This window comes from Nocardioides sp. zg-1230 (genome assembly GCF_013155335.1).
GTDB lineage: Bacteria > Actinomycetota > Actinomycetes > Propionibacteriales > Nocardioidaceae > Nocardioides.
Window position 1 is genome coordinate 226,581 of the sequence record NZ_JABJQZ010000002.1, and the last position, 56,620, is coordinate 283,200.

At 72.4% G+C, this 56,620-nt stretch carries 53 protein-coding genes (2 of these 53 only partly in view); 28 read left to right on the plus strand and 25 right to left on the minus strand.

Annotation, left to right across the window (positions count from 1 at the left end; genetic code table 11):
- Both HOO61_RS09090 and HOO61_RS09095 read right to left on the minus strand, forming a co-directional pair.
- Positions 1 to 1,666, minus strand: partial view of a pyruvate carboxylase gene (locus HOO61_RS09090; protein WP_172258406.1) — the 5' end (the start) only. Its footprint begins 1,727 nt before the window's first position; 1,666 of the gene's 3,393 nt are visible here — the first part of the coding sequence; it begins with the start codon at positions 1,664 to 1,666; its stop codon lies beyond the left edge, outside the window.
- Positions 1,667 to 1,727: 61 nt separating this feature from the next.
- Positions 1,728 to 2,672 (minus strand): NAD-dependent epimerase/dehydratase family protein, encoded by a 945-nt coding sequence (locus HOO61_RS09095; RefSeq protein WP_172258407.1) that lies wholly within the window; start codon positions 2,670 to 2,672, stop codon positions 1,728 to 1,730.
- Positions 2,673 to 2,801: 129 nt separating this feature from the next.
- Here HOO61_RS09095 and HOO61_RS09100 point away from each other — a divergent pair, with 129 nt between their 5' ends.
- Positions 2,802 to 3,512 (plus strand): TetR/AcrR family transcriptional regulator, encoded by a 711-nt coding sequence (locus HOO61_RS09100; RefSeq protein WP_367650093.1) that lies wholly within the window; start codon positions 2,802 to 2,804, stop codon positions 3,510 to 3,512.
- A 22-nt stretch (positions 3,513 to 3,534) separates the two neighbouring features.
- On the opposite strand, the gene HOO61_RS09105 is transcribed toward HOO61_RS09100, so the two are convergent.
- Positions 3,535 to 5,328, minus strand: coding sequence for a biotin carboxylase N-terminal domain-containing protein (locus HOO61_RS09105; RefSeq protein ID WP_172258409.1), 1,794 nt, complete (start codon positions 5,326 to 5,328; stop codon positions 3,535 to 3,537).
- Between the two features lie 67 nt (positions 5,329 to 5,395).
- Here HOO61_RS09105 and HOO61_RS09110 point away from each other — a divergent pair, with 67 nt between their 5' ends.
- Positions 5,396 to 8,737, plus strand: a complete 3,342-nt coding sequence (locus HOO61_RS09110) for a BTAD domain-containing putative transcriptional regulator (RefSeq protein WP_172258410.1) — start codon at positions 5,396 to 5,398, stop codon at positions 8,735 to 8,737.
- A gap of 4 nt (positions 8,738 to 8,741) precedes the next feature.
- On the opposite strand, the gene HOO61_RS09115 is transcribed toward HOO61_RS09110, so the two are convergent.
- The 7 genes from HOO61_RS09115 to HOO61_RS09145 all read right to left on the minus strand — a co-directional run bounded on the left by HOO61_RS09115 (position 8,742) and on the right by HOO61_RS09145 (position 18,330).
- Positions 8,742 to 9,461 (minus strand): hemerythrin domain-containing protein, encoded by a 720-nt coding sequence (locus HOO61_RS09115; RefSeq protein ID WP_172258411.1) that lies wholly within the window; start codon positions 9,459 to 9,461, stop codon positions 8,742 to 8,744.
- A gap of 32 nt (positions 9,462 to 9,493) precedes the next feature.
- A complete protein-coding gene (locus tag HOO61_RS09120; RefSeq protein WP_367650094.1) occupies positions 9,494 to 11,668 on the minus strand; it encodes an MMPL family transporter in 2,175 nt (724 codons plus the stop codon).
- Between the two features lie 101 nt (positions 11,669 to 11,769).
- The gene (locus HOO61_RS09125) at positions 11,770 to 14,352 is read right to left on the minus strand and encodes an AMP-binding protein (protein ID WP_172258412.1); all 2,583 of its coding nucleotides are present in this window, start codon (positions 14,350 to 14,352) and stop codon (positions 11,770 to 11,772) included.
- A complete protein-coding gene (locus tag HOO61_RS09130) occupies positions 14,349 to 15,428 on the minus strand; it encodes an ABC transporter ATP-binding protein (RefSeq protein ID WP_172258413.1) in 1,080 nt (359 codons plus the stop codon). The genes HOO61_RS09125 and HOO61_RS09130 overlap by 4 nt, the downstream gene beginning before the upstream one ends.
- Positions 15,425 to 16,918 carry an ABC transporter permease gene (locus HOO61_RS09135; RefSeq protein WP_367650095.1) on the minus strand — a complete coding sequence of 498 codons (1,494 nt, stop codon included), beginning with the start codon at positions 16,916 to 16,918 and terminating at the stop codon, positions 15,425 to 15,427. The genes HOO61_RS09130 and HOO61_RS09135 overlap by 4 nt, the downstream gene beginning before the upstream one ends.
- Before the next feature lie 62 nt (positions 16,919 to 16,980).
- Positions 16,981 to 18,009, minus strand: a complete 1,029-nt coding sequence (locus HOO61_RS09140) for an iron ABC transporter substrate-binding protein (protein WP_172258414.1) — start codon at positions 18,007 to 18,009, stop codon at positions 16,981 to 16,983.
- Between the two features lie 111 nt (positions 18,010 to 18,120).
- On the minus strand, positions 18,121 to 18,330 hold the full coding sequence (locus tag HOO61_RS09145) for a hypothetical protein (RefSeq protein ID WP_172258415.1): 210 nt from the start codon (positions 18,328 to 18,330) through the stop codon (positions 18,121 to 18,123).
- A 210-nt stretch (positions 18,331 to 18,540) separates the two neighbouring features.
- On the opposite strand from HOO61_RS09145, the gene HOO61_RS09150 reads away from it, so the two are divergent.
- Genes HOO61_RS09150 through HOO61_RS09160 form a run of 3 tightly spaced genes read left to right on the plus strand, consistent with a single transcriptional unit; the run spans position 18,541 to position 20,312 of the window.
- Positions 18,541 to 19,740, plus strand: a complete 1,200-nt coding sequence (locus HOO61_RS09150; protein WP_172258416.1) for an acyl-CoA dehydrogenase family protein — start codon at positions 18,541 to 18,543, stop codon at positions 19,738 to 19,740.
- A gap of 27 nt (positions 19,741 to 19,767) precedes the next feature.
- The gene (locus HOO61_RS09155; protein ID WP_172258417.1) at positions 19,768 to 19,992 is read left to right on the plus strand and encodes a hypothetical protein; all 225 of its coding nucleotides are present in this window, start codon (positions 19,768 to 19,770) and stop codon (positions 19,990 to 19,992) included.
- Positions 19,989 to 20,312, plus strand: a complete 324-nt coding sequence (locus HOO61_RS09160) for a type II toxin-antitoxin system PemK/MazF family toxin (protein ID WP_172258418.1) — start codon at positions 19,989 to 19,991, stop codon at positions 20,310 to 20,312. The genes HOO61_RS09155 and HOO61_RS09160 overlap by 4 nt, the downstream gene beginning before the upstream one ends.
- A gap of 5 nt (positions 20,313 to 20,317) precedes the next feature.
- On the opposite strand, the gene HOO61_RS09165 is transcribed toward HOO61_RS09160, so the two are convergent.
- Positions 20,318 to 20,653 carry a YnfA family protein gene (locus HOO61_RS09165; RefSeq protein WP_172258419.1) on the minus strand — a complete coding sequence of 112 codons (336 nt, stop codon included), beginning with the start codon at positions 20,651 to 20,653 and terminating at the stop codon, positions 20,318 to 20,320.
- A gap of 75 nt (positions 20,654 to 20,728) precedes the next feature.
- Between HOO61_RS09165 and HOO61_RS09170 the strand changes: the two genes are divergently transcribed.
- From HOO61_RS09170 to HOO61_RS09185, 4 genes are all read left to right on the plus strand, one after another.
- Positions 20,729 to 22,078, plus strand: coding sequence for a sensor histidine kinase (locus HOO61_RS09170; RefSeq protein WP_172258420.1), 1,350 nt, complete (start codon positions 20,729 to 20,731; stop codon positions 22,076 to 22,078).
- Positions 22,075 to 22,770: a response regulator gene (locus HOO61_RS09175; protein WP_367650096.1), complete on the plus strand. Its 696-nt coding sequence runs from the start codon at positions 22,075 to 22,077 to the stop codon at positions 22,768 to 22,770. Before HOO61_RS09170 ends, HOO61_RS09175 begins: the two co-directional genes overlap by 4 nt.
- Positions 22,771 to 22,851: 81 nt before the next feature.
- A complete protein-coding gene (locus HOO61_RS09180; RefSeq protein ID WP_172258421.1) occupies positions 22,852 to 23,733 on the plus strand; it encodes an ABC transporter ATP-binding protein in 882 nt (293 codons plus the stop codon).
- On the plus strand, positions 23,730 to 24,947 hold the full coding sequence (locus HOO61_RS09185) for an ABC transporter permease (RefSeq protein ID WP_172258422.1): 1,218 nt from the start codon (positions 23,730 to 23,732) through the stop codon (positions 24,945 to 24,947). Before HOO61_RS09180 ends, HOO61_RS09185 begins: the two co-directional genes overlap by 4 nt.
- A gap of 30 nt (positions 24,948 to 24,977) precedes the next feature.
- On the opposite strand, the gene HOO61_RS09190 is transcribed toward HOO61_RS09185, so the two are convergent.
- The 6 genes from HOO61_RS09190 to HOO61_RS09215 form a co-directional block, all read right to left on the minus strand.
- The gene (locus tag HOO61_RS09190) at positions 24,978 to 25,436 is read right to left on the minus strand and encodes a VTT domain-containing protein (RefSeq protein WP_172258423.1); all 459 of its coding nucleotides are present in this window, start codon (positions 25,434 to 25,436) and stop codon (positions 24,978 to 24,980) included.
- The gene (locus HOO61_RS09195) at positions 25,436 to 26,077 is read right to left on the minus strand and encodes a CDP-alcohol phosphatidyltransferase family protein (RefSeq protein ID WP_367650097.1); all 642 of its coding nucleotides are present in this window, start codon (positions 26,075 to 26,077) and stop codon (positions 25,436 to 25,438) included. The genes HOO61_RS09190 and HOO61_RS09195 overlap by 1 nt, the downstream gene beginning before the upstream one ends.
- Positions 26,078 to 26,095: 18 nt before the next feature.
- The gene (locus HOO61_RS09200) at positions 26,096 to 26,728 is read right to left on the minus strand and encodes a Maf family nucleotide pyrophosphatase (RefSeq protein ID WP_172258424.1); all 633 of its coding nucleotides are present in this window, start codon (positions 26,726 to 26,728) and stop codon (positions 26,096 to 26,098) included.
- Positions 26,725 to 28,428 (minus strand): DUF885 domain-containing protein, encoded by a 1,704-nt coding sequence (locus HOO61_RS09205; protein ID WP_172258425.1) that lies wholly within the window; start codon positions 28,426 to 28,428, stop codon positions 26,725 to 26,727. Before HOO61_RS09205 ends, HOO61_RS09200 begins: the two co-directional genes overlap by 4 nt.
- Positions 28,429 to 28,502: 74 nt before the next feature.
- Positions 28,503 to 28,730 (minus strand): acyl-CoA carboxylase subunit epsilon, encoded by a 228-nt coding sequence (locus HOO61_RS09210; protein WP_216658761.1) that lies wholly within the window; start codon positions 28,728 to 28,730, stop codon positions 28,503 to 28,505.
- Positions 28,730 to 30,355 carry an acyl-CoA carboxylase subunit beta gene (locus HOO61_RS09215; protein ID WP_172258426.1) on the minus strand — a complete coding sequence of 542 codons (1,626 nt, stop codon included), beginning with the start codon at positions 30,353 to 30,355 and terminating at the stop codon, positions 28,730 to 28,732. The genes HOO61_RS09210 and HOO61_RS09215 overlap by 1 nt, the downstream gene beginning before the upstream one ends.
- A gap of 19 nt (positions 30,356 to 30,374) precedes the next feature.
- Between HOO61_RS09215 and HOO61_RS09220 the strand changes: the two genes are divergently transcribed.
- The 6 genes from HOO61_RS09220 (at position 30,375) to purE (ending at position 34,880) form a co-directional block, all read left to right on the plus strand.
- Entirely contained in the window at positions 30,375 to 31,172 is a 798-nt protein-coding gene (locus tag HOO61_RS09220; RefSeq protein WP_172258427.1) for a biotin--[acetyl-CoA-carboxylase] ligase, read from the plus strand.
- A gap of 32 nt (positions 31,173 to 31,204) precedes the next feature.
- A complete protein-coding gene (locus tag HOO61_RS24830; protein WP_172258428.1) occupies positions 31,205 to 31,708 on the plus strand; it encodes a PH domain-containing protein in 504 nt (167 codons plus the stop codon).
- Positions 31,698 to 32,714 carry an adenylate/guanylate cyclase domain-containing protein gene (locus HOO61_RS09230; protein WP_172258429.1) on the plus strand — a complete coding sequence of 339 codons (1,017 nt, stop codon included), beginning with the start codon at positions 31,698 to 31,700 and terminating at the stop codon, positions 32,712 to 32,714. Before HOO61_RS24830 ends, HOO61_RS09230 begins: the two co-directional genes overlap by 11 nt.
- 83 nt (positions 32,715 to 32,797) lie before the next feature.
- The gene (locus tag HOO61_RS09235; RefSeq protein WP_172258430.1) at positions 32,798 to 33,115 is read left to right on the plus strand and encodes a winged helix-turn-helix domain-containing protein; all 318 of its coding nucleotides are present in this window, start codon (positions 32,798 to 32,800) and stop codon (positions 33,113 to 33,115) included.
- Positions 33,116 to 33,168: 53 nt separating this feature from the next.
- Entirely contained in the window at positions 33,169 to 34,338 is a 1,170-nt protein-coding gene (locus HOO61_RS09240; RefSeq protein ID WP_172258431.1) for a 5-(carboxyamino)imidazole ribonucleotide synthase, read from the plus strand.
- A gap of 11 nt (positions 34,339 to 34,349) precedes the next feature.
- On the plus strand, positions 34,350 to 34,880 hold the full coding sequence (purE, locus tag HOO61_RS09245) for a 5-(carboxyamino)imidazole ribonucleotide mutase (RefSeq protein WP_172258432.1): 531 nt from the start codon (positions 34,350 to 34,352) through the stop codon (positions 34,878 to 34,880).
- Here purE and arfB read toward each other — a convergent pair.
- Positions 34,877 to 35,311 carry an alternative ribosome rescue aminoacyl-tRNA hydrolase ArfB gene (arfB, locus tag HOO61_RS09250; RefSeq protein ID WP_172258433.1) on the minus strand — a complete coding sequence of 145 codons (435 nt, stop codon included), beginning with the start codon at positions 35,309 to 35,311 and terminating at the stop codon, positions 34,877 to 34,879. The genes purE and arfB overlap by 4 nt on opposite strands.
- Positions 35,312 to 35,378: 67 nt before the next feature.
- Here arfB and lhgO point away from each other — a divergent pair, with 67 nt between their 5' ends.
- The 3 genes from lhgO to HOO61_RS09265 are packed head-to-tail and all read left to right on the plus strand — an operon-like array spanning position 35,379 to position 38,457.
- Positions 35,379 to 36,578 (plus strand): L-2-hydroxyglutarate oxidase, encoded by a 1,200-nt coding sequence (lhgO, locus tag HOO61_RS09255; protein WP_172258434.1) that lies wholly within the window; start codon positions 35,379 to 35,381, stop codon positions 36,576 to 36,578.
- Positions 36,575 to 37,576 (plus strand): Gfo/Idh/MocA family protein, encoded by a 1,002-nt coding sequence (locus tag HOO61_RS09260; protein ID WP_172258435.1) that lies wholly within the window; start codon positions 36,575 to 36,577, stop codon positions 37,574 to 37,576. Before lhgO ends, HOO61_RS09260 begins: the two co-directional genes overlap by 4 nt.
- Positions 37,573 to 38,457 (plus strand): phosphotransferase, encoded by an 885-nt coding sequence (locus HOO61_RS09265; protein ID WP_172258436.1) that lies wholly within the window; start codon positions 37,573 to 37,575, stop codon positions 38,455 to 38,457. The genes HOO61_RS09260 and HOO61_RS09265 overlap by 4 nt, the downstream gene beginning before the upstream one ends.
- Here HOO61_RS09265 and HOO61_RS09270 read toward each other — a convergent pair.
- A complete protein-coding gene (locus HOO61_RS09270) occupies positions 38,454 to 38,909 on the minus strand; it encodes a CoA-binding protein (RefSeq protein WP_172258437.1) in 456 nt (151 codons plus the stop codon). The two genes, HOO61_RS09265 and HOO61_RS09270, sit on opposite strands and share 4 nt — an antisense overlap.
- A 102-nt stretch (positions 38,910 to 39,011) precedes the next feature.
- Between HOO61_RS09270 and HOO61_RS09275 the strand changes: the two genes are divergently transcribed.
- Entirely contained in the window at positions 39,012 to 40,184 is a 1,173-nt protein-coding gene (locus HOO61_RS09275; protein ID WP_172258438.1) for an acyl-CoA dehydrogenase family protein, read from the plus strand.
- A gap of 364 nt (positions 40,185 to 40,548) precedes the next feature.
- Here HOO61_RS09275 and chrA read toward each other — a convergent pair whose 3' ends face one another.
- From chrA to HOO61_RS09295, 4 genes are all read right to left on the minus strand, one after another.
- A complete protein-coding gene (gene chrA / locus HOO61_RS09280; protein WP_367650098.1) occupies positions 40,549 to 41,994 on the minus strand; it encodes a chromate efflux transporter in 1,446 nt (481 codons plus the stop codon).
- Positions 41,991 to 42,425, minus strand: coding sequence for a chromate resistance protein ChrB domain-containing protein (locus HOO61_RS09285; protein WP_172258439.1), 435 nt, complete (start codon positions 42,423 to 42,425; stop codon positions 41,991 to 41,993). Before HOO61_RS09285 ends, chrA begins: the two co-directional genes overlap by 4 nt.
- Complete coding sequence (locus tag HOO61_RS09290; RefSeq protein ID WP_253942238.1) at positions 42,422 to 42,937, minus strand: Chromate resistance protein ChrB; 516 nt, start codon at positions 42,935 to 42,937, stop codon at positions 42,422 to 42,424. The genes HOO61_RS09285 and HOO61_RS09290 overlap by 4 nt, the downstream gene beginning before the upstream one ends.
- A 169-nt stretch (positions 42,938 to 43,106) precedes the next feature.
- A complete protein-coding gene (locus HOO61_RS09295; RefSeq protein ID WP_172258440.1) occupies positions 43,107 to 44,045 on the minus strand; it encodes a TauD/TfdA family dioxygenase in 939 nt (312 codons plus the stop codon).
- 186 nt (positions 44,046 to 44,231) lie between these two features.
- Between HOO61_RS09295 and HOO61_RS09300 the strand changes: the two genes are divergently transcribed.
- From HOO61_RS09300 to HOO61_RS09330, 7 genes are read left to right on the plus strand one after another with little or no spacing between them, the layout of a single operon-like run.
- Positions 44,232 to 45,431, plus strand: a complete 1,200-nt coding sequence (locus HOO61_RS09300; protein ID WP_172258441.1) for an ROK family transcriptional regulator — start codon at positions 44,232 to 44,234, stop codon at positions 45,429 to 45,431.
- Positions 45,428 to 46,999, plus strand: a complete 1,572-nt coding sequence (locus HOO61_RS09305; RefSeq protein ID WP_172258442.1) for an ABC transporter substrate-binding protein — start codon at positions 45,428 to 45,430, stop codon at positions 46,997 to 46,999. The genes HOO61_RS09300 and HOO61_RS09305 overlap by 4 nt, the downstream gene beginning before the upstream one ends.
- A gap of 4 nt (positions 47,000 to 47,003) precedes the next feature.
- Positions 47,004 to 47,966: an ABC transporter permease gene (locus HOO61_RS09310; protein ID WP_172258443.1), complete on the plus strand. Its 963-nt coding sequence runs from the start codon at positions 47,004 to 47,006 to the stop codon at positions 47,964 to 47,966.
- Positions 47,963 to 48,868: an ABC transporter permease gene (locus tag HOO61_RS09315; RefSeq protein ID WP_216658763.1), complete on the plus strand. Its 906-nt coding sequence runs from the start codon at positions 47,963 to 47,965 to the stop codon at positions 48,866 to 48,868. Before HOO61_RS09310 ends, HOO61_RS09315 begins: the two co-directional genes overlap by 4 nt.
- Before the next feature lie 40 nt (positions 48,869 to 48,908).
- Positions 48,909 to 50,567 carry a dipeptide ABC transporter ATP-binding protein gene (locus HOO61_RS09320; RefSeq protein WP_367650099.1) on the plus strand — a complete coding sequence of 553 codons (1,659 nt, stop codon included), beginning with the start codon at positions 48,909 to 48,911 and terminating at the stop codon, positions 50,565 to 50,567.
- Positions 50,564 to 51,517: a formylglycine-generating enzyme family protein gene (locus HOO61_RS09325; RefSeq protein ID WP_172258444.1), complete on the plus strand. Its 954-nt coding sequence runs from the start codon at positions 50,564 to 50,566 to the stop codon at positions 51,515 to 51,517. Before HOO61_RS09320 ends, HOO61_RS09325 begins: the two co-directional genes overlap by 4 nt.
- 43 nt (positions 51,518 to 51,560) lie before the next feature.
- Complete coding sequence (locus HOO61_RS09330) at positions 51,561 to 53,903, plus strand: arylsulfatase (protein WP_172258445.1); 2,343 nt, start codon at positions 51,561 to 51,563, stop codon at positions 53,901 to 53,903.
- 157 nt (positions 53,904 to 54,060) lie between these two features.
- On the opposite strand, the gene HOO61_RS09335 is transcribed toward HOO61_RS09330, so the two are convergent.
- Positions 54,061 to 54,243, minus strand: coding sequence for a hypothetical protein (locus HOO61_RS09335; protein ID WP_172258446.1), 183 nt, complete (start codon positions 54,241 to 54,243; stop codon positions 54,061 to 54,063).
- A 416-nt stretch (positions 54,244 to 54,659) separates the two neighbouring features.
- Here HOO61_RS09335 and HOO61_RS09340 point away from each other — a divergent pair, with 416 nt between their 5' ends.
- Complete coding sequence (locus HOO61_RS09340) at positions 54,660 to 56,036, plus strand: L-serine ammonia-lyase (RefSeq protein ID WP_172258824.1); 1,377 nt, start codon at positions 54,660 to 54,662, stop codon at positions 56,034 to 56,036.
- A gap of 5 nt (positions 56,037 to 56,041) precedes the next feature.
- Here the strand turns inward: HOO61_RS09340 and HOO61_RS09345 are convergent, their stop codons facing one another.
- A complete protein-coding gene (locus HOO61_RS09345) occupies positions 56,042 to 56,482 on the minus strand; it encodes a pyridoxamine 5'-phosphate oxidase family protein (protein WP_172258447.1) in 441 nt (146 codons plus the stop codon).
- A gap of 107 nt (positions 56,483 to 56,589) precedes the next feature.
- Here HOO61_RS09345 and HOO61_RS09350 point away from each other — a divergent pair, with 107 nt between their 5' ends.
- Positions 56,590 to 56,620 carry the 5' end (the start) of a universal stress protein gene (locus HOO61_RS09350; protein WP_172258448.1) on the plus strand. The gene runs 800 nt beyond the window's last position, so 31 of the gene's 831 nt are visible here — the first part of the coding sequence; its start codon is at positions 56,590 to 56,592; the stop codon falls past the right edge of the window.

Below are 56,620 nucleotides of genomic sequence, written 5' to 3' on the forward strand. Positions count from 1 at the left end.
CGACGGCGAGAAGGTCGCGGGTGCGGACGCGGGTGGCGAGCAGCGACTGGTGGGCGTCGCGGAAGGTGGTGTCGGTGACCGCGACGTGCTTCTGGGCGCGCAGCCGGCGCGCGAACTCGTCCGGCCCGACCTCGCGCAGCAGCTGCCGGGTGCCGTCGGGGACCGGCTGCGACCGGTCGAGCTCGGGCAGCTTGCTGGCCGCAGACACCGTCACCGGGGCGCGGCCGTGCGGCTGGTTGACCGTGACGTCGGCGAGGTAGGCCAGCAGCTTGGTCGCGCGGTCGCGCCCGAGCTGGGCCCTGAGGAGGGACGGGTGGTCCTCGATGAAGGACGTGGTGACGCCGCCGGCTGCGAAGTCGGGGTCGGCGAGCACGGCCTGGAGGAACCCGACGTTGGTGGAGACGCCGCGGATGCGGAACTCGAGCAGGGCTCGGCGGGCCTTCTGCACCGCGGCCTCGAAGGTGCGGCCGCGACAGGTGAGCTTGGCGAGCATCGAGTCGAAGTGCGGGCTGATCTCTGCGCCGCTGTAGGTGGTGCCGCCGTCGAGGCGTACGCCCGGGCCGCCGGGGGAGCGGTAGGTCGTGATCTTGCCGGTGTCGGGCCGGAAGCCGTTGGCGGGGTCCTCGGTGGTGATGCGGCACTGGAGGGCGAAGCCGCGCGGCTGCACCGAGTCCTGGGTGAGGTCGAGGTCGGCGAGGGTGGCGCCGGCCGCGATGAGCATCTGCGACTGGACGAGGTCGACGGCGGTGACCTCCTCGGTCACCGTGTGCTCGACCTGGATGCGCGGGTTCATCTCGATGAAGACGTACTTGCCGGTGGGGTCGAGCAGGAACTCGACGGTGCCGGCGTTCTTGTAGCCGATCTCGCGGGCGAACCGGACCGCGTCGGCGCACATGCGGTCGCGCAGCTCGGGGTCGAGGTTGGGCGCGGGGGCGATCTCGACGACCTTCTGGTGGCGCCGCTGCACGGAGCAGTCGCGCTCGTAGAGGTGGATGACGCCGTCCTCGGACCCGGTGCCGTCGGACAGGATCTGCACCTCGATGTGGCGGGGGTCGACCACGGCCTGCTCGATGAAGACGGTCGGGTCGCCGAAGGCGCCGTCGGCCTCGCGCATGCAGGTCTCGATCGCGTCGCGCAGGTCGGCGCGGTCGTCGACGCGGCGCATGCCGCGGCCGCCGCCACCGGCGACGGCCTTGACGAAGAGCGGGGCCTCGATCTCCTCGGCGGCCGCGAGCAGCTCCTCGACGTCCGTCGACGGGGGCACGGACTCCAGCACCGGCACGCCGGCGGCCTTGGCGGCGGCGATCGCCCGGGCCTTGTTGCCGGTGAGGGTGAGCACCTCGGCGCTGGGCCCGATGAAGGTGATTCCGTTGGCGGCGCAGGCCTCGGCGAGTGCCGGGTTCTCCGAGAGGAAGCCGTAGCCGGGGTAGATCGCGTCGGCACCGCACCGCACGGCGACCTCGACGATGGCGTCCGGGTCGAGGTAGGCGCGTACGGGGTGCCCCTCCTCGCCGATCTGGTAGGCCTCCTCGGCCTTCATCCGGTGCTCGGACCCGCGGTCCTCGTGGGGGAAGACGGCCACTGTGCGCGCGCCGATCTCGCGTGCTGCACGGAAGGCCCGGACTGCGATCTCGCCACGGTTGGCGACGAGCACCTTGGAGAACATGGGCCGCACGCTATCGAGTGACGGGTGTGACCTGGGTTACCCGTCCGTACCCCGGTCGGGCTCAGGCGGCCGCCACCTCCTCCTGCGTGCGCCACCACGCCACCGTCCGTGCGAGACCATCGGTCAGCGGGGTGGGGGAGAGCCCGAGCCGGGCCTCGCTGGCGCTCGAGTCCATGACGAACGGGTCGGTGAACATGTAGGACGTCTCAGCCAGCTCGCGCATCTCGCGCGACACCACGCCGGAGGCGCGCAGCACCCACGGCGGGATGCTCGACGTGCGCGGTGCCGGGACGCCCCCGGCGGCCGCGACCAGCTCGACGAGCCGCCGCTGGGTGACCGGGGGAGCGGTGGGGGCGTGGAGGAACGAGTTCCAGAGCTCCGGGCGCGCGGCAGCGGTGATCATCGCGGCGGCCAGGTCGGGCACGTAGGTGAACGAGTGCGGCTGGTCGGGGCTGCCGAGCACCCGCATCGTCCGGCCGGCCAGGACCGTCGGCACCAGGCGCTCGCCGGCGTGCGCGTTGCGGACGAGCGGGCCGTAGAAGTCGGATGCGGCGACGCTGACGGTCGGGGTGGCCGAGGCGTCGCGCTGGGCGAGCAGCTCGGTGCGCACGCCGAGCTTGCCGGTGGTCGCCGTGCGGGGCGTGGACTCGGTGATGGTGCCCTCGACCGGTCCGTAGGAGTAGAGGCTCTCCGGGAAGACCACGACCGCACCGACGCGTCCGGCCGCCTCGAGGACGGCGCGCTCGGCCTGCGGCAGCTCGGAGCGCCAGACGCGGGCGTCGTACGACGACCCGTGGATGCAGTGGTGGACCGCGACCGCTCCCTCGAAGGCGACGGCCAGCGCCTCGGGCCGGGAGACGTCGACACGCCGCCGCTCGATGAGGGGGTGGACCGGGCCGCTGCCCGAGCGGGTCAGCAGGCGAACCTGCTGACCGGCTTCGGCGAGCTGCTGGGCGACGGTCGAGCCGACGGGGCCGGCGCCGGTGACGACGTGCACGGTGTTCATGGGGATCTCCTGTGGTCAGAAAAGGAGAGCGGTGCTCTCGGTTTGACCAGCATGGCGCATCGGTGACGACAAAGCAAGAGCAGTGCTCTCGTTTGTCACCGGTGCTCGCACATGTGCTTGGATGGGGCCGTGGACGACTCCTCCCCGCACCTGTCCCCGCGCGCCCGGGCGCGCGAGCAGACCATGCGCGACATCGTCCGCATCGGTCGCGAGCACCTGGTCACCGAGGGGGCCGCGGCCCTGTCGTTGCGGGCCGTCGCGCGCGACCTGGGGCTGGTGTCCTCAGCGATCTACCGCTACGTGGCGAGCCGCGACGAGCTGCTGACCCTCCTCGTCATCGACGGCTACGACGAGCTCGGTGACGCGGTCGACGCCGCGCTCGAGCCGATCGACCGGGACGACCACATCGGCCGGGTCGTCGCGATCGCACGCGCCACCCGCGCGTGGGCACTGGCTGAGCCGGCGACGTACGCCCTCCTCTTCGGCAGCCCCGTGCCCGGCTACGAGGCCCCGGCCGAGCAGACCACCGGCCCCGGCACCCGCGTCGTCGGCCGGCTCGTCGAGGTGTGGGAGGACGCGTGGCGGGCGGGGGCGATCGTGCTCGACGACGCGCCGGTCGCCCCGCGGCGGCTGTCCCGCGACCTCGCCCGGATCCGCAGACAGGTCGGGATCACCGCGCCCGACCGGCTCGTCGCCCGCGGTCTCTTCGCCTGGGCGGCGCTCTTCGGCTGCGTGTCGTTCGAGGTGTTCGGGCAGTACGGCGCCGACACCTTCAGCAACCCGGGCGACCTCTTCGAGCACCACGTCGCGGCGCTGGTCGAGGCCGTGGGTCTGGGGTAGCCCGACCGTCGGACCACAGGGATCAGTCCTTGATCTCGCAGATCACGGCGCCGTTGGTGACGGTGGCACCGACCTCGGCCTGCAGCCCGGCGATGGTGCCGGCCTTGTGGGCCTTGAGGGGCTGCTCCATCTTCATGGCCTCCATCACGACGACGACGTCGCCCTCGGCGACCTCCTGGCCCTCCTCGACGGCGACCTTGACGATGGTGCCCTGCATGGGCGAGGTGACCGAGTCGCCGGACGCCGCGGCGCCGGCCTTCTTCGCGGACCGCTTGCCCGCCTTCTTCGCGCCGCCTCCACCGTTGCCGTTCGCGGCCAGTCCGCCGAGCCCGGCGGGCAGCACGACCTCGAGCCGGCGGCCGCCGACCTCGACAGTGACCTTCTGCCGCTCTCCCTGCTCGTCGGCCTCGCCCGCGTCACCGGCGTACGGCTCGATCTGGTTGTCGAACTCGGTCTCGATCCACTGCGTGTAGACGTCGAAGGAGCCCTCGCCGGACGGGGTGGAGGCGCCGACGTAGGCCGGGTCGGAGACCACTGCGCGGTGGAAGGGGATCACGGTGGGCATGCCGTCGACGACGAACTCGTCGAGGGCACGGCGGGAGCGCTCGAGGGCCTGCGTGCGGTCCTTGCCGGTGACGATGAGCTTGGCGATGAGGGAGTCGAACGAGCCGGGGATGGTCTCGCCCTGGTCGTAGCCGCCGTCGAGCCGTACGCCGGGGCCGGCCGGCGCGTGCCAGCGGGTCAGGGTGCCGGGGGCGGGCATGAAGTTGCGTCCGCCGTCCTCGGCATTGATGCGGAACTCGATGGAGTGGCCGCGGATCTCCGGGTCGCCGTAGCCGAGCTCCTCGCCGGCGGCGATGCGGAACATCTCGCGCACGAGGTCGATGCCGGTGACCTCCTCGGAGACGCAGTGCTCGACCTGGAGGCGGGTGTTGACCTCGAGGAACGAGATCGTGCCGTCCTGCGCGACGAGGAACTCGCACGTGCCGGCACCGTGGTAGCCGGCCTCGGTGAGGATCCGCTTGGACGACTCGTAGAGCTCGGTGCGCTGCTCGTCGGTGAGGAACGGCGCAGGGGCCTCCTCGACGAGCTTCTGGTTGCGGCGCTGCAGGGAGCAGTCGCGGGTGGACACGACGACGACGTTGCCGTGCTGGTCGGCCAGGCACTGGGTCTCGACGTGGCGCGGCTTGTCGAGGAACTTCTCGACCAGGCACTCGCCTCGACCGAACGCGGTGACGGCCTCGCGGACCGCGGACTCGTAGGCGTCGGGGATCTCCTCGAGCGTGCGGGCGACCTTCAGGCCGCGCCCGCCGCCGCCGAAGACGGCCTTGATCGCGACCGGCAGGCCGTTGGCCTTGGCGAACTCGACGACCTCGTCGGCATCCTTGACCGGGTCCTTGGTGCCCGGGGCCAGGGGGGCCTTCGCCTTGTCGGCGATGTGCTTGGCCCGGGCCTTGTCGCCCAGCGCCTCGATCGCGGCCGGCGGGGGACCGATCCAGATCAGCCCGGCGTCGATGACGGCCTGGGCGAAGTCGGCGTTCTCGGCGAGGAACCCGTAGCCGGGGTGCACCGAGTCAGCGCCGGTCTTCTCGGCGACGGCGATGATCTTGGCGATGTCGAGGTAGGACTCGGCCGGCGTCGCGCCGCCGAGGGAGTGGGCCTCGTCGGCCAGCCGTACGAAGAGCGCGTCGCGGTCGGGGTCGGCGTACACCGCCACGGAGCCGATGCCGGCGTCCTTGCAGGCGCGGATGACGCGGACCGCGATCTCGCCGCGGTTGGCGATGAGGACCTTCTTCAGGGGAGTCGTCTCGGGCACGGTTGGCAGGGTATCGCTCGCCCCGATCCTCTCGCCCCCCGTCCCATCCGCGTCCTAAGGTGCGCTCGTGCGCGTGGGGATCCTGGGAGCGGCGGAGGCCAGCCTCGAGGGCCGGGCGGTGGACCTGGGCTCTCGCAAGCAGCGGGCCCTGCTGGCCGCCCTCGCACTGCACCTCGGGCGGCCCGTGCCGGCCGACAGGATCGTGGACCTGCTGTGGGGTGACACGCCGCCCACCGCCGTGACCGCGACCCTGCAGGGGTACGTCGCCCGGCTGCGCCGCGCCCTCGAGCCCGGCCGTGCCCTGCGCGCTCCCTCGGACCTGCTGGTCACGCGCGACGGCGGCTACGCCCTGGTCGTGCCGGAGGCAGACGTGGACGCGGGCGAGTTCGAGTCGACGGTGATGCGTGCCCACACCGTGCTCGGCTCGGTCACGCTCCCGCAGCCGTCGCTCGCGTCGGCCGGCCCTCTCCTGGAGGAGCTGAGGCACGTGCTCGGGCTGTGGCGCGGCACGCCGTACGCCGAGCTCGAGGACGCGCCGGCGGCGATGGCCGAACGGGCCCGTCTGGACGAGCTGCGAGCGATCGCCCTGGAGGACCGGGCGGTCGCCGGACTCGCCCTCGGGCACCACTCCACGGTCGCGGCGGAGCTCGAGGTGCTGACCACGACGTACCCGCTGCGCGAGCGGCTCTGGGGACTGCGGGCGCTCGCGCTGGCGAGGTCGGGCCGGCAGGCCGACGCGCTCGAGGCGCTGCGCCAGGTCCGTGAGCTGCTCGCCGACGAGCTGGGGCTCGAGCCCGGCGTCGACCTGCGCCGGCTGCAGACTGCCGTGCTCCGCCAGGACCCCGAGCTCGAGTGGTCCCGCGACGGGTCCAGCGACGGGTCCAGCGACGGGCCCGCACCGGCGGCCGCGGCGCCGAGGCCGGAACGGGGGCCGCAGGTGCCGCGACGGACGGTGCAGGGCCTGCCACTCGTGGGCCGCGACGACCAGCTGGCCGCCCTGGTGGGCCTGCTGGAGCAGTCCGCCGAGGCGCCCGCGTTCGCCGCGCTGACCGGTGAGCCCGGGATCGGCAAGAGCCGGCTGTGCGCCGAGCTCGCGGAGGTGGCCCGTGCCCAGGGGGCGGAGGTGCTGGTCGGCCGCTGCTCGCAGGACGAGGGAGCGCCGCCGCTCTACCCGTGGGCCGCGATCCTGACCGCGCTGGGCGCCGAGCTGCCGTCGACCGACAGCGAGGCCGACGACGGCGCCGCCCGGTTCCGGGCCTGGGAGACGATCGCCGGGACACTGCTCGACGCGGCCGGACGACGGCAGGTGGTGCTCCTCCTCGACGACCTCCACTGGGCAGACACCTCCACGCTGCGGGTGTTGCGGCTGCTGGTCGAGAAGGCCGAGGCGGGCGGTCTGCTGGTGGTGTGCACCTGGCGGCACCGGCCCGCGCCGACCGGGCAGCTGGCGGTGGTGGCCGACATGCTCGCCCGCCGCCACGCGCTGCGGCTGGAGCTGGCCGGCCTGAGCGCCGACGAGGTGGCCGAGGTGGTCACGTCCGTGGCGGAGTCCGCCCCGACGGCTGCCGAGGCGGGTGCGCTGCGCGCGCGCACGGACGGCAACCCGTTCTTCCTCGTCGAGTACGCCCGGCTGGCCCGCGAGGGCGGCGACCTGGCGTCGCTGCTGGCGGAGGAGGACCCGCCCGCTGCCGTGAACGATGTGCTCCGCCGGCGTCTTTCTGCGCTGCCGGAGGCGACCCTGTCGGCGCTGCGCGACGCATGCGTGATCGGCCGCGAGTTCGACGTCCCTACACTGGCCGGCCTGCTCGGGACGAGCGAGGACGCGGCGCTCGACCTCCTCGACCCAGCGCTCGCCGCAGGACTGGTCGGCGAGCTCGGCGTGGACCGGTTCCGCTTCGCCCACGCGCTGGTCCGCGACACCTGCTACGCCGCCATCTCGCAGAGCCGGCGCGCACGCATCCACGCCCGCACGGCCGAGCTGCTGGAGGGGGTGGCCGGTCGCGAGAGCGAGGTGGCGCGCCACTGGCTGGCTGCGGGGCCCACCTCCGCCGGCCGTGCTTGGCGCGCCGCGCGGACGGCCGCCGCAGCCGCCGACTCCGTCTTCGCCTACGACGAGGAGGTGACGTTGCTGGCCGACGGGCTCGCGGCCCTCGAGGCCGACACCCAGGCCACCGACGACGAACGGTTCGACCTGCTCTGCGCGTTGGCCCGTGGCTACCAGCTCACCGATGAGCTGGTGCTCCTGCGCCAGACCGTGCACCGTGCGCTGGCGCTCGTCGACGGCGATGTCGAGCGTGAGCTGCGCGCGATCGGCCTGCTGATCACCAAGGCGCTGTGGCAGACGGGGGAGTGGGGCTACGTCGACAGGCATGTGGTGTCGATCCTCCGCCGCTGCCTCGACGCGCTCCCGCCCGGTGACAGCGTGGCCCGGTGCCGGGCGATGAGCGCGCTGGCGACGGAGGTCTACTACCAGTCCTCCGTCCAGGAGCGAGAGGCCCTCAGCGAGGAGGCTCTCGCGATGGCCCGTCGGCTGGGGGACGAGGAGGTCCTCCTGGACACGCTCCTGGCGGTGCCGATGAGCACGTGGCGACCGGGCACCGCCGACACGCGCCACGCCCTCACCGCGGAAGCGGTCGAGCTCGCCCGCCGGCTCGACGACGCCGTGTCGCTGTGCACCGCATCGGCGCTGCACGCCTCGGCCACCTCGGAGTCGGGCCGGGTGGTCGGCCTGCTCGACCAGATCGAGGAGACACGGGCGCGGGCGACCACTGTGCGCCAGCTGTTCGTGCGCCTGTTCTGCGACGGTCTGGAGATCCCGTGGAGGGCGATGCGAGGCGAGCTCGACACGGTGCGTGCGCTCACTGCCGACATGGTCGCGATGTCCGAGCAGGTGGCCGTCCCGCAGGCCGGTGACGCCGTGCTCGGCGCCGTCCTGATGGACCTGGTCTGGGGTGGTCGCGACGAGGAGCTCATCGGCATGGTCGACGCGCTGGCGCAGGTCCGGGTGCTGCCCGTCGACGCCCCCGTCGCGCTCCTGCTCGCCCGTGGAGGGCGGCTCGACGAGGCTCGCGCCCTGCTGCACCCGGAGATGCCGGAGCTCTCTGCGGACTGGTGGTTCTCGTCGCTGACGCTGGCGATGGCCGCGGAGGCGTCACTGCGGGTGGGGGTCCCCGAGGTGGCGGCGATCGCCTACGAGCGCCTGGCGCCGTACGCCGGCCGGCCGGCCGCCGGCGGCTCGGGCACCATCGTCGGGCTCGTCGACCACTTCCTGGCGATGGCCGCGCACGCCACCGGCGAGCGCGAGCTCGCCGCCCGGCACGCGGACGACGCCGTCCGTCTGTGCGCGGAGTGGGAGCTCACGCTCGCCGCCGAGTGGTTCGCCGGGGTGCGCGAGGAGCTCGATTTCTAGGGCCTCACACCACGTGGCGCAGAGCGCGTGCCTGTCGCCGGGCGAACCGACGCCGGGTGAGCAGCCAGATCACCTTGAACCCGGGCTCGGTCTTGGCGAAGACCCGGTCGAGGACCTCGCGCGGGAGCCCGGAGGCGGCCCAGGGCACGATGCGGACGACCTTGCCGAACGTCAGGTCCTCCTTGAAGTGCTCCTCGTCGAGCCGGTCCCAGTCCGCCTGCGTCAGCCGTCGCTGGATGATCGCGATGGCCTCGGTCTCCTCGTGCCGCAGGTGTCGCGCCAGGCACTCGCGGGTCGCAACGAGTCGGACCGCGAGCGCCGCCCGGGCGTCGTCGTCCGCGTGGTCGGCGAGCCGGGTGAAGCCCCGCCCGCAGGCCTCGAGCAGCGGATCGAGCTCGGCGTGCTCGGCCTCCATGTCGAGCAGCGTCTGCCGCTCGGACTCCTCGGCCCGCTCCAGCAGCAGCGGCCAGAGGCCGGTGTCCTCACCGGTGTGGTGGCCGTGCAGCGCCTCGTGGAAGACGCTCCAGCGCTGCTCGAGCAGCCGCCACGCGGTGCGGTCGGAGACCGGGGTCACCCGGGCGGCCTCGGTCAGCATCGACAGGTCGCGCCGGAACGCGTGGTGCATGACGTACATCATGAACATGTCGACCGGTCCCTCGTGTGCGGCGGTCTGGCCCGCCAGCATCATCTGCGTCGGCCAGTCGGGGTGGGTGGTGGTGGTCATCAGGTGCTCCTTCGATCGGGTCGGGTGGGTGCTCACACGCCGGCCGGCGTGCGGGTGGGGACGAGCTCGTCCAGCTCGTCGTCGAGGTCGGTGTCGAGGTCGCCGCCGTGGTCGGGCACCTCGACCCGGACGGTGGGCAGCGCGCGGTCGAGCCAGGCCGGCAGCCACCAGTTCCGGCGGCCGAGGAGGGTCATCGTGGCGGGCACCAGCACCATCCGCACCAGCGTGGCGTCGAGCGCGACGGCGACCGCCATGCCGAGGCCGAGCTGCTTGACCACGACGTCGACCTCCGTGGCGAAGCCGAGGAAGACGGCGACCATGATCGCGGCGGCCGCAGAGATGACCCGACCGGTGTGCGAGAGGCCACGGACGACCGAGCCGCGGGCGTCGCCGGAGTGCAGCCACTCCTCGCGGATCCGCGAGAGCAGGAAGACCTCGTAGTCCATGCTGAGGCCGAAGAGGATGGCGAAGAGGAGGATCGGCAGCCAGCTCGAGACCGGCATCGGGTGGTCGATGCCGAGGAGGCCGGCACCCCAGCCCCACTGGAAGACCGCGGTGACGGCGCCGTACGCCGCGCCGATGGACAGCAGGTTCATCGCCGCTGCCTTGAGCGGCACGACAACCGAGCGGAAGACCAGGCCGAGCAGCAGCACGGAGATGCCGACGACGAATCCGACGACCAGCCACAACCGCGTGGCGAGCAGGTCGGCGATGTCCGCGAACAGCGGCGTGGTGCCGGTGACCTCGACACCGTCCGGGACGTCGGCGCGCAGGTCGGCCACCAGGTCGGCGGTGCGCTCGTCGGTCGGGCCGAAGGGCGGCTCCGCCGAGAAGAGGCGCAGCGCCCCGTCGGGCGAGGTGGTGACCGGGGAGACCGTGGCCATGTCGTCGCGTGCGCCGATGGAGGCGGCGAGCGACTCCGTGCCGGCCTTCGAGACCTCCGACGCGGTGACGACGAAGAGGATCGGCCCGTTGGCGCCGGGACCGTACTCGGCCGACACCAGGTCGTGGGCGCGACGCGTGGTGAGCTCGGTGGACTGGGCGGACGCGTCCTGCGGCCAGGTGCGCATCGACAGGGCGGGAGCGGCCAGGGTGAGCATGACGGTCGCGGCCAGCACCGCCCACACGACCGGACGTCGGCCGACGCGGGCCGCCCAGCGCTCCATGAGCGGGCTCCCGACGGCGCCCCGGGCACGGCGTACCTTCCTGGGCAGGAGCCGGCGCCCCAGCAGGCCGCACAGCGCCGGTACCAAGGTGAGCGCCGCGGAGGCGACGGCGACCACGGCGACGGCGGTCGCGAAGCCGAAGGCGTCGTAGGTCGGCAGGCCCGAGAGGCGCAGGCCGAGCAAGGAGATCAGCACGGTGGCCGAGGCGAAGACGACGGACCGGCCGGCGGTGGCGACGGCGCGTCCGGCGGCGTCGGTCTTCTCGTGTCCTGCTGCCAGGAACTCGCTGAACCGGGTGACCAACAGCAGTGCGTAGTCGATGCCGACGCCGAGCGCCACCATCGAGGCGACCATCGGCGCGGACGGGCTGACGTCCATCGTGGCCGCCAGCAGGGTAATCCCGGCCGAGCCGACGCCCAGACCGCACAGGGCCACCACGATGGGGAGCCCGGCGCCGACGACCGACCCGAAGGCGAGCACGAGGATGAGAAGGGCCGCCACGATGCCGATCAGCTCGCCGCTGCCGCGCATCGGCGCAGCAGCGGTCTCCGGCAGGTCGCCGCCCAGCTCGACCCGGAGGCCGGCCCTCTCGGTCGGCGCGACGGCACCCTCGAGCGGCTCGAGGTCCTGGTAGATGTCGGTGTCGGTCACGGGCACGTCGTAGGCGACGGACAGCAGAGCAGTGTCCCCGTCCTCGCTCATGCGGGGCGGCGCGACCGCGACGACGTGGTCGAGGGCGCCGAGCCGCTCGGCGAGCGGCGCCAGGACCTCGTCGGTCAGGGGCGCCCCGTCGCGGTCGTGCACGACGACCGTGGCGCTGGCGTTGCCGGCACCCGGGGTGTGCTCGCGGAGCTGGTCGACGCCGACCTGGGCGCGTGCGCCGGGGACGTCCCAGTTCTCCTGCGGGGTGCCGCCGACGGTGGCGGCGAGGGCGAGGGCCGCGGCCGCGAGCACGATCCAGGCGCAGATCGTGCGCCAGGGGTGCGCCGCGGTCGAGCGGCCGAGGTGGTGGAGGTCGAGCGACATGGTGGTGGTCCTCACGGATGTTCGGGTGGATGCCGAACAGCCTCGGACCGCGTCCTTGCACCGCTCTTGGACGCCTCTTGCAGGCCACTGGGGCGCCCGCTGGGGGCGGGCCCGAACTACCTCTGGCGCAGGATCGCGCGTGCCGCAGCCTGGTGCAGCGGACGTACGACGCGTCCGTAGGCGATGCCCACAGCGACCGAGGCCGCGAGGGCGAGCCACTGGTGACCGGCGTCCTCGAGCGGCGGATAGACCTGCCAGTGGGTGAGGTAGATGAACAGGCTGGCGCCGGCGAGCACGCCCGCCACCCGCCCCACGAGGGGCGTGACCCGCACCTGCGGACGCCACAGCAGCAGCAGGAAACCGCCCAGGACGATGACCTCGCGGTGCACCTCGCCGAAGAACCCCGCGACCAGGACGAGGGCCAGGGCGGAGACGACCGCCCGCTGGCGGGTGGTCGTCGCCCGCGCGCCGGCCCACCCGAGCGCGAAGAAGAACGCCACGACGAGGGTGGTGTAGCGCTCGGTGGGACCGGCCCGCAGGCCGACCTCGGCGATCCGGGCCACGGTCGCCACGGCGAGCACGCCGAGCGCGAACCGGAACGGTGTACGACGTTCGAGCCGGTGCAGCACGGGCAGCGTGGTGGCGGCCAGTGCTGCGGCGGTGAGCCACACCAGCGACTCGAGGAACCACAGCTGCCACTGGTCGTCCCACTCCGAGCCGTTGACCACCTCGCGCACGAACAGCACCGTGGTGAGGTCGTAGCTGCCGAGCGCGAGCGCGACGGCGCCGACCCACAGCACCGCCGGGACGACGAGCTGGGCCAGGCCGGCGAGGCCGTGGCGCAGCCGGGTGCCGGCGTCGCCGGGTGCGGACAGCTGGAAGCGGGCGAAGTTGAACCCGGCGAGCGCGAGGAGCAGGTGGGCGCCGCCCTCGAGGCCCACGAGGTCGACGTGGCTGGCCACGATCATCACGATCGCGAGCGCGCGCAGCGCGACCGACGTGTCGAGGTGGGTGCGGGAGCGCGGACGGTCGTCGCCCGTGGGCTCGCCGGCTTCCTCGGTTCCCGGTCGGGCGTCCGCGTCGACCGCGAGCCGCTCGAGCTCGCCGATGCTCCTCACGTGCCACCCGGACGGCAGCCCCGCGGGGAAGCGGTCGGCGAGCCGTGTCGCGAGCTCGACGTAGGACAGCGAGTCGCCGCCGAGCGAGACGAACGAGTCGTCGTCGGTGGCGTCGGGGCGGCCGAGCACGCGCACGACGTCGGAGCGGACGGCCCGGGCGGGAGCGTCCGGGGCGCTCTCCTCCTGCTCGACCTGGGCAGCCAGGTCGCCCAGGGCGGCGTAGTCCGGCTTGCCGCTGGTGGTGTGCGGCACCTGCGGCACGACGGAGACCCGCACCGCGTGCGGGGGGATGCCGCACCGGTCGGCGACGAGCGTCCGAGCGGCTGCGCTGCCGCGACCGCTCGTGACGAAGGCGTGGACCGCCCGGCCGGTGGCGACGACCCGGGCGTGCCGGTCGACGTCGGCGCGCAGGCCGCGTTCGACGGCGTCGAGGTCGAGGCGCAGCCCGAAGACCTTGCCCCAGCGGTTGCGCCGCCCGACCACCTCGAAGAGGCCGTCGCGCTCGCGGGCGAGGTCGCCGGTGCGCAGCTCGGTCGTGACGCGCGGCAGGGCCAGGTCGGCCGGCTCCTCGGCATAACCGAGCATCACGTTGGGGCCGGAGTAGACGAGCTCGCCCACGCCCGGGCGGTCGTCGACCGACTCGTCGAGGCGCAGGTGCCCGCCGGGGATCGCGACGCCGATGCTGCCGGGGTGCTCCTCGGCGAGGTCGGGGGGCAGCCAGGCCATCCGGGCGGTGGCCTCGGTGGCGCCGTACATCACCACGAGGTCCCACCCGCGGCTGCGGCCGAACCTGCTCCAGCGGCGTACGTCGTCCGGCGCGAGCCGCCCGCCTGCCTGGGTCACCCGGCGCAGGGTGGGGAGGTCGCGGTCCTCGAAGCCGCTGGCGGCCAGCAGGTCGAAGGTGTGCGGGACGCCGGCGAGACCGGTCACGCCGGTGCGCGCGACGAGGTCCCAGAAGCACTCGTCGACGACGCTCAGGTCGGTCAGCACGATGCTGGCCCCGACGGCGAGGTGGGAGTGCAGGACCGACAGGCCGTAGCAGTAGTGCAGCGGCAACGTCGTGACGGCGCGGTCGGTGGAGGTGAGGCCGAGGTAGTCGGCGATGGCGGCTGCGTTGCTCGCGACGTTGTCGCGCGAGAGCCGCACCAGCTTGGGCGAGCCGGTGGTGCCGGAGGTGCTCAACAGGAGCGCGAGGTCGGGATGCAGGTCGTGCGCGCTCGCGGTGCGTCGTACGTCGTCGCGGGCGCCGCTCGTGCACACGATGTCGGGGTCGTAGGTGGCGACGGTCGCGTCGCGCTGCGCGGGACGGTCGTCGGGGACGACGAGGGCGACGTGGCCGTGCTGGAGGGCGGCGAGGTAGGCCACGAGCGAGTCGAGGTCGTCGGCACCCTCGACCAGCACGAGCCGGCGGCTCTGGCCCCACGTGGCCGCGCGGTCCGCCACGCGCTGCGCGAGGTCGGCATGGGTGAGGACCTCGTCGCCGGCGACGACCGCGGGGGCGGAGCCGAACCGCGCGTGGTCGAGGACCGGTCCGAGCCGCGTGGACCGGTCGAGGGCGGGCTGGGGCGAGGTGAGCGTCACGGCGCGCCTGCCGGGTGGTAGGCGCGGACCAGGCCGGTCACGCGCAGGTGCACGGTGTCGCCGGGCCCGGGGTGGCGCACGCCGGCCATCCGCGCGAGGACCGAGGTGCCCTCGTCGAGGCGGACCTGCACGGCGCAGTCGTGGCCGTAGTAGCTGACCTCCTCGACGGTGCCGCGCACCCCGACGGCCTTGTCGCCCTCGTTGTGGGCGAGGTCGACGAAGACCTGCTCGGGTCGGATCATCAGGGCGACCGGTCCGGTGGTGGGCTCGGTCAGCACGACCTCACCCAGCGCGCACGTCGCGCGAGCCTCGGTGGCGGTGCCGGGGAGCACGACGGCGCGACCGACGAACTCCGCGACCTGCGGGTCGGTGGGGGAGAGGTAGACCTCGCTAGGCGGGGCCGACTGCACCAGCCGGCCGGCGCGCATCACGGCGACCTGGTCGGCCAGGGAGAGCGCCTCGTTCTGGTCGTGGGTGACGAGCAGGGCGGTGGTGTTGGTCGCCTCGAGCGCGCGCCGCACGGCCCGCGACGTGCTGTCGCGCAGGCTGGCGTCGAGGGAGGAGAAGGGCTCGTCGAGGAGCACGACGGCGGGCTGCGGCGCGAGCGACCGGGCCAGCGCGACGCGCTGCTGCTGGCCGCCGGACAGCTCGTCGGGCCGCCGGTCGCGGAAGTCGGCGGGCAGCTCGACGAGGTCGAGCATCTCGGCGACCCGGTCACCCGCCTGCGAGCCGCCGCGGGCCTCGCGGGGCAGGCCGAACGCGATGTTGGCGGCCACGTCGAGGTGGGGGAAGAGCGCGCCCTCCTGGGGGACGTAACCGACCCGACGCGCCTGGGGGGCCAGGGGGCGCACGCCGTCGCCGGCGACGATCTTGTCGCCGAACGCGATGCTGCCCGACTCGGGGACGAGGAAGCCGGCGATCAGGCGCAGCAGCGTGGTCTTGCCGCAGCCCGACGGGCCGAGCACGGTCGTGAACGAGCCGTGCGGCACGTGGAGCGTGACGTCGTCGACGGCACGGGTGGCGGCCGGGCCCGAGCCGAAGGACTTGGTGACGCCGGAGACGGTCAGTGAGCTCATGCCGGGACCCTCTCGGTGCGGGTGGCGGGGCTGTCGGTGCGCATCAGCAGCACGGTGGCGGGGATGGAGACGAGGACCAGCAGCAGCGCATAGGGAGCGGCGGCGCCGTAGCGCAGCTCGGAGGATGCCGACCAGAACTCTGTGGCGAGCGTGCTGGTGCCGATGGGGGAGAGCATGAGGGTCGCGGTCAGCTCCGTGGAGATGGCGAGGAACACCAGCGCGGCGCCGGCCCCGAGGCTGGGCGCGATGAGCGGCAGGGTGACCCGGCGGGCGGTGGCGAGCGGGCCGGTGCCGAGGCTGTGCGCCACGTCGTCGAGCACGGTCGGCGCCTGTTCCAGCCCGGCGCGGACGGTGACCACGGCCCGGGGCAGGAAGAGGATGACGTACGCCGCCACGAGCAGCGCGGCGGTCTGGTAGACGGCCGGCACGAGGCGCAGGGAGGCCACGACCAGGGCGAGGCCGACGACGATGCCGGGCAGCGCGTTGGCGACGTAGGTGCTGCGCTCGATGACGGTGCTCGCCCAGCCCCGGTGGCGTACGGCCAGCCAGACGACCGGGATCGCCGCGAGCGTGGTGACGACCGCGCCGGCGAGGGCGAGCACGACCGTCGCGACGAGCGCCTCGACCAGCTCGGCCAGCGGGAACTCCGTCGACGTGCCGACGACCAGCCAGCGCACGAGGGAGTAGGCCGGGACGCCGATGGCGAGGGCCACCACGGAGCCGGCAGCTGCGAGGGCGGGCAGGCGCCACCGGCCGAGCGTGAGGGGCACGGCGCTGCGGGCGGCGCCGCGGCCCAGGCGGGCGTACCGCCGGTCGCCGCGCAGCCGCAGCTCGCCGAGCAGCAGGACCAGGCAGAGCAGCACCAGGACGACGGCCATGGCCGTGGCCGCGGCGCCGTTGAAGGTCGAGCCGTACTGGTCGTAGATGGCGGTCGTGAAGGTCGGGAACCGCAGCAGCGACAGTGCCCCGAACTCGGCCAGCAGGTGCAGGCCGACCAGGAGCGCGCCGCCGAGCACGGCCGGGCGCAGCTGCGGCAGCACGACGGTGCGGAAGGTGCGGGCGCGCGAGTGGCCGAGCGACCAGGCCGACTCCTCGAGCGCGGGGTCGAGGCGGCGGAGCATCGCGACGACCGGGAGGTAGACGAGCGGGTAGTAGGACAGCGTCACGACGGTGAAGGCGCCCGCGAAGCCGTGGACGCTGCGGTCCAGCGAGACCCACGCGTAGCCGTTGACGAAGGCGGGGACGGCCAGCGGGGCGACGAGCAGGCCGTGCCACAGGCGGCGGCCCGGCAGGTCGGTGCGCTCGACGAGGAAGGCCAGCGCGACCCCGAGCGCGGCGGTCGCGGCCATGCAGGCGGTCGCGAGGGTGACGGTGTTGCGGAGCAGCTCCGCGATGCGCGGGCGGGCCAGGAGGTGCCAGAGGTCGACCGGACCGATGACCACCACGTAGGCGGCCACGTAGACCAGCGGCACCAGCGCAAGGACGGCCACCGCCGCCCCCGCGACGAGGAGCGGGAGCGGCGTACGACGCCCGGTGCGGGCAGCGAACGTGGTCAGAGCAGGCCTGCCGCGGTCATCAGCTCGGTCACCTGCGGGCCGTTGAGGCTGGCCACGTCGACCGCGGGCGGCTCGAGCTCGTCGAAGGGCTTGACCTCGGGGGCCAGGCTCGCGTCCGGGTTGAGCGGGTACTCGAGGGCGTACGACTCCGCCATCGCCTGCTGCGCCTCGGTGCCGGTCAGCCAGGTGACGAACTCCTCCGCGGCCGGCTTGTTCTCGCTGCTGTCGAGGATGCCGGCGCCGGAGATGCTGAGGAACGCGCCCGGGTCCTGGTCGCCGAAGAAGTGCAGGGCCGAGGTGTCCGAGTCCTCGCCGTTCTCCTGGCGGTCGCGGTACCAGTAGTAGTGGTAGGCGATGCCGGCGTCGACCTCACCGGAGTCCACCGACTGCATCACGACGAGGTTGTTCTGCACGATCACGCCGTTGGCCTTCAGGCCGGCGAGCCACTCGGCCGTGGCCTCCTCGCCCTCGAGCTCGAGGACGGCCGACACGATCGCCTGGAAGTCGGCGCCGGTGGGGGAGAAGGCGACGCGGCCCTGCCACTCGGGGTCTGCGAAGTCGAGGATCGAGGCGGGCATGTCGGCCTCGGTCATCGTGTCGGTGTTGTACATCGCGACGGTGGAGCGGGCGAGGAACCCGGTCCACGTGCGGTCGGCCGGGACGTACTGCTCGGGGATCGTCGCGGTGGCCGACTCGGGCAGCTCGGCGAACAGGCCGGCGTTGTCGACGATGCTCATGGCCGGGGAGTTCTCGGTGAGGAACACGTCGGCGGGGGAGTCCTCGCCCTCCTCGACGATCTGGTTGGCCATCTCGAGGTCCTTGCCGCTGCGCAGCTCGACGTCGAGGCCGGACTCCTCCTCGAACAGCGGCACGATCTCGTCGAGCAGCTGCTCGTGCTGGGCGTTGTAGATGACGAGGTCGGGCGAGCCGAAGACGCCGCACCCCGACAGGGTGGAGGCGGTGAGGAGGGTGGCTGCGAGGGCCACGCCGGCGCGCGTGGTCGTGCGTCGCGGGGAAGTCGTCACGGGGGGTGTCCTTACTTTGCTTAGGCTGGCCTAACTCTAGACCCGGACGAGCCCGGGCGAGGAATTGCGTGCGTCACACGGACCGGCGGCCCTCAGGCGGACGCCCGGCTCTCAGTCGTGCACGCGCGGCAGCACGTCGCGGGCGAGCCGATCGAGCTGGGCCACCTCGTCGACCAGGGGCCAGACGTGGATCCGCGTGCAGCCTGCGGAGGCGTACCGCCCGAGGAGGCCCGCACAGTGCTCGGCCGTGCCGACGCAGACCTGCTCGCGGAGCTCGGCGGGGTCGCGCCGGACGAGGGGACCCAGGACGTCGACGAGCACGCGCTCGGCGTCCCGCCGGCGTGGTGTTGTACGCCGACGCGAGCCAGCCGTCACCCCACCTGGCGACGCGCCGCAGCCCCGCCGGCGACCCCCAGCTGCGCACACCGCCGCCAGGCCGAGGTCGCGGGCGGCATCGGCCACGTCGCGCACACGGCACGTCGGGACGGGCGGGGTTAGCGATCGCTAACCTGTGGCGCTAGTCTCATTCGCATGACCTTCGAGCTGTCCCCCGAGCACGAGCAGTTCCGCCGCAGCGTCCGCGACTTCGCCGAGGCCGAGATCGCGCCGCACGCCGCGCAGTGGGACCGCGACCACCACTTCCCGACCGACGTGGTCCAGAAGATGGGCGCGCTCGGCCTGATGGGGCTGACGGCGCCGGAGGAGTTCGGCGGCGCGGGCATGGCCGGCGAGGACGGCGGCTTCACCTCGCTGTGCCTGGCGATCGAGGAGGTCGGCCGCGTCGACCAGTCGATGGGCATCACGCTCGAGGCGGCGGTCGGGCTCGGGATCAACCCGATCCTCACCTACGGCACCGACGAGCAGAAGAAGACGTGGCTGCCCGACCTCGTGGCCGGTGAGAAGATCGCCGGCTTCGGCCTCACCGAGCCGGGCGCCGGCTCGGACGCCGGAGCGACGAAGACCAAGGCGGTGCTCGACGACGGCGAGTGGGTCGTCAACGGCTCGAAGCAGTTCATCACCAACTCCGGCTCGGACATCACCTCACTGGTGACCGTGACCGCCCGGACCGGGGAGCGCGAGGGCGGTCGCCCGGAGATCTCGACGATCATCGTCCCCTCGGACACGCCCGGCTTCACCGCGGAGAAGGCGTACGACAAGCTCGGCTGGCACGCGTCCGACACCCATCCGCTGTCCTTCTCCGACGCGCGGGTCCCCGAGGCCAACCTGCTCGGTGAGCGGGGTCGCGGCTACGCGCAGTTCCTCGCCACGCTCGACGACGGCCGGGTCGCGATCGCCGCGCTCGCGGTCGGGTGCATCCAGGCGTGCCTCGACATGTCGCTGCAGTACGCCGGTGAGCGCCAGACCTTCGGTGGGCCGATCGGACGCAAGCAGGGTCTCGCCTTCCAGGTCTCCGACCTGCAGGTGATGCTCGACGCCTCGCGCCTGCTGACCTACAAGGCGGCCGCGATGAAGGACGCGATGGACGCCGGGTCCTCCTCGGTCACCATGGGGTCGTTCAAGCAGGCGGCCGCCGTGGCGAAGCTCTACGCCACGGAGTCGGCGGTCACCGCGACCCGCATCGCGACCCAGGTCTTCGGCGGCTACGGCTTCATGGAGGAGTACCCCGTCACCCGGTTCTACCGCGACGCCAAGGTCCTCGAGATCGGCGAGGGCACCTCGGAGGTCCAGCGGATGCTCATCGCGCGCGGTCTCGGCCTGCCGGTCGAGTGACGCCGGGCGCCTCGGTATACTCCGAGTATGACCTCCACGACCATCAAGGTGTCGGCCGACCTGCGGGACAGGCTCAAGCAGAGCGCGTCTGCCCATGGCCGCACGCTGGGTGAGCACCTCGAGGCACTGCTGGAGCACGAGGCTCGTAGCGACCGCTTCGCCCGGCTGCGCCATCAGATGGCGCAGACCCCACCGGACGAGCGGTACGACCTCGAGGCCGAGAGCTGGCAGGACGACACGGCGTGGTCGTGAGCCTGGTGGCGGGTGAGGTGGTGTGGGCACGCCCCACCCCGACGGTGGGTCGTGAGCAGGCCGAACGGCGTCCGGTCGTGGTGGTGAGCAACCAGCTCTTCCACGACGCCGTAACGACCTTGGCGATCGTCGTGCCAGTCACCAGTGTCGACCGCGGGTGGGACAACCACGTCCCGCTGGCCGGAGCCGACGTGGCCGGATTCGCCATGACCGAGCAGGTGCGCGCGATCTCCCGTGACCGGGTCGACGGGCGTCTCGGCGCCGTTGATGACCAGACGCTCGGTGCGATCCGACGGTGGATCGGCGACTACATCGCCTGAACCGGTCAGGCGGGGCGCGGGGCGTACATGATCACCGCGACGCCGACCAGGCAGATCAGCGCGCCCCCGACGTCGTAGCGGTCGGGGCGGAAGCCGTCGGCCACCATCCCCCAGGCCAGCGAACCGGCGACGAACACACCGCCGTACGCCGCCAGGATCCGCCCGAAGTGGGCGTCCGGCTGCAGGGTGGCGACCAGGCCGTAGAGGCCGAGGGCGATGAAGCCGGCGCCCACCCAGATCCAGCCGCGGTCCTCGCGCACGCCCTGCCAGACCAGCCACGCGCCGCCGATCTCCGCGAGCGCGGCCAGGGCGAAGAGGGCGAGCGAGGCGACGACGGTCATGGCGGGAGTGTGTCAGGGGCTGATCTCCCCCTCCCGACGGATCCGGTGACGCGCGGCCCGATCTAACCTCGCCCCATGCCCACCACGAGCCAGCGCGCACTCACGTGGTTCGGAGTGGACGACGAGTGGGAGCGTCCGCGGCCGCCGGTCGGGCGCCAGGACGTCGTGCTGGCGGCGAGCGTCGAGGCGTTCAGCCTGCTGGCCCTCGAGCTCGTGCGCAGCGCGGGCGGTCTCGACCGCACCGACGCCCCGGTGTGGACGCAGTGGCTCGCCGTGTCGACGGGAGCCGTCCTCCTCGTGGGCCGGCGCCGGTGGCCGCTGGCGGTCGCGAGCCTCGCCGCGCTGCACATGTTCGTCGTCGGCGTGACGATGCCCCAGGTGATGGGGCAGGTGTCGTTGCAGATCGTCTACTTCGTCGCGCTGCTCTCGGGCGTCGCCTACGCCCGGGACCGACGCGCGATGGTGGTCGTGGTCGGCACGATCGTGCTGTTCATGTTCGCCTGGATCACCTGGCAGTTCGCCGTGGGCTCGGCTGCCCAGGACATGATCGACGAGACCGAGGACGGCGAGCGGATCGGGCTCTTCGGCGCCATCCCCGCCGCCGTGGCGATCACCCTGCTGGTCAACGTCCTCTACTTCGGTGGCGCCATCGTCGGTGGTGGCGTGTCGTGGCGGGCGGCCCGGCAGCGCATCCGCCTGCAGGAGCAGGCCGGCACGATCGCCGCGCAGGCCGGCCGCCTGCGCGAGCAGGCCGTCGTCGACGAACGCCTGCGCATCGCGCGCGAGCTGCACGACGTCGTCGCCCACGGGGTGTCCGCGATGGGCATCCAGGCGGGCGCGGCGAGGCGGGTCCTCGACCGCGACCCCGACGCGGCGCGTACTGCTCTCTCGCACGTCGAGGAGGCCTCGCGCGACGCGTTGGCGCAGATGCGGCGCCTTCTCGGCACCCTGCGCGAAGGTCCGGCGGACCGCCGGGCCGACGGGGCCGACGGCGCGGACACCGCGACCGGAGCGCGTACGTCGGAGGCGGGCGTCGACGACCTGCCGGACCTCGTCGCGCAGGCGGGCCGGGAGGGGCTCGCCGTCCACCTCGACGTCGTGGAGGACCAGGCGTGCGCCACCGGCCGGCTCCCGCGCGGCATCGCGTTGGCGATCTACCGCACGGTCCAGGAGGCGCTGACCAACGTCCGACGCCACAGCACCGCCGACACGGTCTCCGTCGTGGTCCGGGTCGACGAGGCCGCCGCCTACGCCGAGGTCGAGGTCGTCGACAACGGCCGGCCGCGACACGGCACCTCCGGCAGCGGGCTCGGCCAGCTGGGCATCCGCGAACGCGCGGCCACCCACGACGGCCAGGTCGACATCGGACCGCGCGTGACGGGCGGCTACCGGGTCCGCGTGCGCTACCCGCTGGGGGCGTCGTGACGGAGCGACCGCTGACGGTGCTGCTCGTCGACGACCACGCGATGGTGCGCTCGGGCTTCGCCATGGTCCTGTCCGTCGAGGACGACATCGAGGTCGTGGGCGAGGCGGCCGACGGGGTGGAGGCGATCGAGCGCGCCCGGGCGACCCGCCCCGACGTGGTGCTGATGGACGTCCAGATGCCGCGGATGGACGGCATCGAGGCCACCCGCCACCTCGTCGCCGACGACCTCGGGCACGTCGTCATCGTGACGACCTTCGACCGCGACGACTACCTCTTCGACGCCCTGCAGGCGGGGGCGAGCGGCTTCCTGCTGAAGAACGCCGGGCCGGAGCAGCTCCTCGACGCCGTACGCGCCGCAGGTCGTGGGCACGCACTGCTCGCGCCGGAGGTGACCCGCCGCGTCATCGGCAGGATGGCCGCAGGGTCGACGGCGCCCGACGGCACGGCCGGCGCAGCCGCCGACCGACCCGAGCCGGACGGGCTGGCGCTGCTCACCGCCCGCGAGCGGGAGGTGCTGGTGCTGCTGGGCCGTGGCCTGTCCAACGGCGAGATCGCCGGCACGCTCGTGCTGGGCGAGGCGACGGTGAAGACGCACGTGTCCAACGTGCTGGCCAAGCTGCACCTGCGCGACCGGGTGCAGGCGGTCATCTACGCCTACGAGGCCGGCCTCATCCTCCCGACGGAGGAGTGAGCGCGTCCGACACGGGCTCCGCTGCGAGGTTCCGTCGCGCGGCGGATCACACCGACCACTCCGGTCACTAGCGTCATGGCCATGTTGGAGATCAGGGAGCTGACCAGGCGGTTCGGGGACAACGTCGCCGTGGACCACGTGTCGTTCGACGTGCCGGCCGGGTTGATGACCGGCTTCGTCGGCGGCAACGGCGCAGGCAAGACCACGACCATGCGGATGGTGATGGGCGTGCTCGGCATCGACGAGGGGGAGGTGCTGTGGCAGGGCCGGCCGATCACGCGGCTGGACCGCCGCCGGATCGGCTACATGCCCGAGGAGCGCGGCCTCTACCCGAAGCAGCCGATCCTCGACCAGCTCGTCTACATCGCCCAGCTCAAGGGTATGGAGCGGGTCGCCGCCCGCACCCAGGTGACCGAGCTGCTGGAGCGGTTCGGGCTGGGGGAGCGGACCAAGGACCACCTGGAGAAGCTGTCGCTGGGCAACCAGCAGCGGGTGCAGATCATCGCCTCGGTGCTGCCCCGGCCGGCCGCGCTCATGCTCGACGAGCCCTTCTCGGGGCTGGACCCGAGGGCGGTCGACTCGATGGTCGACCTGCTCCGCGAGTACACCCGTGACGGCGTGCCGGTCCTCTTCTCCAGCCACCAGCTCGACCTCGTCGAGCGCCTGTGCGACCGACTGGTCGTGCTGTCCCAGGGACGCCGGGTCGCCGCCGGGACGGTTGCGGAGCTGCGCGACGCGGGGGTGCCGCGCTTCCGCCTCGTCCTCGGCGGCGACGCCGGTTGGGTCCGCGACCTGGGCGGGCTCGAGGTCCTCGACCTGGACGGCCCGACCGCCCTCGTGGAGGTCCGCCGGGACGGTGCCGAGCAGCACCTCGTCGCCGAGGCCACCAGCCGCGGCGACGTCCACGAGTTCGTCCGGGTCCGCCCGGCCCTCAGCGAGATCTACCGGGAGGCCACCGCATGAGCACGGAGAAGAGCACCGACAAGAGCACCGAGAACAGCCCCGACAGGAGCACCGAGCCCGCCTGGCTGCTCGTCACCCGCCGGGAGGTCGTCTCGCGGATCACCGACAAGTCGTTCCTCTTCGGCACGGCGTTCATGGTCGTGCTGATCGCCGGGTTCATCGGCTTCAACGCGTGGCAGGAGGAGCGCACCGACCGGGTCACCCTGGCTGCCACGCCTGACTCGGTCGCGATGGCCACGGCGGTCGCGGACGGCGCGCCGCAGGTCGACGAGGACGTCGAGGTCACGGTCGTCGAGGTCGACGACCGTGACGCAGCCGAGGCCGCACTCCTCGACGACGAGGTCGATGCCTGGCTGCACCCGGGCGGCGACGGCTGGCAGCTCACCTCGGAGTCGAGCGAGCAGGGCTCCCTCACCGACGTCGTGAGGGCGGTCGTGAACCAGCAGGTGCTGTCCGACAACGCCGCCGAGGTCGGCACCACGGTGGAGGCCCTGCAGGCGGGCAGCACCGTAAGCACCGACTTCCTGCGCGGCGACGCCGAGAAGGCCGGCGTGGCCGAGGCGGTCGGCTTCGTGTTCGTCTTCCTCTTCTACTTCGCCGCCCTCGTCTTCGGCATGCAGCTGGCCTCGTCGGTGATCGAGGAGAAGCAGAGCCGGATCGTCGAGATCATCGCGGCCGCGATCCCGCTGCGGCACCTGCTCGCCGGCAAGGTGCTCGGCAACACCGCCCTGGCGATGATCCAGCTGCTGGTCTACCTCGCGGTCGGTCTGGTCGGGCTGTCGTTCACGTCCTTCTCGTCCTACGTCCCGGCGCTGTCCGGCCCGACCGCGTGGTTCATCGGCTTCTTCCTCGCCGGCTTCGTGGCGCTGGCCTGCCTGTGGGCGGTCGCCGGGTCGCTCGCCTCGCGCACCGAGGACCTCCAGGCGACCTCGACGCCGCTGACGATGCTGATGCTCGTGATGTTCTTCGGTGGGCTCTCGCTCGACGGCCGCGGGCAGGTGGTCGCGTCCTTCATCCCGCCCGTCTCCGCCGTCGTCATGCCCAAGCGCATCCTCGCCGGTGGCGTGGAGTGGTGGGAGCCGCTGCTCGCGCTGGGCCTGCTGGCCGCGTTCGCGGCGGTCACGGTCTGGGTCGGCGAGCGCCTCTACCGCCGGGCGCTGCTGCAGACGGGCGGGCGGGTCAGCCTCCGACAGGCGTGGGCCGCGGCCGAGTGACCGCACCGGGCTGACCGGGTGGCGGGGACCTCAGAAGAGGTGCACCAGCGACGAGGTCCCCGTCACGACCGCCCAGAACCGGAGGCCGCGCCCCAGCAGGCCGGTGACCATGAAGATCCAGAACGGCACCCGCAGCGTGCCGGCGAGCACCGCGGTCACGGCGTACGGCGGGATGCCGGTGCTGGCGGAGATGAACAGCAGGCCGGCTGTGAACCACGGCCGGCCCTCCGCGCGCTCGTGCCACTTGTCCAACGAGGCCCGCACCTTGGGCTTCTCGAGCTGGCGGTGGACCCAGGGCGCGCGGTCGACGTGCATGCCGCCCCAGTACCAGAGGATCTTGCCGAGCATCTGCCCGATCGTGGCGGCCACGAGCAGGCCCCACAGCTGGCCGGGCGCCTGGCTGACCGAGACCACCAGGATGGCCTCGATGTTGATGAGCGGCACGAGGGCGGAAGCGATCGAGGCGCCCATGACGCTCCAGAACAGCATCAGCCCGTGGCTCCCGGGACGGGCAGGCCGATCTGCGCGAGGCGGCGCAGCGACACGCACTTGAGGACCAGGAGCGCCGAGGCGATCACCAGCCCGACCCACATCCAGCCGGTGACGAGCAGCAGCACGGCGAAGAGCGCGCTGTTGACCGCCTTGGCCGGCTTGGACCAGTTCCACAGCCAGATGGTGCGGTCGACGACGAAGAAGTAGTTGGGGCTGCGGATCGGCCAGGCGAGGAACGCGATCGACAGGAAGCAGTCGACGACCATGAACTCGGCGAGGTAGACGAAGATCGCCGGCGACAGGTCGGGCTGCAGCCACGCGAGCCCGATGTAGAACGCGGCGGCGTTGAACCGGTCGCACATGATGTCGAGCACGGCGCCGATGCGGGTCTCGCAGTCGCGCACCCGGGCGTAGAAGCCGTCGAGCATGTCGCCCACCCAGTAGACGCCGAGAGAGACGACCAGGAGGGTCAGGCTCTGCTGGTGCGCGGCCATCGCGGCGAGCACCACGGACGCGACGGTGCGGACAGCGGTGATCACCGTCGCACCCGTCAGCAGCCGCTCCTCGCGGATGCCGTAGCGATCGCCGGGACCGGCCTCCGGCCCTCCCGCCGTGCCCCCGTGCACCCCACTCCCCACGCCCGGGATGCTAGCGGGTCACGTCCACAGGTCGGTCCACGCGTGGCCGAGCTCGAGGACCAGCTCGCGCAGCAGCGGCAGGCTCACGCCGACCACGTTGTGGTGATCACCCTCGATGCCGCGCACGAAGGCGCCGCCGAAGCCGTCGATGGTGAACGCGCCGGCGACGTGCAGGGGCTCGCCCGTCGCGACGTAGGCGTCGATCTCCTCGTCACCCACGTCGGCGAAGTGCACGAGGGTCGAACCGGTCGCCGCGGCCACCCGTCCCGTGGCGACCTCGTGCAGGCTGTGGCCGCTGTGCAGGACCGCGGTGCGCCCGCGCATCGACCGCCATCGCTCCCGCGCCTCGTCGGCGTCGCGCGGCTTCCCGAGCGCCTCACCGTGCCCGCCCGAGCCGGACGCCGGCTGCAGCTCGAGCACCGAGTCGCAGCCCAGGACGAGCGCGTCGGGAGGTACGTCGTCGCGCGCGGCGACGGCGGCGCACTTGAGCTCGGCGAGCTGGAGCGCCAGCTCGGCCGGCGGCAGCCCGTCCACCTGGTCCTCGTCGACCCCGCTGACGATCACGACCGGCTCGATGCCCGCCGAGCGCAGCGTGGCCAGCCGGGCGGGGGAGGCGGAGGCCAGGACCAGCGGGACGCGGGCGGTCGTCACAGGCGCCCCAGCGCCGTGCGGAGCGGGTCGAGCCCGAGCGAGCCCAGGTCGAGGGCCTCGCGGTGGAAGGTCTTGAGGTCGAAGTGGTCACCCTGCCGCGCCTGCACGGCCGCGCGGGCCTCCAGCCAGATCCGCTCGCCGACCTTGTAGGAGGGCGCCTGGCCGGGCAGGCCGAGGTAGCGCTTGACCTCGAACTGGATGACCTCGTCGTCCATCCGGCAGTGCAGGCGCATGAACTCCAGCCCCAGCTCGGGGGTCCACGTCTCGCCGGGGTGGAAGGCGGTGCCGTCCGGGCCGAGCCGGTTGTCCTCGGGGATGGTCAGCTCGAGGTGCATCCCGATGTCGACGATCACCCGCGCGGCCCGCAACGACTGGCCGTCGAGCATGCCGAGGAGGTCGGCCGGGTCGTCGAGGAACCCGAGCTCCTCCATCAGCCGCTCGGCGTAGAGCGCCCAGCCCTCCCCGTGCCCGCTGCACCAGCACATCAGCCGCTGCCAGCGGTTGAGGGTGTCGCTGCGGTAGGCCGTCTGGGCGACCTGGAGGTGGTGGCCGGGGACTCCCTCGTGGAAGACCGTGGTGACCTCGCGCCAGGGGTGGAAGTCGTCGATGCCGTCGGGCACCGACCACCACATGCGGCCCGGCCGCTCGAAGTCCTCGGACGGGCCGGTGTAGTAGATGCCGCCGTCGTTGGTGGGGGCGAGCATGCACTCGATGCGCCGGACCGGCTCGGGGATGTCGAAGTGCACGTCGGCCATCGCGACGATCGTGCGGTCGGCCAGCTCCTGCATCCAGTCGCGGAACGCCTCCCGGCCGTGGACGATGCGGTCCGGGTCGGCGTCGAGGTGGGCCACCGCAGCGTCGACGCCGGCACCGGGGAGGATCCGCTCGGCGGTGGCGGCCATGAGGTCGGAGAGCCGCTGCAGCTCGGTCCAGCCCCAGGCGTAGGTCTCGTCGAGGTCGACCTCTGCGCCGAGGAAGTAGCGGCTTGCCAGCGCGTAGACCTCGCGCCCGACCCCCTCGCGCTCCGTGCCCTGCGGCTCGAGCTCGTCGGTGAGGAATAGCCCGAACGCCGCCGTGGCGGCGCTCGCGGCGCCGGCCAGGACCCGCAGCTCGTCGCGGTCGCCGCCCTGCACCCGGTCGACGAGACCGAGGTAGAAGTCGCCCGCCTCGCCGGTCTGCCCGGTCCAGCGGCGCACCTGCTCGGCCACCTCGGCGTACTGCCGTGAGGCGACGACGTTGCCCTTGCGAGCCTCGTCGGAGAGCGTCACGCGCAGGCCCTCGAGGGCGGCCGGTACGCCGGCGAGCCGGGACGCGATGGCCGCGACGGCCTCCTCGCCCTCGGTCGGCATCAGGTCGAACACTCCCCGGACCTCGTGCAGCGGGCTCCACAGCACCGACATCCGCGCGCGGTTGACTCCCGCCTCCTCCAGCTCGATCTCGAGGCGGGTCCGCTCGAGGAACGCGTCCTTCGCCGCGGCCTCGCGGTCGTCGACCGGCGTCGCAGCCTCGACGGCGGCCACGGCCCTCCGGGCCAGCTCCAGGCGGGCGTCGAAGCCGGCGGGGGAGAAGTCGGTGAGCTCGTGCTCGTGCCCGGCGACGCCGATCGACGTGGCGGTCAGCGGGTCGAGGGCGCAGTAGTCCTCGACGTAGGCGTCGCAGAGGGCGTCGATCCGGCGCTCGTGCTGGAGGGGTTCGGTCACGCGGGCGACCCTAGCCCCGGGACCCGACAGTGGAGCGGACCGTTGCTCAGCGAGCGGGGAGACGCCGGCCGCACTCAGAGCGGCAGGCCGCTGGCCCGCCAGGCGCCGGGTCCGCTGCGGTGCGTACGTCGTACGCCGCGCGCGGGGTGGTTCCAGGTCGGCCGGGGCCTCTGCGGCGGCTCGCCGCCGCCCGACCCCAGCGCGGAGAACACGGCCACCAGGGCCGCGACCTCCTCGTGGGTGGCGTCGGCGTTGATGACCCGCAGCAGCGGGACCCGCGACTCGGACGACTCGCCGGTCATCAGAGGGGGATGTTCCCGTGCTTCTTGGGCGGGAGGGTCTCCCGCTTGGTGCGCAGCAGCCGCAGGGCGCGGATGACCTCGACGCGGGTCTCGTGCGGCGAGATGACGGCGTCGATGTAGCCGCGCTCGGCGGCGATGTAGGGGTTGGCGAGGGTGGTCTCGTACTCGTCGATGAGCTCGGCCCGGCGGGCCTCGACGTCCCCGCCCTCCTCGGCGATCTTCTTCAGCGTCTTGCGGTGCAGGATGTTGGCGGCGCCCTGGGCGCCCATCACGGCGATCTGGGCGGTGGGCCAGGCGACGTTGATGTCGGCGCCGAGGTGCTTGGAGCCCATCACGTCGTAGGCGCCGCCGTAGGCCTTGCGGGTGATCACGGTGATCAGCGGGACGGTGGCCTCGGCGTAGGCGTAGATGAGCTTGGCGCCGCGGCGGATGATGCCGTCCCACTCCTGGTCGGTGCCGGGCAGGAAGCCGGGGACGTCGACGAAGGTCAGCACGGGGATGTTGAACGCGTCGCAGAAGCGCACGAAGCGTGCCGCCTTCTCGCTGGCGTCGATGTCGAGGGTGCCGGCGAACTGCATCGGCTGGTTGGCCACGACGCCGACGGACTGGCCCTCGACGCGGCCGAAGCCGATGAGGATGTTGGGGGCGAAGAGCTCCTGGACCTCGAGGAAGTCCTCGTCGTCGAGCACGGCGGTGATCACGTCGTGCATGTCGTAGGGCTGGTTCGCGCCGTCGGGGATGATCCGGTCGAGCGCCCGGTCGGTGCCGGTGATCTCCATGTCGGGCTGCTCGTCGTAGGTCGGCGCGGGGTCGAGGTTGTTCTGCGGGAGGAAGGACAGCATCGACTTGACGTACTCGATGGCGTCCTCCTCGTCGGAGGCCATGTAGTGGGCGTTGCCCGACTTGGTGTTGTGCGTCCGCGCGCCGCCGAGGTCCTCCATCGTGACGTCCTCGCCGGTGACGGTCTTGATGACGTCGGGACCGGTGATGAACATCGCGGAGGTCTGGTCGACCATGACGGTGAAGTCGGTGACGGCGGGGGAGTAGACGTGCCCGCCGGCGCAGTTGCCCATGATCAGGCTGATCTGCGGGATGACGCCGGAGGCGTGCACGTTGCGGCGGAAGATCTCGCCGTAGAGGCCGAGGGAGACCACGCCCTCCTGGATGCGGGCGCCGGCGCCCTCGTTGATGCCGATGATCGGGCAGCCGGTCTTCATGGCGAGGTCCATGACCTTGGTGATCTTCTCGCCGTAGACCTCACCCAGCGAGCCGCCGAAGACGGTGAAGTCCTGGCTGAACACGCACACCATGCGGCCGTTGACCTCGCCGTAGCCGGTGACCACGCCGTCGCCGTAGGGGCGGTTCTTCTGCAGCCCGAACGCGGTCGAACGGTGCCGCGCCAGCTCGTCGAGCTCGACGAAGGTGCCCTCGTCGAAGAGCATCTCGATGCGCTCGCGGGCGGTCCGGCGGCCCTTGGCGTGCTGCTTCTCGATGGCCTTCTCCGACCCGGCATGCACGGCCTCGTCGAGGCGCCGCTCGAGGTCGGCGAGCTTGCCCGCGGTCGTGTGGACGTCGATCTCCGACTCCGACGGGACGTCGGTGCCCTCACCCGGCTGTGCGCTCATGTGGGGCAATCTAGACCCCATGACGTCCAGCCCGGCACCTCGCCCACCCCTCGACCTCGACCGGCTCACGGCGCCCGCGGGCTGGCGCGTGGAGGTCGTCGAGTCGACTCCCTCGACCAACGCGGCGGTCGCGGAACGCGCCCGCGCCGGGGAGGAGCCGGGGCTCGTGCTGGTCACCGAGCACCAGACGGCCGGGCGTGGTCGCCTCGACCGGTCGTGGGAGACTCCGGCGCGCTCGTCGCTGACGTTCTCGGTGCTGCTGCGCCCCGACGTACCGCCCGCGTCGTGGTCGTGGCTGCCGCTGCTGACCGGGTACGCCGTCCAGGCCGCGCTGGCCGACCGGCTGCCCGACGTCGCGCTCAAGTGGCCCAACGACGTCCTCGTCGACGACGGGTCCGGCACCGGGCGCAAGGTCTGCGGCATTCTCGTCGAGCGGGTCGAGACCAGTGCGGGCCCCGTGGCGGTGGTCGGCGTCGGCATCAACGTCGACCAGACCCTCGACGAGCTCCCGGTCGCGCTCGCGACGTCGGTCTCGCTCGAGACGGGGGAGCCGGTGGAGCGCACGGGCCTCCTGAGCCAGGTGCTCGGCTCGCTGCACGGCCTGCAGGGCGTGCTCGACGACGTGGAGTCGCTGCGCCGGGCCTACGCCGACGTGTGCGTGACGCTGGGCCGGACCGTCGACGTCCACCTGCCGGGAGGCGACGTACGACGCGGTGAGGCGCTCGACATCGACGCGTCCGGGGCACTCGTGGTCGGCACCGACGACGGGGCGTTCACGGTGGCCGCGGGCGACGTCGTGCACGTGCGTCCTGCCTAGCAGGCACGCACCCCGGATGACATGATCGCTGCGTGGCGTTCCCGAGCAAGCTCCTCAACCCCGGTGAGCACGTCGTCGTCTCCACCCGGACGCATCCCAAGGCGCTGGTGCTCCCCGGGCTGGTCGTGCTGGCGGCGCTGGCGGCGTCCGTCTTCCTCGACGGGCTGGTCGACGGCTCGTTCCCCAGCCTGGCCGTCTGGGCGCTGCTCCTGGTGGCGCTCGGGTGGTTCCTGGTCGGCCCGCTGCTGCGCTGGCTGACCACGACCTACACCTTCACCAACCGCCGCTTCATCAAGAGGTCCGGCTTCGTGTCCAAGGAGGGCCGCACGATCCCGCTCAACCGCATCAGCGGCGTGGACTTCGAGATCGGCGTGATCGACCGCATCTTCGGCTGCGGCACGCTGGTCGTCTCCGACGCGAGCACCGCCGGCAGCGTCATGCTCCGCGACATCCCCGACGTCGAGCAGGTGCAGCTGCAGGTCGCCGAGCAGCTCCACCACCTCTCGAGTGGCGACCGCCGCGACGATGGCGCCTGACCGCAAGCGCCGCGGCCTCCCGGACACCGGACCCCAGGGGGCGCCGGGGGAGCAGCTCGACCACGCCATCCTGCGCAGCGACCCGGCCTTCAACGCCGTCGAGGTCGCCGCCCGGAGCGGCGTGACGATCGAGCAGACCCGGCGGCTGTGGCGCGCGCTCGGCTTCCCCGAGTTCAGCGGCGAGAAGGCCTACACGGCCGCCGACATCGAGGCCGTCTCGACCCTCATGGGCTTCGTCGACTCCGGGGCCGTGGACTTCGACACGGCCGTCAACCTCACCCGCGGCGTCGGCCAGACCATGGCCCGGCTCGCCGACTGGGAGGTCTCCACGCTCGTCAGCCGGGTGGAGGAGATGGAGGCCGGCGACGAGGCCACCGGCTCGCGCATCGGGTCCGCGATGCGGCTCATCGACGAGATCAACCCGCCGTTCGAGCGGCTCCTGGTCTACGCCTGGCGACGCCACCTCGCCGCCGCTGTCGGCCGGATCGAGGCGATGGGCGCGAAGGACGAGGACCTCCACACCATCGACGTGACCGTCGGGTTCGCCGACCTGGTCTCCTTCACGGCTTTGTCCAACACGCTCGACCGCGACGAGATCGGCGACCTGGTGGAGGTCTTCGAGAGCCGGTGCCAGGACGTGGTGGCCCGCTACGGCGGCCGCATCATCAAGAGCCTCGGCGACTCCGTCCTCTTCGTGACCAACACCGCCGAGGAGGCGGTCGGGGTGGCCGAGGGGATCATCAACGTCATCGGCCGCGACCCGAAGATGCCCGACGTCCGGCTCGGCCTGGCCAGCGGTCCCGTGGTCCAGCGCCTCGGCGACATCTTCGGACCGCCCGTCAACATGGCCGCGCGGCTGACCCAGGTCGCGCGTCGCAACCGGCTCATCGTGGACCAGAACACCGCCGACCTGCTCCCCGACGAGGAGTGGGAGGACCGCCGCCTGCCGGCGCGCCCGGTGCGTGGCTTCGGGCTCGTGGAGCCGGTGGCCGTACGCCGCCGCTGACCGGCCGAGGTGGACCAGACCAGTCGTCCACAATTCACCCATAAGGACCACCTCGGGGCCGGGCGGTCCCTACGTTTCACCGCGTGCTGGCTGTGCAGGACGTACGACTCGACCCCACCTCGCGACAGGTGTGGCGTGGCGACCGTGAGATCAGGCTCTCCCGCAAGGAGTTCCAGCTCCTGCACGCCCTGATGGCGCGCCCGGGCGACATCGTCACCCGCGGCGAGCTCATGGCGGACGTGTGGCAGACGTCGTTCTACACCAACTCCAAGACCATCGACGTGCACCTGGGCTGGCTGCGCCGCAAGCTCGGCGACGACCCCCGCAGGCCCACGCTGATCACGACCCACCGTGGTCGCGGGCTGCGCTTCGAGCCGACCGCCGACACGGTCGTCGGCTGAGGAGCAGCGAGACCGCGGCAGGGCCCGCGCACCGGGTCGCATAGGCTCCGGTCGTGTCCTCGACCGGCTCGCACCGCGCCCCCACGCTCGCCGTCATCGGGGGTGGCCAGCTGGCCCGGATGATGGCCCAGCCCGCCATCGCGCTCGGCCTGCCGCTGCGCCTGCTCGCCGAGGCCGAGGGCGTCTCGGCCGCCCAGGTCATCCCCGACCACCTGGTCGGTGACTACACCGACCTGCCGACGCTGCGGAAGATCACCGACGGCGCGGCCGTGGTCACCTTCGACCACGAGCACGTCCCGACCGCCCACCTGCACGCGCTCGCCGACGACGGGGTCGCCGTACGTCCCGGGCCCGAGGCGCTCGTCCACGCCCAGGACAAGGCCGTGATGCGTCGCCGCCTCGCCGAGCTCGACGTCCCGTGCCCGCGCAACGCCGTCGTGACCTCCACCGCCGACGTGGAGGCCTTCGGCCTGCCGTGCGTGCTGAAGACCACCCGTGGTGGCTACGACGGCAAGGGCGTGTGGGTCGTGCGTGCGCCGGAGGAGGCGCAGGTCGCCTTCGACACCGCAGCGGCCGCCGGCGTGCAGGTGCTGGCCGAGGAGCTGATCGACTTCCGGCGCGAGCTCTCGGCCCTCGTCGCCCGGGCCCCCAGCGGCCAGGCCGCGGCGTACCCCGTCGTCACCTCCACCCAGCTCGACGGCATCTGCCACGAGGTCATCGCCCCCGCGCCCGACCTCGCGCCCGCTCTCGCCGGTCAGGCGCAGGAGATCGCCCTGCGGGTCGCCGGTGCGCTCGACGTCACGGGCATCCTCGCCGTCGAGCTCTTCGAGACGACCGACGGCCGGATCCTGGTCAACGAGCTGGCGATGCGTCCGCACAACACCGGCCACTGGACCCAGGACGGCGCCGTGACGTCCCAGTTCGAGAATCACCTCCGCGCCGTCATGGACCTCCCGCTGGGCTCGCCGGCCCCACGTGAGCGCTGGACCGTGATGGTCAACATCCTCGGCGGACCCACCGACAGCGGGCACCTATACGACGGCCTGCCGCACGCGATGGCCCGTGACCCGCACCTGCGGGTGCACCTCTACGGCAAGGACCTGCGCCCCGGGCGCAAGGTCGGCCACGTCAACGCCTACGGCGACGACCTCGACGACTGCCTCGAGCGGGCGCGGCACGCCGCGGCCTGGTTCCGCGGCGACCTGGGCAACGAGAGCGAGTGAAGGAGACCCCCATGGGCGAGCAGCAGCAGGCACGGGTCGGCATCGTGATGGGGTCGGACTCCGACTGGCCGGTCATGCAGGCCGCCGGCGAGATCCTCACCGAGCTCGGCGTCGCGTGGGAGGCCGACGTCGTCTCCGCACACCGGATGCCCACCGAGATGATCGAGTGGGGCCGGCAGGCCCACACCCGCGGGCTGTCGGTGGTCATCGCCGGCGCCGGGGGAGCGGCCCACCTGCCCGGGATGCTCGCCTCGGTGACGCCCCTGCCGGTCATCGGGGTGCCGGTGCCGCTGAAGTACCTCGACGGCATGGACTCACTGCTCTCGATCGTGCAGATGCCCGGCGGCATCCCGGTCGCCACCGTCGCCATCGGCAACGCCAAGAACGCCGGCATCCTCGCCGCGCGCATCCTCGCGACCAGCGACGCCGACCTGCAGCAGCGCCTCGTCGACTACCAGGCGGAGCTCGCCGAGACCGCCCACGCCAAGGGTGACGTCGTACGCCAGGCGGCGTCCGGTGCGACCCGCCGCGTCGGCTTCTAGTCCCGGTCGCGCACCCGCCCGCGGAGGGCCTTGGTCGAGCCGCGCTCCTTCTTGGCCTTGAGGCGCCGCTCCTTCGCGCCCCGGCTCGGCCGCGTCGGGCGGCGGACGGGCGGCGGCGGGGCCAGCGCCCGGCGCAGCAGGTCGCTGAGGCGTTCGCGCGCCGCGACCCGGTTGCGGTGCTGCGAGCGGTGCTCGGACGCCGCGACGGTGACCCGACCGGACGGCCAGCGCCGCAGGGCACGGGCCCGCTGGGTGTCGGTGAGGGCGGTCGAGGACGCGACGTCGAGCTCGAGCTCCACCCGTGAGTCGGTCGTGTTGACCGACTGGCCCCCGGGACCGGGCGACTTCGAGAAGCGCTCGACCAGCTCGGCGGCAGGCACGACAAGGCCCTCGGGCAGGCCCGGGCCGGGAGGGACGTGGAGGTCGCGCATCCCCCCATTGTGGGATGAACGGCAATGTGGCTTGACGGCGACCGCACGAGGCGCGAGCGTCTGGCCCGTGGGGGAGCAGAGGGTCGGCGTCGTGGGTGGCGGCATCCTCGGCGTGGCGATCGCGCGCGAGGTCGTCCGCCGGCGTCCCGGCACCGAGGTGGTGGTGCTGGAGAAGGAGGACCGGCTCGCCGCGCACCAGACCGGCCACAACTCCGGCGTCGTGCACGCTGGCATCTACTACAAGCCGGGAAGCCTCAAGGCCGAGCTCTGCGCCCGGGGGCGCAACCTGCTCCGCGACTTCTGCGCGGAGCATGCGATCGCGTACGACGCCTGCGGCAAGCTCGTCGTCGCGGTGGACGCCGACGAGATGGGCCGCTTCGACGCCCTCGAGCAGACCGCCCGCGCCAACGGCGTCCCGGGCCTGCGCCGGCTGCCGGCCGAGGAGATCGCCGACGTCGAGCCCCACGCGCGCGGCCTGGCCGCGCTCCACTCCCCGGAGACCGCGATCACCGACTACCCGGCGATCACCGAGGCACTCGCCGACGAGGTGTTCGCGGCGGGCGGCGGCGTGAGGCTGGGGGCGCGCGTCGTCGGCATCCGGCGCCAGGGCGACGCGGTGCTGGTGCAGGTCGACGGGGACCCGGCGCCGCTGCGCTTCGACCACGTGGTGGTCGCGGCGGGGCTGCAGGCCGACCGTGTCTCCGCGCTCGTCGACGGTGAGCGCAGCCCCGCGATCCTGCCGTTCCGGGGGGAGTACCTCGGCGTCGACGCTGCGAAGCAGGACCTGGTGCGCGGCATGGTCTACCCGGTCCCCGACCCGCGCTACCCCTTCCTCGGCGTGCACTTCACCAGACGGGTCGACGGCTCCCTCGAGGTCGGGCCCAACGCCGTGTTGGCGACCCGGCGCGAGGGCTACCGGCGCCGGGACGTCTCCGCGTCCGACCTGCGCGACGTGCTGGCCTGGCCCGGCTTCTGGCGGCTGGCCCGCGAGCACTGGCGCACCGGCGTCGACGAGGTCGTCGGCTCGGCGTCCAAGCGGGCCTTCATGCGCTCGGCCTCGCGCTACGTCCCCGACATCGGCGTCGCCGACGTGACCCGCGCCGGCAGCGGCGTGCGCGCCCAGGCGGTCGACCGCGACGGCAGCCTCGTCGACGACTTCCGCATCACCCGGGCGGACGGCGTCACCTGCGTGCGCAACGCCCCCTCGCCCGGTGCGACCTCCAGCCTGGCCATCGCCGAGCACGTGGTGTCTAGGGTCCTCGCATGACCACACGCTGGGGAATCGCCGCGACCGGCGGCATGGCCGCCGCCTTCGCCTCCGACCTCGTGCTGACCGACGACGCCGAGATCGCCTTCGTCGGCAGCCGCGCATCGTCCTCGGCCGCCGCCTTCGCCGAGCGCTTCGGTGCGCCCGCGTCGGGCACCTACCGCGACCTCGTCGACGCCGGCCGCCGCGGCGACGTCGACGTGGTCTACCTCGCGACCCCGCACCCGCAGCACCACGACCTGGCGCTCGCCGCGATCGAGGCCGGGACGCCGCTGCTGGTCGAGAAGGCGTTCACCGCCACCTTGGCCGGGGCGGAGGAGGTGGTCGCCGCCGCCCGTGCAGCCGGGGTGTTCTGCATGGAGGCGATGTGGACCCGCTTCCAGCCGGTCGTCGCCCACCTCCGCGACCTCGTCGCCGCCGGCGACATCGGCGAGGTGCTGCTGGTACAGGCCGATTTCGGGGCGCAGCGTGACTTCGACCCGGCCAGCCGGCTCTTCGACCTCGCGCTCGGTGGCGGCTCCATCCTCGACCTCGGCGTCTACCCGGTGTCGCTGGCCCAGCACCTCCTGGGCCGCCCCGACCGGGTGACCACGACGGGGACGACGTACCCCAACGGCGCGGACCGGTCGGCCGCGATCCAGCTGTCGTACGACGACGGGCGCGCCGCGTCGCTCACCTGCACGCTGGCCAGCCAGACGCCCGGCCGGGCGATCGTCGTGGGCACCGAGGGCTCCGTGGAGGTCGTCCCGCCGTTCTACCACCCCAGCACGCTCGTCGTACGACGCAACGGGGCGGAGCCCGCGGAGGTCGAGCGGCTGCCCACCGGGCGTGGCTACGTGCACCAGGCCGAGGAGGTGCAGCGCTGCCTGGCCGCGGGGCGCACCGAGAGCCCCGTCATGCCGCTGCAGGACACCCTCGACGTGATGTGGGTGCTCGAGGAGGCCCTCGGCCAGCTCGGCATCACCATGGCCGAGGCGACGGTCGAGCTCGGCGCGTGAGGGACCCGGGCGAGCTGCTGGCCGACCACTGGGGCCTGCGGGCGGCTCGGGTGCGACCGCTCGGCGGCGGCATGAACTCCGAGACCTGGCTCGTCGAGCACGAGGGAGCGACCTACGTCGCCAAGCACGTCCCGCCGGGAGGTGTCGACGCACTCGTGGCGGGCAGCGGGGTCGCCTCGACGCTCGCCGGGGCGGGGGTCGTGACGGGCCGCCCGGTGCCGACCCGCGACGGACACCTGGTCCTGCCCGGGGCAGCGCTCGCACTCCTCGAGCACGTGCCGGGCCGCGAGCTCGAGGGGGAGTCCGACGAGGAGCAGGCGTGGATGGCCCACGTCCTGGCGAGGGTCCACGGCGCCGGTGGGCCGGCCCCGGGCCCGGCCACCTCGACCTTCGCGACGGACTGGCTCGCCGCCGACGCACCCGGTGTCGCCGACCACCCCTGGCTGGAGGCCGCCGTCGAGGCGGTCCGCGCCGAGACCGACCCGCTCGAGCTCACCTGGTCGGTGCTGCACACCGATCCCGCACCCGAGGCGTTCGTGCACGACGACGCGACTGGCGTGACCGGCCTGATCGACTGGGCCGGTGCCCGGCGCGGGCCGGTGCTGTACGACGTCGCGTCGGCCGTGATGTACCTCGGCGGCCGTGAGCACGCGGCCGCGTTCGTGGACACCTATCGGGCGCGCGGCCCGCTCGCCGCGGAGGAGATGCGGCACCTCGACGCGTTCCGCCGGCTCCGTGAGGCCGTGCAGGGCGTCTACTTCGCCGGACGGCTCGCCGCCGACGACCTCACCGGCGGCGTCGAACGGGCCGACAACCAGCAGGGCCTCGACGACGCGCGGCGCCGTTTCACCGCGCTCGGCACGGGGCAGCCTCGCCGCTAGCGGCGGCGCCTGCTCCACTCGATCGCGGGGCACGTGTCCATCACCATCGGCACGCCGGCCGCGGTCGTGCGGTCGAAGGCCTCCTGGTCGATGACCCCGAGCTGGAACCACACCCCGCCCGCGCCGACTGCGACCGCCTGGTCGGCGAACTCGCCGGCAGCGTCGGACCGGCGGAAGACGTCGACGACGTCGATCGGCACGGGCACGTCGGCGAGGGTGGCGTAGCCCTGCTCGCCGAGCACGGCGGGCGCGCCGGGATCGGCGAAGACCGGGTGGACGGGGACGATCCGCTTGCCGCGCTCCTGCAGCAGCGACGCGATGGAGTACGCCGTACGGCCGGGGTCGCCCGAGAGGCCGACGACGGCCCAGGTCTGCGCCTCGTCGAGCATGCGGTCGATCGTCGCCGGGTCCTGCCAGTCGCGGCTCACCGGGTGGGTCTCCGAGGTGGTCATGCCTCCACCGTAGACAGCCGCCCCAGCGCTGACGCCGGGGTGGCCATCGCCACACGCTGGACACCTCCTGCGGAAAGCATGGACGTCCTAGAATCTCGGGTCATGAGCGAGTTCCCCCTCTACGCCCTCTCCGAGGAGCACCAGGCCATCCGCGAGGCCGTCCGCGCGGTCGCCGACGCGAAGATCGCGCCCCACGCCGCAGCCGTCGACGAGGAGGCCCGCTACCCGCACGAGGCCGCCGAGGCGCTGCTCGCCTCCGACTTCCACGCCCCGCACGTGCCCGAGGAGTACGGCGGCGCCGGCGCCGACGCGCTCGCCACGGTGCTGGTCATCGAGGAGGTCGCCCGCGCGTGCGTGTCGTCCTCGCTGATCCCCGCGGTCAACAAGCTCGGCTCGCTGCCGGTGCAGATCGCCGGCTCCGAGGAGCTCAAGCAGACCTACCTGACGAAGCTCGCGGCGGGCGAGGGCGGCTTCTCCTACTGCCTGTCCGAGCCCGACGCCGGCTCCGACGCGGGCGGCATGAAGACCCGCGCGGTGCGCGACGGCGACGAGTGGGTGCTCGACGGCGTCAAGCGCTGGATCACCAACGCCGGCGAGTCCGAGTTCTACACCGTCATGGCCGTCACCGACCCGGAGAAGAAGACCCGCGGCGGCATCTCCGCCTTCGTCGTCGAGAAGTCCGACGAGGGCGTCTCCTTCGGAGCGCCCGAGAAGAAGCTCGGCATCAAGGGCTCGCCGACCCGCGAGGTCTACCTCGACAAGGTCCGCATCCCCGCCGCCCGGATGATCGGCGAGGAGGGCACCGGCTTCACCACTGCCATGAAGACCCTCGACCACACCCGCGTCACCATCGCCGCGCAGGCCGTCGGCGTGGCCCAGGGGGCACTCGACTACGCCCTCGACTACGCGAAGGAGCGCCAGCAGTTCGGGAAGTCGATCGCCGACTTCCAAGGGCTGCAGTTCATGCTTGCCGACATGGGCATGAAGGTCGAGGCGGCCCGCCAGATGACCTACGCCGCCGCCGGTCGCTCCGAGCGCGGCGACGACGACCTCACGTTCTTCGGTGCGGCGGCCAAGTGCTTCGCCTCCGACGTCGCGATGGAGGTGACGGTCAACGCCGTCCAGGTCCTCGGCGGCTACGGCTTCACGCGCGACTACCCGGTCGAGCGGATGATGCGCGACGCCAAGATCACCCAGATCTACGAGGGCACCAACCAGGTCCAGCGCATCGTGATGGCACGTCAGCTCCTTGCAGGGGTTCAGTCAGAGCTCTGACCTGTGGTTTCTCCGCGGTCCAGTCTCCGAAGTTGGGGCCATTGTGCCGTCGGTGTGACGCCGTGCAGTGGTCCGGCGGCAAGAATCGGCACTCCGAGGAACCGAACTGCACCACTTGTGTGCCGGCTGTGTGACACCAGCGGAGGTCGTCAGCACAGGAGCACCTGGGCGGCGCGGCGCCCGCGGTATGGCGAGGGCGTCTGCCCGCGTCTGCACGTTCGAGGTCTCAACGTGAAGCGCAGCTAGGACAGCCAGATGACCAGCAGGGCACAGATCTCGAGCCAGACGGCGACGATGGCAAGCTCGTGCGAGCCCCATCCCCATTGCTCGAGCACGTCGTCAGGCTGGGGGTGACGGTGCGCGCTCATGTGAGGGTCGCGCCGACGCCGATGGCGATGCCAGTGAGCGCGCACGCGCCGAGGGTGCGAAGCACCGACCAGCCGCGCCAGAAGATCAGCGCGCACCCGAGGGCGGTGATGGCGAGCGACGCCCAGTCGAGCGACGCCAGGTGCGGGTACTCGAAGTCGAACGGGCCGGCGGTGACGCTTCCGGTGTCGTGGAAAAGGGTGTGAAGGGCAAAGAAGACGGCAAGGCTGGCGATGACGCCGACGACGGCGGCGGTGATGCCGGCCAGTGCGGTGGCGAGGGCGTGGTTGCCGCGGAGTCGTTCGACGTAAGGGGCGCCGAGGAGAATGAACAGGAAGCACGGCACGAACGTCACCCAGGTCACCAGGAACGCTGCGAGGACTGCGGCGACCCACGGGTCGAGGTCGCCCGGTGAGCGGTAGGCGCCGACGAACGCCACGAACTGGACCACCATGATCAACGGCCCTGGCGTCGTCTCGGCCAAGGCGAGTCCTCGGACCATCTCGCCGGGCAGCAGCCACCCGTACACGTTGACGGCCTGCTGGGCGACGTAGGCGAGGACGGCGTACGCGCCGCCGAAGGTGACGACGGCCGCGCCGGAGAAGAACAGGCCTTGGTCGACGAAGATGCTGGACCGGCCGAAGTACAGGCCGGCGAGCAGCACCGGCGCGAACCACAGCACCAGGCCGCCGACCAGGATCGCAGCGGCACGGCGCCCTGACGGCAGCTCGGTGTGCAGGGCGTCGTCGCTGATGAGCGGCGCGGGGCCGTCGTCCGTGGCTGCCTTGGCCGGCTTCGTGAGGTTGGGGATGCGGCGGCCGAGAAGCCAGCCGGCCAGCGCGCTCAGGCCCACGACGGCGGGGAACGGGACGCCGAAGAACGTCAGCCCGACGAACGAGGCGACGGCGAGGGCAATGAGTGCCGGGTGGCCGAGGCCCTTCTTCCCGACGCGGATGACGGCTTGGATGACGATGGCGATGACAGCCGGGGCGAGGCCGAGGAACAGCGCTTCGACGAGGGTGGTGTCGCCGTAGGCGGCGTAGATGCCGGAGAGCACGAGCAGGGCGGCGACGCCGGGGAGGATGAACAGGATCCCAGCAACCAGGGCGCCCTTCACTCCGTTCAGGAGCCAGCCGACGTAGGTGGCGAGCTGCTGTGCCTCCGGGCCGGGCAGCAGGGTGCAGTAGGAGAGCGCGAAGAGGAACCGATGCTGCCCGATCCAGCGCTTCTCCTCGACTAGCATGCGCTGCATGACCGCGATCTGACCGGCGGGGCCGCCGAAGGTCTGCAGCGAGATGGCGAACCACGCCTTGGTCGCCTCGCGCAGCGGGATGACGTCGTGGGAGTGCCGTCGCGGCTCCTCCGCGCCGCCGGCTGTGGCGACCGGATGAGCGGTCTCCGGGCGGGTGGTCGCCGGGCGGGTGTTCTCGTGCTGGGTGCTCACGTCGGGGTCTCCGTTCCGAGGAGGAGGCTGCGTCGGTAGTAGTCGTAGAGGCCGTCGAAGAGCGGTCCGGTCAGCGCCATGACGGTCTCGTCGTCCTGGGTCATCGACAGCCCGCGCAGGACGGCGTCGAGGCCGGGTGCCTCGGGGGCGTCGTAGCGGTCGTCCTCGAGGTCGGCTTCATGGACGATGGCGGCGATCCGCCACAAGACCGGGTCGTCGAGGTCGTGGCGGCGCAGGATGGTCTCGAAGGTGCAGTCGGCGCCATGGTGTCCGTACTCCACGCCACGCATGTCGAACGGGGTCGCGTCGGCAGGCACGTCGTCGGGGTCGTCGACGAAGACGAATTCGGCGTCGGGGTCGACGAACCGGCGCAGCAGCCACGCCGAGGACGCGCGGTCGATGTGGATGCCCGCACGGGTCGCCCACCTCATGCCCGGCTCCTCGTCCTGTCGGCAGCCGCCCGCCGCGGGGCCACGGCTTCGGGCTGGGTGAGCTTCGCGGCAAGGTCGGCGACGGCCGCGGCAGCCGCGTCCCGCTCCGGTGGCGGGAAGAAGTCGCGCCGCTGGATGGCACGCAGTTCCTTGCGTAGGCGCCGCACCGTGCGGGCGCCCTCCGCCGGCGTCGAGTCGGCTGCCGCGGCGGTGGCGACTGCGGCCGCCAGCTCGCGGTACTCCTGAGCACGCGCTTCCGCCATGCCGGCCGCGAGTGCGCGCTCGTCCCGCCCGGCCAGCGGTTGAGCACGCAGCAGCAGCGCGGTGCCGCCGGCTTGCACGACCTGGTCGGCCACCCACTCGAGCTGCTCCCGGGTCCGGGCGTCCTCCGGCAACGCCACCGTGCCGTCACTCAACTGTGCCACCCCCAGCGCACGGAGCTTGCGCCAGATCGAGATGCGGGGCGTGGATGGTTCGCGCGGCACCCGGTGGATGAGTACGACCCAGGACACGCGCTCCGCGCGGGACCGGGATGTAGGTGATGTAACCACGGTTACAGGCAACTCGCGGTCGACGCGAAAGTCAAGCGAATCGCTCGACTTCGCGGCAGCCACTCCTCACATGCAGCAGGAGCCCCCGCGGGTTGGGCGGGGGCTCCTGTGCGTCGTGCGGGTGCTGGTGTCAGCTGATGAGGGCGTCGATGTCGGCGAACCCGGACGCGTCGCCCTTCAGCACCTCGCTGTGGCGGCCGTCGATGGAGACGGGTACGTCGCCCGCGACGGTGATGCGGCGGACCTCGCGGCGCTGCTCACCGAAGTCGGCGACGGCGTAGTGCTGGGTGGCGCGGTTGTCCCAGATCGCGACGTCGCCCTGCTGCCAGGTCCAGCGGATGGTGTTCTCCAGGCGGGTCACCCGCGCCTGCAGCAGGTTGAACAGGGTGCTGGACTCCAGGCTGTTGAAGCCAACGAACTGCTTGACGAAGTGGCCGAGGAGCAGGGAGCGCTCGCCGGTCTCGGGGTGCACGCGCACCACCGGGTGGGCGGTCTCGTAGACGGTGGACGCGAAATCCTTGCGCTTGAAGACCGTGTAGTCGTCGGGGTCCTCGTCGTTCTCGTTGTGCTCGGCGTAGTCGTACTCGTTGGTGTGGACGGCCCAGAGGGTATCGACGAGCGCCTTGAGCGCGTTGGGGAGGCGGTCGTAGGCCTCGACCGTGTTGGCCCAGACGGTGTTGCCGCCGTAGGGCGGGATGGTGACGCCGCGCAGCACGCTGAAGGCCGGCACGCGGTCGACGAAGGTGACGTCGGTGTGCCAGCTGTTGGCGGCCATTCCCTTGTTGGCCGAGAGGCTGAGGATGCGCTCGCTACCGGTGTTGACGGTCGGGTGGGCGGTGGTGAGGGTGCCGAGTCGCTCGGCGAAGGCGATGTGGGTGTCGTCGTCGAGGTGGTCCTGGCCGCGGAAGAAGACGACCTTGTGCTTCAGCAGCGCCTCGCGGATGCGCTGCACCGCTGCGTCGTCGAGGTCGCCGGAGAGCCGGACACCGTCGATCCGAGCGCCGATGCGGCCGCCGAGCTGCTGCACCTGGAGGTCGCTGGAGAGGTCCTGCTCGAGCTGGAGCGTCATGGGAGTCCTTTCGTTCGTGGGAGCCGCCACGATCCCCCGGCGCCGAGGGCGCGCCAACGGTTCGGATCGCGTTGACCAGAACTCGCTTGGGAAGTGAGCCGTTGCAAGGAACCGAGTCCTGACATGGTTAGAGTTTGTGTAGTAATCCAATCGACTTTGACCAAACAGTCCGATCCGAGGAGCCTGATGTCCCACGGCAACCCGATGATCACGCTGACCCGTGGTCGCTTCGGCACCCCGGCCAGCCGGGTGATGGAGGAGGTCCGCGATGCCGGCCCGGTGGCCCGCGACGCGATCGCTGGCGCGACCGGCCTCAGCGTCCCGACGATCAACCGCACCGTCACCGCCCTGGTGCGGTCGGGCCTGCTGCGCGAGCGGCCCGACGCGGCGCCCGTGGGCGTCAACGGTCGCCCGGGCGTCCCCGTCGAGGTGGACCCCACGCGCTTCGCCACGCTGGGCTTCCACCTGGGGCGCGGCGTCGCCAGCGTCGCGGTCGGCGATCTGCGGGGCCGGGTGATCTGCCACCGCACGATCGCGCAGCCCGTCGACCAGGACCCCGACCTCCACGAGCTCGGGCGCCTCGCCGCCCAGCTGCTCGGCACCCAGCCGGGTCGCGCGCCGCTGGTCGCCGGCCTGGTGGCGCCGTGGGCTGACCTCGGGCTCGACCGCGACGCCACGCGCGACCGCCTCCACGAGGTCGTCGGCCTCGATGTGGTCGCTGCCGATCACGTCGCCGCAATGGCCGCCACCGAGTTCCTGCACCGTCGCCACGGCACCGGGGGAGTGACCCTCTACATCTACGCGCGCAACACCGTCGGACTCGCGATCGCGGTGGACCGCGGCTCCCACACCGAGGTGTCCCGCACTGGCAGCCTGACCCACTTCCCGACCGGCTCGGACGAGCCGTGCACCTGCGGACGGACGGGCTGCCTCGCAGCGACGTACTCCGACCTCGGCGTCGCCCGTCGCGCCGTCGCGACCGGGGTGGTCGGACCGGGTGCGGACATCGACGAGGTGGTGGCCGCCGCGCGGGAGGGCTCCGACGCCGCGCACGACCTTCTCCTCGACCGCGCCCGCATCCTCGGCCGGGTGGCCGCGATCGTCCGCGACATGTCTGCCCCCCATCGCGTCGTCCTCGTCGGCCAGGCGTTCACGGCGTACGAGCCGGCTCTCAAGGTCGCCGTCGAGGGGTTCGAGGCGCAGACCGCGCTCGGAAGCGTCGACGTCTCCTTCACACGCTTCGGCGCCGGGATCCAGGCCACCACCGCCTGCACGGTCGCCATCGGGCCGGTCTACGACGACCCGCTCGGCCTCGTCCCGTCAGCACCAGCACACCCACCCCGGACGTCCCCGGAGTCGTCCGCAACGAAAGGCAAGATCGCATGACCACGCGACCCCAACACTCGCTCACGAAGGTGGCCGGCCTGCTGGCCGTCACGGCGCTCGTCGCCTCCGCGATCGCAGGCTGCTCTTCGGCCGTCGCCGAGCAGCGCGGCGGCGGATCGGAGGGCGGCGAGCAGGTGCTGCGCATCGGCGCGACCAACGACATCGTGCCCGCCACCGTCTTCACCAATTCCAGCGACACGGTCAACACCCTGATCGGCTCGGTCTACGACAGCCTCGTCGACTACCCGCTCGACAGCGTCGACCCGCAGCCCTCGCTCGCCACCGACTGGACGCTCTCCGAGGACGGGAAGTCCCTCACGCTCAACCTGCGTGACGACGTGACGTTCCACTCCGGTCGCGACTTCACCAGCAAGGACGTCGAGTTCAGCATCAAGACGTGGGCCGACCCGACGTGGACCGTGCAGCTCCAGCGCACCGCCGCCGCGGTGACCGGTTTCGACACCAGCGACCCGCACGCGATCACCCTCCAGTTCGCCCATCCGCTGAGCAACATCTTCGACCTGCTCGACATGGTCCCGATCATCGACAGCGAGAGCTTCGACCAGCTCAAGACCGGTGAGGCCTACGTCGGCACCGGGCCGTTCACGTTCGAGTCCTGGACGCCCAACGCCAAGGTCGAGCTCGCCGCCAATGAGGACTACTGGGACGGCGCGCCCGAGGTCGACAAGGTCGAGATCGACATCATCAGCGACCCGCAGGGTCAGGTCTCCGCGCTCCGCTCCGGCCAGGTCGACCTGATCACCGGTGCGTCCAACCGCGACCTCGCCACGCTCGCCGAGGACAGCAAGTTCGACGTAGAGCAGGCGACCGGAGCGGACGGGCAGATCTACGTCGGCGCCAATGTGGCCAACCCGCTGCTCAAGGATGTCCGCCTGCGCCAGGCCGTGGCGTACGCCCTCGACCGCGACCGCATCGTCGACGAGGTCTTCCAGGGCCAGGCGGCCGTGGCCAACTCCCTCCCGTGGGCCGAGACGTCCCTGGCCTACGACGAGGAGCAGGCCAAGCACTACTTCCTCGACGTGGACAAGGCCAAGAAGCTCGTCGAGGAGGTCGGCGGCACCAAGACCCTGCCCCTGACCTACCCCGCCGGCAACGCGAACTACGAGGCGGTCGCGCAGATCGTGCAGGCCAACCTCGAGGAGGTCGGCATCCCGACCGAGCTGGTGCCCGTGGAGTACACGCAGTTCATCAAGCAGCTCATCGGGGGTGAGTTCGAGGGCCTCTGGATCCTCCAGCACAACTACGCGCAGTTCACGCCCTCGACGCTGGCCGTCAGTGCCTACCCGTTCAACGCCGACAAGAACGCCTCGCACTTCGTCGACGACGACTACAAGGCGCACTCCGAGGCGGCGTGGGAGCGGCCGGACGGCACCGACGCGGAGGCCCTGGAGATCTACCGCCAGCTCAACCAGGACCTCCTCGACAACGCGTTCCTGCTCGAGATCGCCACGCTCACGCCGCAGGTCGCCACCACCTCGGGCGTGAGCGGCTACACCTGGTCCAAGCGCAACGAGCTGCAGCTCGACGACGTGACCATCGGGGGCTGAGGGCATGGGCCGGTACGTCCTGCGGAAGGTGCCCTCGACACTCCTGGTGCTCGTGCTGGCCTCCTTCCTCGTCTTCTCGCTGATCCGGCTGGTCCCCGGCGACCCCGTCGCCGCACTCGCCGGACCGGACGCCACCCCCGAGGCCCGCGCGGCGATCCGCGCGGACCTCGGGCTGGACCGTCCGCTGCTCTCGCAGTACGTCGTGTGGCTGGGCCACGTGCTCACCCTCGACCTCGGCCGGTCCTACCGCCTCGGCGGGCAGGTCGGCGACCTGCTCGCCGACGGTGCGGCCAACACACTCGTACTGACCTTCACCGCCCTCGCGCTGGCCGCGCTGCTCGCGCTGGCGACCAGCACGCTGACCGTGGTGCTCGACAGGCCGTGGCTCAACGCGGTGATGTCGGCGGTGAACACCGTGGCGGTGGCCGTGCCGACCTTCGTCACCGGCCTCGTGCTGGTGCTGGTGTTCGCGGTGCTGCTGCCGCTTCTGCCCGCCGGGGGCACGCCCCCCGACGGCTACCTCGCCCGCCCCGACATCACGCTGCAGTATCTCCTGCTCCCGGCGGTCTGCCTGGCACTGCCGGCCGCCGCGGCCCTGACCCGCTTCCTCACCGAGTCGCTGCGCACGCAGATGCGCCAGCCCTACGTGATGACCGCGCGGGCACTTGGCATCCCGCGGCGGCGCATCGTGCTGACGCAGGCGCTGCGCAACGCGCTGCCGTCCTCGCTGACGGTGCTCGGCATCCAGTTCGGCACGCTGCTCGGGGGCGCCGTGCTCGTCGAGGCGATCTTCGCGTGGCCGGGTCTGGGCCGGCTCGTCGAGCAGGGCATCTCGGCCCGCGACTACCCGGTCGTGCAGGTGCTGCTGCTCCTGTCGGTGGCGGTCTTCGTGCTGACCCAGCTGCTCACCGACGTGCTGCAGGCAGCGCTCGACCCCCGCATCCGCATCGAGGGAGGCACCCGTTGAGCCACACCACCGACCCGCTGGTGGACCCCGCCGTCGACCAGCTCATCGACCCGACCATCCACGACCCCGCCCTCGACGAGGACGGCCGTGAGGCCGGCCCGCGCCACCCGCTGCGCCACGGGCGCGGTCTGGTGGGCGTGGTCCTCGTTGGGGTCGTCGTCCTGCTCGGCCTCGCCGCGCCTCTGCTGGCGCCGTACTCACCGACCGAGCAGGTGCCGGGCGCCAACCTGGTCGGTCCCTCGGGCCAGCACTGGCTCGGCACCGACGAGGTCAACCGCGACGTCTTCTCCCGCACCCTGTCCGGCATCCGTGTTGACCTGTTCGTCGTCTTCCTCGCCGTGCCCGTCGGGGCGGTGCTCGGCTCCCTCATCGGCTTGCTGAGCAGCTGGTGGCGCATCGCCGACGTGGTGACGCAGCGGGTCTTCGACGTGGTGCTCGCCTTCCCTTCGCTGATCCTCGCCATCGCGCTCAGCGCGGTGATGGGCCCTGGCCTGTGGACCGTGGCGCTCGTCATCGTCCTCGCGGAGGTCCCGGTCTTCGGTCGCATGGTCCGCACGTCGGTGCGGCTGGTGCGCGAGATGCCCTACGTCGAGGCCGCGCAGGTCGTCGGCGCCGGGCCGCTGTGGGTGCTGCGCCGCCACGTCCTGCCCAACTCGCTCGAGGCGCTGACCGTGCAGCTGGCCGTGTCGATGTCGGTGGCGGTCTTCATCGAGGGGGCGATGAGCTTCCTCGGCCTCGGCGTGCGCCCGCCGACGCCCTCGCTCGGGTCCCTGATCCGCGACGGGGTCCGCAACATGTACGACGCGCCCTGGTTCGCCGTCGGCCCGTTGGCCGTCGTGGTGGCGCTCGTGCTCGGGCTGCTCCTCATCTCGCAGGCGCTCGCGGAGGCCCGCCGTGCCTGAGCCCCGTCCCCACTCCACCGACCACACGCCAGGAGGCGCCGTGACCCCCGTGCCCACCGACCACGCGCCGCTCCTGGCCGTGGACCACCTTGCGATCTCCTTCGCGCACCCGCGCCCGGCCGTCGAGGACATCAGCCTCACGGTCGAGCCGGGCGAGGTCGTCGCCCTCGTCGGCGAGTCCGGCTCCGGCAAGTCGATGACCGCGCGGGCCGTACTCGGCCTGCTGCCGGAGGGGGCCACGGCCACCGGCTCGATCCGTTTCCGTGGCCAGGAGCTGCTCGGCGCGCCCGAGGACCGCCTCGACCAGGTGCGCGGCCGCCACGTCGCGATGGTCTTCCAGGAGCCGCAGACCGCGCTCAACCCGGTGCGCACGATCGGTTGGCAGCTGCGCGAGGCGCTCCGGGCGCACGGCACCCGCGACCGCGACACCGTGCGGGCCCGGTCGATAGACCTGCTCCGCCAGGTGGAGATCCCCGACCCCCTCGGCCGGCTCACGCAGTACCCGCACCAGCTCTCGGGCGGCCAGAGGCAGCGGGTCGTCCTCGCACTCGCGCTGGCCAACGAGCCTGAGCTGCTGCTCGCCGACGAGCCGACCACCGCCCTCGACGTGACCGTGCAGGCCGAGATCCTCGCCCTGCTCGGGCGGATCCGGGAGAGCACCGGCACCAGCGTCCTGCTGATCACCCACAACATGGGCGTCGTCGCGCAGGTCGCCGACCGGGTGCTAGTCCTCAAGTCCGGCAACGTCGTGGAGGAAGGGTCGACGGAGGACCTGTTCGCGCGGCCGCGCCACGCCTACACCCGCACACTGCTCGACTCGGTGCTGAGCCTCCCCGAGCCCGGCACGGAGGTACGACGCTCGCTGCGCGAGGTCGCGCCAGAGGAGATCCCGGTCGTGCGCTTCGACGGCGTCCACGTGGCGTACGGCTCGAGCAAGCGCGGGCGCGCCTTCCCCGCGGTCACCAACGTGACCTTCGACGTACGGCGCGGGGAGGTGATGGGCCTGGTCGGCGAGTCCGGCTCCGGCAAGACCACCCTCGGCCGGCTGGCCGCCGGGCTGGTGCCGCTGGCCGGCGGAGAGGTGCTGGTCGAGGGGGAGAACCTCTTCACGGCGTCTGCCCGCCGGCGCCGCGAGCTGCGGCGCGACATTGCCTTCATCCACCAGGACCCGCAGGCCTCGCTCGACCCGCGGATGCCGATCTGCCGCTCGATCCGCGAGCCCCTCGACGTCCACGAGGTGGGCACCACCGCCGAGCGCGACGCGCGGGTGCGCGAGCTGCTCGAGGCCGTAGCGCTGCCGGCGTCGTACGCCACCCGGCTGCCGCACCGGCTCTCGGGCGGCCAGCGGCAGCGCGTGGCCGTGGCGCGGGCGCTGGCGCTCGAGCCGACGCTCGTCGTGGCCGACGAGCCCACCAGTGCGCTCGACGTGTCGGTGCAGGCGCAGGTGCTCCAGCTCTTCGCGCGGCTCCAGGCCGAGCTCGGCTTCGCGTGCCTGCTGATCACCCACGACCTCGCCGTGGTGCACGAGGTCGCCCACCGCGTCGCGGTGCTGCGCGAGGGCCGGCTGGTGGAGACGGGGCCCGTGCACGAGGTCTTCGCCGCGCCCAGCGCCGACTACACCCGGGACCTGCTCGCCGCTGTGCCGGTGCCCGACCCGGCCAGCCGGGCGGGACAGGCGCGCGAGGAGCTGGTGTCGTGAGCTGCTGCTCCGGTGGCGGCGCGGGGACGACGCTGGCCGTCGCCCCCGCCGAGGTCCGACCCGGTGCTGGTGCCGGCCTTGCCGGGCCGCAGGTGCGGATCCCCGCCGGTGTCTTCGCGATGGGCGACGCCTTCGGGGAGGGCGACCCCGCCGACGGCGAGACGCCGCTCCACCCGGTGCGGCTGCCGGCCTTCCTCGTCGACGAGACGACGGTGACCAACGATGCGTTCGCGGCGTTCGTCGATGCCACCGGCCACGTCACCGACGCCGAGCACGCCGGCGTCTCGGCGGTCTTCCACGGCCTGCTCACCGCCCGCGAGTCCGACGTCGTACGCCGCCTCGACACCACGCCGTGGTGGCTGGCCGTACAGGGCGCGAGCTGGCGGCACCCCGGGGGAGCCCGCTCCGACGTGTCGGAGATCGGCGACCACCCGGTCGTCCACGTCTCCTGGCGCGACGCGCAGGCCTACGCCACGTGGGTCGGCCGCCGCCTGCCGACCGAGGCCGAGTGGGAGCGCGCCGCCCGCGGCGGCCCCGACGCCCGCCGCTTCCCGTGGGGTGACGACCGCGGGGACGGGACGCGGGAGTGGCGGCTCAACATCTGGCAGGGTGACTTCCCCGAGCGGGACACCGCCGAGGACGGCTGGGCCGGCACCGCGCCGGCCCGCTCCTTCGCCCCCAACGGATTCGGCCTGTTCAGCACCGTCGGCAACGTCTGGGAGTGGTGCCAGGACTGGTTCTCGGTCCACACCTACGCCAAGTCGCCGCTCGACGCCCCGACCGGACCGGCGTACGGCACTCAACGCGTCATCCGCGGCGGGTCGTTCCTCTGCCACGACTCCTACTGCCGCCGCTACCGCGTCGCCGCCCGCTCCAGCACCACCCCGGAGTCCTCGTCCTCCAACGTCGGCTTCCGCTGCGTGGCCGACCTGCCTGACCTGCACCACTGACCACACCTGACCACGTCTGATCGATCACAGGAGACCCGCACCGATGGACCGTCACCACCTGCCCCAGTCCGGCGCCCGGCCGGACTACACCGCCGCCGAGGACCTGCGCGACCAGCGCGAACCGCTCCCGGCCCGTCCGCGGCTCGGCGCTCCGGACGGGGCGCCCAACGTGCTCGTCGTCCTCATCGACGACATGGGCTTCGGCGCCTCCTCGGCCTTCGGTGGCCCATGCCGGATGCCCGCCGCGGACGCGCTGGCCGAAGCCGGCCTGCGCTACTCGCGCTTCCACACCACCGCCCTGTGCTCACCGACCCGCCAGTCGCTGATGACCGGCCGCAACCACCACGCCGTCGGCATGGGCACCGTCCTGGAGATCACCAACGGCCTACCCGGCTACGACGGCATGCGCCCCGCCAGCGCCGGCACCCTCGCCCAGGCGCTCTCGCACAACGGGTACGCCACCGCCGCCTTCGGCAAGTGGCACCAGACCCCGCCGTGGGAGCAGACCGCCGCCGGTCCGTTCGACCGCTGGCCGACCCGTGAGGGCTTCGACCACTTCTACGGCTTCCTGGCCGCCGAGGCGAGCCAGTTCGAGCCGCTGCTCGTCGACGGCACCACCTTCGTCGACCCGCCGGCCACCGAGGAGGAGGGCTACCACCTCTCCGAGGACCTCGTCGACCGCGTGCAGGACTGGGTGACCGATGTCCGCACCCACGACCCGGCCAAGCCGTGGTTCGCCTACCTCGCCTTCGGCGCCACCCACGCGCCGTTCCAGGTGCCGCGCGACTGGCGCGACCGCAACCGCGGCGACTTCGCGCACGGCTGGGACGCCCAGCGCGAGATCACCCTCGCCCGGCAGAAGGAGCTCGGGGTGGTCCCCGAGGACGCCGAGCTGGCGCCGTGGACGCCCGGCATCCCGCACTGGGACGAGCTCGACGAGACTCAGCGGCTGGTCGCCGAGCGACTGATGGAGCTCTACGCCTCCTTCGCCGAGCACACCGACGTCCAGGTCGGCCGCCTCGTCAGGCACCTCCGCAGCCTGGGCGAACTCGACAACACCGTCGTCCTCTACGTCCTCGGCGACAACGGCGCCTCGGCCGAGGGCGGGCTCGAGGGCACCCTCAACGAGAGCCTCCGCTTCAACGGCGTCGAGGACACCGCCGAGCGCATCGCCACCCAGCTCGACAAGCTCGGCGGCCCGGAGACCTACGTCCACTACCCGGCCGGCTGGGCGGTCGCGCTGGACACGCCCTACCAGTGGACCAAGCAGGTCGCCTCCCACTACGGCGGCACCCGCAACGGCCTGGTCGTCCACTGGCCGGCGGGCGTCACCGACCCGGGATCGGTGCGCCACCAGTGGCACCACGTCAACGACGTCTTCCCGACGATCCTCGACCTCGCCGGCGTACCCGTCCCGCGCACGGTCAACGGCGTCGAGCAGGAGGCCCTCGACGGCGTCTCCTTCGCCGACTCGATCCGCGACGGCAGCGCACCGGAGACCCACCACACGCAGTACTTCGAGATGTTCGGCAACCGCGGGATCTACCACGAGGGCTGGACCGCGGTCGCCAAGCACAAGACGCCGTGGCTCATCGACAACCCAGACGTGCGTCTCGACGACGACGTCTGGGAGCTCTACGACACGCGCAGCGACTGGACGCAGGCCCGCGACGTGGCGGCCGAGCACCCCGAGAAGCTGCGCGAGCTGCAGGAGCTCTTCCTCGCCGAGGCGCGACGCAACCACGTCCTCCCGATGGACGACGGCAACATCGGCAACCGCCTCGGGGCCGACCTGCGGCCGCGGCCGGAGTCCCCGCTGACCGCGGTGACCCTGCGGCCGGGCGCCCGCAACCTGCGTGAGTCGGCCGTCCCCAACGTCAAGAACGCCTCGTGGTCGGTGCGCGCCCGCGTGCACGTGCCCGACACCGGCGCCGAGGGCGTGCTGGTCGCCCAGGGCGGCGGCTTCGGCGGTTGGTCGGTCTACGTCCGCGAGGGCCTGCTGACGCTGGCTTACAACTTCGGTGCCGTAGAGGTGACTCACGTGCGTGCCGAGGTGCCGGTCAAACCCGGCGCCCACCTGCTGGAGACCCGCTTCGCCTACGACGGCGGCGGCTTCGGCAAGGGCGGTGGCGTGACGCTGCTGGTCGACGGCGACGAGGTCGGGTCCGGACGCGTCGAGCGGACCATCCCGTTCTTCTTCTCCATGGACCAGGCCCTCAACGTGGGCATCGACCGCGGGACCCCCGTGACCTCTGACTACGCCCGCGAGGGCGGCCGCGGCTTCCCGTTCACCGGTTCCCTCGTCGACGTGCGGCTCGAGGTCGGCGACGACGCCCTCCAGCCGGCCTCGCAGGATCTCCTGCAGGCGGCCCTGGTCGCTCACTGATACCCGACCCGGCGCCACCCGAAGGCACTCAGGGTTCGTGTGAGTTGTTGCCCGAACGGGATCGAGAACGGCGTGCTCAGCTGCGCTCACATGGCGCGACGTTCCTCCGTGACATCCGCTCATGCAGGTCTCGAGCACAGTCTCGCCGAAAGGACTATCAAGGGCGGCCACGGCTCGGAGCCTTGATGCAGGCGCAGATCGCGGCACCGGCGTCGCCGTCCATCCAGCGGCGAATCGCGGAGGGTGCCCAGCGAGGCGACCTGCCCAGCATCTTGGGCTCGGGGAAGGTCTCGTCCTCCGCCCGGACGTCGTCGAGGTGGCGCACGCTGATGCCCAGCATCTCGGCGAAAGCCGTAGGTCTCGGTCATGCGAATGACCGGTCCCTGTCGGCCGATCCTGGGCAGTCGCCGCAGGCACTGTTCGGTGTGACGTGGCACACGTCGGCACGGGTCGTGTGACGCCTGTGTGCCGTCGGCGGGGTGTTCGCGCAGGTGAGAGCGGTTGTGTGTCAGTGGCAAGACCACCCAGATCTACGAGGGCACCAACCAGGTCCAGCGGATCGTGATGGCACGCCAGCTGCTCGCGGGGGTGCAGTCCCAGCTCTGACCCGCGGGCGTGGTGGCCGTCATTCAGCTCAACGGGTTGCGTCCTGCGCAACGCTACGCGCGTTGCGCAACAATGGTCTTGCCCTCAGCCCGCCGCTGGATCATCATCGAGGATGCGGCCGCCGACGTCGGCGGCAGCGGAGGGATCGGCATGACCGTCAGCGTCTTCGACCTGTTCAAGGTGGGCATCGGTCCCTCCAGCTCGCACACGGTCGGTCCGATGAAGGCGGCCCACCTGTTCGTCGACGGTCTGCGCGCCGACGACCTGCTCCGGGACGTCGCCCGCGTCCACGTCGAGCTCTTCGGCTCGCTCGGTGCCACCGGCCACGGCCACGGGAGCGTCAAGGCGGTCGTCCTCGGCCTCGCCGGTGAGCAGCCGCACCTCGTCGACCCGGTGGCGGCCGACCCGATGGTCCAGGCGGTGCTGTCCTCGGGGTGGATCGAGCTCGCCGGCGAGCACCCGGTGCCGTTCTCGGCCGACGACGTCCTGATGCACCGGCGCAAGCGGCTGGAGCTCCACGTCAACGGCATGGTCTTCCAGGCCTTCGGGGCCGGGGGCGCTGAGCTGAAGAGGCGCGAGTACTACTCGGTCGGCGGCGGCTTCGTGCTCGGCGAGGACGACTTCGGCAACCGGCGGCTGGTGGCCGACGAGACGCCCGTTCCGCACCCCTTCACCACGGCCGACGAGCTGCTCGCCATCACCCGGGCGACGGGCCTGCGGGTCAGTGACGTGATGCTGGCCAACGAGGTCGTCCGGAGGCCCGAGGACGAGGTGCGCCGCGACCTGCTGGCGATCTGGCAGGTGATGCAGGAGTGCGTCGAGCGCGGCAGCCGGACGACCGGCGTGCTGCCCGGAGGCCTGAAGGTACGCCGACGGGCGGCAGACCTGCGATCCCGGCTAGAGGTCGAGTGGGCGTCCGGCGTTCCCGACCCCCTGGGCGCCATGGAGTGGGTGGCCCTCTACGCGCTCGCGGTCAACGAGGAGAACGCCTCCGGCGGACGGGTCGTGACGGCGCCGACCAACGGCGCCGCCGGCATCGTGCCGGCGGTGCTGCACTACTACCACCACTTCGTCCAGGGCGCAGACGACGACGGCGTCGTCCGCTTCCTCCTCACGGCGGCGGCCATCGGCCTGCTCTTCAAGGAGAACGCCTCCATCTCCGGCGCCGAGGTCGGCTGCCAGGGCGAGGTCGGCTCGGCCTGCTCGATGGCGGCCGGCGGACTGGCTGAGCTCCTCGGCGGCACCCCGGAGCAGGTGGAGAACGCCGCCGAGATCGGCATCGAGCACAACCTCGGGCTCACCTGCGACCCGGTCGGCGGGCTCGTCCAGATCCCCTGCATCGAGCGCAACGCTGTGGCCTCGATCAAGGCGATCACGGCGGCCCGGATGGCCGTCCGCGGTGACGGCTCACACGTGGTCTCCCTCGACAAGGCGATCAAGACCATGCGCGAGACGGGGCGCGACATGAAGGACAAGTACAAGGAGACCGCCCGCGGGGGCCTCGCCCTCAACGTCGTGGAGTGCTGACCCGGTCAGTCCGGCGTGATGTGGCGCCACGGCCGGGACAGCTCGAAGCGCCGCCCGCTGATCTCGGTCACGTCGACCTCCACCACGTTCCACTTCTCGGTGGCGACCCACGGCCGGAGGGGCAGGTTCTCGGCGCGGTGCTCCTCGTCCTCCTCGAGCCGGCGCGCGCGGCCACGCATCACGATGCTGGTGGCGTGCTCGCCGACGATCTCGTCGACCTCGAACGCGACGTCGGGGTTCATCGCGACGCCGAGCAGCTTGGAGCCCTCGGCGGTCCGGAACAGCAGGGTGCGGTGGCCGGTGGCCGGGTCGTGGTCGACGGCGTAGTTGACGGGGGCGATGTGCACCTCGTCGGCGAGGTGGTGGGCCAGCCTGCCGAACTCGTGGTGGCGCAGGAACTCCCAGCACTGCTCGGTGTCCAGGCGGGTGATCGGCTGCTCCTCCATGACATGACCGTACGGTGATGCGCTCGGGGTCGGCAGGGTCCTTGGACCCCACCGGGAGGGGCCGTCCTCACCTGTCGTCCGACGCGCGCCCGGCAGACGCTGGGGGCATGGACACCACGCGCACGCCCACCCGCCGGA

Coding starts and splice junctions, on each gene's coding strand:
- HOO61_RS09095 (WP_172258407.1), bottom strand. CDS start 2,672: ATGAACACCGTGCACGTCGTCACCGGCGCCGGCCCCGTCGGCTCGACC.
- HOO61_RS09115 (WP_172258411.1), bottom strand. CDS start 9,461: ATGACCACCACCACCCACCCCGACTGGCCGACGCAGATGATGCTGGCG.
- HOO61_RS09130 (WP_172258413.1), bottom strand. CDS start 15,428: ATGAGCTCACTGACCGTCTCCGGCGTCACCAAGTCCTTCGGCTCGGGC.
- HOO61_RS09150 (WP_172258416.1), top strand. CDS start 18,541: ATGACCTTCGAGCTGTCCCCCGAGCACGAGCAGTTCCGCCGCAGCGTC.
- HOO61_RS09155 (WP_172258417.1), top strand. CDS start 19,768: ATGACCTCCACGACCATCAAGGTGTCGGCCGACCTGCGGGACAGGCTC.
- HOO61_RS09165 (WP_172258419.1), bottom strand. CDS start 20,653: ATGACCGTCGTCGCCTCGCTCGCCCTCTTCGCCCTGGCCGCGCTCGCG.
- HOO61_RS09170 (WP_172258420.1), top strand. CDS start 20,729: ATGCCCACCACGAGCCAGCGCGCACTCACGTGGTTCGGAGTGGACGAC.
- HOO61_RS09180 (WP_172258421.1), top strand. CDS start 22,852: ATGTTGGAGATCAGGGAGCTGACCAGGCGGTTCGGGGACAACGTCGCC.
- HOO61_RS09185 (WP_172258422.1), top strand. CDS start 23,730: ATGAGCACGGAGAAGAGCACCGACAAGAGCACCGAGAACAGCCCCGAC.
- HOO61_RS09190 (WP_172258423.1), bottom strand. CDS start 25,436: ATGCTGTTCTGGAGCGTCATGGGCGCCTCGATCGCTTCCGCCCTCGTG.
- HOO61_RS09210 (WP_216658761.1), bottom strand. CDS start 28,730: ATGACCGGCGAGTCGTCCGAGTCGCGGGTCCCGCTGCTGCGGGTCATC.
- HOO61_RS09215 (WP_172258426.1), bottom strand. CDS start 30,355: ATGAGCGCACAGCCGGGTGAGGGCACCGACGTCCCGTCGGAGTCGGAG.
- HOO61_RS09220 (WP_172258427.1), top strand. CDS start 30,375: ATGACGTCCAGCCCGGCACCTCGCCCACCCCTCGACCTCGACCGGCTC.
- HOO61_RS09230 (WP_172258429.1), top strand. CDS start 31,698: ATGGCGCCTGACCGCAAGCGCCGCGGCCTCCCGGACACCGGACCCCAG.
- purE (WP_172258432.1), top strand. CDS start 34,350: ATGGGCGAGCAGCAGCAGGCACGGGTCGGCATCGTGATGGGGTCGGAC.
- arfB (WP_172258433.1), bottom strand. CDS start 35,311: ATGCGCGACCTCCACGTCCCTCCCGGCCCGGGCCTGCCCGAGGGCCTT.
- HOO61_RS09260 (WP_172258435.1), top strand. CDS start 36,575: ATGACCACACGCTGGGGAATCGCCGCGACCGGCGGCATGGCCGCCGCC.
- HOO61_RS09270 (WP_172258437.1), bottom strand. CDS start 38,909: ATGACCACCTCGGAGACCCACCCGGTGAGCCGCGACTGGCAGGACCCG.
- HOO61_RS09275 (WP_172258438.1), top strand. CDS start 39,012: ATGAGCGAGTTCCCCCTCTACGCCCTCTCCGAGGAGCACCAGGCCATC.
- HOO61_RS09285 (WP_172258439.1), bottom strand. CDS start 42,425: ATGAGGTGGGCGACCCGTGCGGGCATCCACATCGACCGCGCGTCCTCG.
- HOO61_RS09295 (WP_172258440.1), bottom strand. CDS start 44,045: ATGACGCTCCAGCTCGAGCAGGACCTCTCCAGCGACCTCCAGGTGCAG.
- HOO61_RS09300 (WP_172258441.1), top strand. CDS start 44,232: ATGTCCCACGGCAACCCGATGATCACGCTGACCCGTGGTCGCTTCGGC.
- HOO61_RS09305 (WP_172258442.1), top strand. CDS start 45,428: ATGACCACGCGACCCCAACACTCGCTCACGAAGGTGGCCGGCCTGCTG.
- HOO61_RS09310 (WP_172258443.1), top strand. CDS start 47,004: ATGGGCCGGTACGTCCTGCGGAAGGTGCCCTCGACACTCCTGGTGCTC.
- HOO61_RS09330 (WP_172258445.1), top strand. CDS start 51,561: ATGGACCGTCACCACCTGCCCCAGTCCGGCGCCCGGCCGGACTACACC.
- HOO61_RS09335 (WP_172258446.1), bottom strand. CDS start 54,243: ATGCTGGGCATCAGCGTGCGCCACCTCGACGACGTCCGGGCGGAGGAC.
- HOO61_RS09340 (WP_172258824.1), top strand. CDS start 54,660: ATGACCGTCAGCGTCTTCGACCTGTTCAAGGTGGGCATCGGTCCCTCC.
- HOO61_RS09345 (WP_172258447.1), bottom strand. CDS start 56,482: ATGGAGGAGCAGCCGATCACCCGCCTGGACACCGAGCAGTGCTGGGAG.